The 56,770-nt window shown below is 56.7% G+C and carries 53 protein-coding genes (2 of these 53 only partly in view); 16 read left to right on the forward strand and 37 right to left on the reverse strand.

Features of this window, described 5'->3' with window-relative positions; genetic code table 11:
* Positions 1-750 carry the 3' portion of an ABC transporter ATP-binding protein gene (locus ACMGG5_RS01215; protein WP_420277373.1) on the forward strand. 12 nt of this gene lie to the left of the window's left edge, so the window shows 750 of its 762 coding nt (coding positions 13-762); its start codon lies beyond the left edge, outside the window; the stop codon is at positions 748-750.
* A gap of 16 nt (positions 751-766) precedes the next feature.
* Positions 767-1,987 (forward strand): MDR family MFS transporter, encoded by a 1,221-nt coding sequence (locus ACMGG5_RS01220; protein ID WP_420277374.1) that lies wholly within the window; start codon positions 767-769, stop codon positions 1,985-1,987.
* Positions 1,988-1,992: 5 nt separating this feature from the next.
* On the opposite strand, the gene ACMGG5_RS01225 is transcribed toward ACMGG5_RS01220, so the two are convergent.
* Entirely contained in the window at positions 1,993-2,337 is a 345-nt protein-coding gene (locus ACMGG5_RS01225; protein WP_024909244.1) for a nitrous oxide-stimulated promoter family protein, read from the reverse strand.
* A 175-nt stretch (positions 2,338-2,512) separates the two neighbouring features.
* Here ACMGG5_RS01225 and ACMGG5_RS01230 point away from each other — a divergent pair, with 175 nt between their 5' ends.
* Entirely contained in the window at positions 2,513-2,743 is a 231-nt protein-coding gene (locus tag ACMGG5_RS01230) for a SymE family type I addiction module toxin (protein WP_024909245.1), read from the forward strand.
* 113 nt (positions 2,744-2,856) lie between these two features.
* Positions 2,857-5,418: a DNA mismatch repair protein MutS gene (mutS, locus tag ACMGG5_RS01235; protein WP_024909246.1), complete on the forward strand. Its 2,562-nt coding sequence runs from the start codon at positions 2,857-2,859 to the stop codon at positions 5,416-5,418.
* A 139-nt stretch (positions 5,419-5,557) separates the two neighbouring features.
* Here mutS and ACMGG5_RS01240 read toward each other — a convergent pair whose 3' ends face one another.
* From ACMGG5_RS01240 to ACMGG5_RS01250, 3 genes are read right to left on the reverse strand one after another with little or no spacing between them, the layout of a single operon-like run.
* Positions 5,558-5,779: a non-oxidative hydroxyarylic acid decarboxylases subunit D gene (locus ACMGG5_RS01240; protein ID WP_003862116.1), complete on the reverse strand. Its 222-nt coding sequence runs from the start codon at positions 5,777-5,779 to the stop codon at positions 5,558-5,560.
* A 10-nt stretch (positions 5,780-5,789) separates the two neighbouring features.
* Complete coding sequence (locus tag ACMGG5_RS01245) at positions 5,790-7,217, reverse strand: non-oxidative hydroxyarylic acid decarboxylases subunit C (protein ID WP_024909247.1); 1,428 nt, start codon at positions 7,215-7,217, stop codon at positions 5,790-5,792.
* The gene (locus tag ACMGG5_RS01250; protein WP_024909248.1) at positions 7,207-7,809 is read right to left on the reverse strand and encodes a non-oxidative hydroxyarylic acid decarboxylases subunit B; all 603 of its coding nucleotides are present in this window, start codon (positions 7,807-7,809) and stop codon (positions 7,207-7,209) included. Before ACMGG5_RS01250 ends, ACMGG5_RS01245 begins: the two co-directional genes overlap by 11 nt.
* Positions 7,810-7,980: 171 nt before the next feature.
* Here ACMGG5_RS01250 and ACMGG5_RS01255 point away from each other — a divergent pair, with 171 nt between their 5' ends.
* Complete coding sequence (locus tag ACMGG5_RS01255; protein ID WP_024909249.1) at positions 7,981-8,388, forward strand: MarR family winged helix-turn-helix transcriptional regulator; 408 nt, start codon at positions 7,981-7,983, stop codon at positions 8,386-8,388.
* Here ACMGG5_RS01255 and ACMGG5_RS01260 read toward each other — a convergent pair.
* Positions 8,385-9,272: a LysR family transcriptional regulator gene (locus ACMGG5_RS01260; protein ID WP_267217540.1), complete on the reverse strand. Its 888-nt coding sequence runs from the start codon at positions 9,270-9,272 to the stop codon at positions 8,385-8,387. The two genes, ACMGG5_RS01255 and ACMGG5_RS01260, sit on opposite strands and share 4 nt — an antisense overlap.
* 108 nt (positions 9,273-9,380) lie before the next feature.
* Between ACMGG5_RS01260 and ACMGG5_RS01265 the strand changes: the two genes are divergently transcribed.
* Positions 9,381-10,583: an MFS transporter gene (locus ACMGG5_RS01265; protein ID WP_048990168.1), complete on the forward strand. Its 1,203-nt coding sequence runs from the start codon at positions 9,381-9,383 to the stop codon at positions 10,581-10,583.
* On the forward strand, positions 10,580-10,960 hold the full coding sequence (locus ACMGG5_RS01270; protein ID WP_420277375.1) for a DUF4440 domain-containing protein: 381 nt from the start codon (positions 10,580-10,582) through the stop codon (positions 10,958-10,960). Before ACMGG5_RS01265 ends, ACMGG5_RS01270 begins: the two co-directional genes overlap by 4 nt.
* 51 nt (positions 10,961-11,011) lie before the next feature.
* Here ACMGG5_RS01270 and rpoS read toward each other — a convergent pair whose 3' ends face one another.
* Both rpoS and nlpD read right to left on the reverse strand, forming a co-directional pair.
* Positions 11,012-12,004 carry an RNA polymerase sigma factor RpoS gene (rpoS, locus tag ACMGG5_RS01275; RefSeq protein ID WP_008499600.1) on the reverse strand — a complete coding sequence of 331 codons (993 nt, stop codon included), beginning with the start codon at positions 12,002-12,004 and terminating at the stop codon, positions 11,012-11,014.
* A 59-nt stretch (positions 12,005-12,063) separates the two neighbouring features.
* Entirely contained in the window at positions 12,064-13,137 is a 1,074-nt protein-coding gene (gene nlpD, locus ACMGG5_RS01280) for a murein hydrolase activator NlpD (protein ID WP_417927847.1), read from the reverse strand.
* Here nlpD and ACMGG5_RS01285 point away from each other — a divergent pair.
* Entirely contained in the window at positions 13,079-13,210 is a 132-nt protein-coding gene (locus ACMGG5_RS01285) for a peptidase (protein ID WP_240613107.1), read from the forward strand. The two genes, nlpD and ACMGG5_RS01285, sit on opposite strands and share 59 nt — an antisense overlap.
* A gap of 94 nt (positions 13,211-13,304) precedes the next feature.
* On the opposite strand, the gene ACMGG5_RS01290 is transcribed toward ACMGG5_RS01285, so the two are convergent.
* The 11 genes from ACMGG5_RS01290 to cysG form a co-directional block, all read right to left on the reverse strand.
* The gene (locus ACMGG5_RS01290; RefSeq protein ID WP_157189659.1) at positions 13,305-13,931 is read right to left on the reverse strand and encodes a protein-L-isoaspartate(D-aspartate) O-methyltransferase; all 627 of its coding nucleotides are present in this window, start codon (positions 13,929-13,931) and stop codon (positions 13,305-13,307) included.
* Complete coding sequence (gene surE / locus ACMGG5_RS01295; protein WP_157189660.1) at positions 13,925-14,686, reverse strand: 5'/3'-nucleotidase SurE; 762 nt, start codon at positions 14,684-14,686, stop codon at positions 13,925-13,927. The genes ACMGG5_RS01290 and surE overlap by 7 nt, the downstream gene beginning before the upstream one ends.
* Complete coding sequence (gene truD / locus ACMGG5_RS01300) at positions 14,667-15,716, reverse strand: tRNA pseudouridine(13) synthase TruD (RefSeq protein WP_290093857.1); 1,050 nt, start codon at positions 15,714-15,716, stop codon at positions 14,667-14,669. The genes surE and truD overlap by 20 nt, the downstream gene beginning before the upstream one ends.
* On the reverse strand, positions 15,713-16,192 hold the full coding sequence (gene ispF / locus ACMGG5_RS01305; protein ID WP_008499607.1) for a 2-C-methyl-D-erythritol 2,4-cyclodiphosphate synthase: 480 nt from the start codon (positions 16,190-16,192) through the stop codon (positions 15,713-15,715). The genes truD and ispF overlap by 4 nt, the downstream gene beginning before the upstream one ends.
* Positions 16,192-16,902, reverse strand: a complete 711-nt coding sequence (ispD, locus tag ACMGG5_RS01310) for a 2-C-methyl-D-erythritol 4-phosphate cytidylyltransferase (RefSeq protein WP_420277377.1) — start codon at positions 16,900-16,902, stop codon at positions 16,192-16,194. Before ispD ends, ispF begins: the two co-directional genes overlap by 1 nt.
* Positions 16,903-16,921: 19 nt before the next feature.
* The gene (ftsB, locus tag ACMGG5_RS01315) at positions 16,922-17,233 is read right to left on the reverse strand and encodes a cell division protein FtsB (RefSeq protein WP_008499609.1); all 312 of its coding nucleotides are present in this window, start codon (positions 17,231-17,233) and stop codon (positions 16,922-16,924) included.
* A gap of 166 nt (positions 17,234-17,399) precedes the next feature.
* A complete protein-coding gene (locus ACMGG5_RS01320; RefSeq protein WP_008499610.1) occupies positions 17,400-17,726 on the reverse strand; it encodes a DUF3561 family protein in 327 nt (108 codons plus the stop codon).
* Between the two features lie 58 nt (positions 17,727-17,784).
* The gene (cysC, locus tag ACMGG5_RS01325) at positions 17,785-18,390 is read right to left on the reverse strand and encodes an adenylyl-sulfate kinase (protein WP_010434543.1); all 606 of its coding nucleotides are present in this window, start codon (positions 18,388-18,390) and stop codon (positions 17,785-17,787) included.
* Positions 18,390-19,814, reverse strand: coding sequence for a sulfate adenylyltransferase subunit CysN (cysN, locus tag ACMGG5_RS01330; RefSeq protein ID WP_024909257.1), 1,425 nt, complete (start codon positions 19,812-19,814; stop codon positions 18,390-18,392). The genes cysC and cysN overlap by 1 nt, the downstream gene beginning before the upstream one ends.
* A gap of 9 nt (positions 19,815-19,823) precedes the next feature.
* Positions 19,824-20,732, reverse strand: a complete 909-nt coding sequence (gene cysD / locus ACMGG5_RS01335; RefSeq protein ID WP_006811770.1) for a sulfate adenylyltransferase subunit CysD — start codon at positions 20,730-20,732, stop codon at positions 19,824-19,826.
* A 9-nt stretch (positions 20,733-20,741) separates the two neighbouring features.
* A complete protein-coding gene (cysG, locus tag ACMGG5_RS01340) occupies positions 20,742-22,100 on the reverse strand; it encodes a siroheme synthase CysG (RefSeq protein WP_407858987.1) in 1,359 nt (452 codons plus the stop codon).
* Between the two features lie 237 nt (positions 22,101-22,337).
* Here cysG and ACMGG5_RS01345 point away from each other — a divergent pair, with 237 nt between their 5' ends.
* Positions 22,338-23,381, forward strand: coding sequence for an aminopeptidase (locus ACMGG5_RS01345; RefSeq protein ID WP_420277378.1), 1,044 nt, complete (start codon positions 22,338-22,340; stop codon positions 23,379-23,381).
* A 71-nt stretch (positions 23,382-23,452) separates the two neighbouring features.
* Here the strand turns inward: ACMGG5_RS01345 and cysH are convergent, their stop codons facing one another.
* Genes cysH through cysJ form a run of 3 tightly spaced genes read right to left on the reverse strand, consistent with a single transcriptional unit; the run spans position 23,453 to position 27,720 of the window.
* A complete protein-coding gene (cysH, locus tag ACMGG5_RS01350; RefSeq protein WP_420277380.1) occupies positions 23,453-24,187 on the reverse strand; it encodes a phosphoadenosine phosphosulfate reductase in 735 nt (244 codons plus the stop codon).
* A gap of 15 nt (positions 24,188-24,202) precedes the next feature.
* A complete protein-coding gene (gene cysI, locus ACMGG5_RS01355) occupies positions 24,203-25,915 on the reverse strand; it encodes an assimilatory sulfite reductase (NADPH) hemoprotein subunit (protein ID WP_032648087.1) in 1,713 nt (570 codons plus the stop codon).
* On the reverse strand, positions 25,915-27,720 hold the full coding sequence (gene cysJ / locus ACMGG5_RS01360) for an NADPH-dependent assimilatory sulfite reductase flavoprotein subunit (RefSeq protein WP_420277382.1): 1,806 nt from the start codon (positions 27,718-27,720) through the stop codon (positions 25,915-25,917). The genes cysI and cysJ overlap by 1 nt, the downstream gene beginning before the upstream one ends.
* 306 nt (positions 27,721-28,026) lie before the next feature.
* Between cysJ and queD the strand changes: the two genes are divergently transcribed.
* Complete coding sequence (gene queD / locus ACMGG5_RS01365) at positions 28,027-28,389, forward strand: 6-carboxytetrahydropterin synthase QueD (RefSeq protein ID WP_014885039.1); 363 nt, start codon at positions 28,027-28,029, stop codon at positions 28,387-28,389.
* An 86-nt stretch (positions 28,390-28,475) separates the two neighbouring features.
* Here queD and queE read toward each other — a convergent pair whose 3' ends face one another.
* From queE to ACMGG5_RS01380, 3 genes are read right to left on the reverse strand one after another with little or no spacing between them, the layout of a single operon-like run.
* Positions 28,476-29,147 carry a 7-carboxy-7-deazaguanine synthase QueE gene (queE, locus tag ACMGG5_RS01370; RefSeq protein WP_023333236.1) on the reverse strand — a complete coding sequence of 224 codons (672 nt, stop codon included), beginning with the start codon at positions 29,145-29,147 and terminating at the stop codon, positions 28,476-28,478.
* Between the two features lie 54 nt (positions 29,148-29,201).
* Positions 29,202-29,909, reverse strand: a complete 708-nt coding sequence (locus tag ACMGG5_RS01375; RefSeq protein WP_420277383.1) for an N-acetylmannosamine-6-phosphate 2-epimerase — start codon at positions 29,907-29,909, stop codon at positions 29,202-29,204.
* The gene (locus ACMGG5_RS01380; RefSeq protein ID WP_420277385.1) at positions 29,909-31,468 is read right to left on the reverse strand and encodes a PTS transporter subunit EIIC; all 1,560 of its coding nucleotides are present in this window, start codon (positions 31,466-31,468) and stop codon (positions 29,909-29,911) included. Before ACMGG5_RS01380 ends, ACMGG5_RS01375 begins: the two co-directional genes overlap by 1 nt.
* Before the next feature lie 165 nt (positions 31,469-31,633).
* Here ACMGG5_RS01380 and ACMGG5_RS01385 point away from each other — a divergent pair, with 165 nt between their 5' ends.
* Positions 31,634-32,458, forward strand: a complete 825-nt coding sequence (locus ACMGG5_RS01385) for a MurR/RpiR family transcriptional regulator (protein ID WP_024909265.1) — start codon at positions 31,634-31,636, stop codon at positions 32,456-32,458.
* A 358-nt stretch (positions 32,459-32,816) separates the two neighbouring features.
* Positions 32,817-33,926 carry an SDR family oxidoreductase gene (locus tag ACMGG5_RS01390; RefSeq protein WP_032648092.1) on the forward strand — a complete coding sequence of 370 codons (1,110 nt, stop codon included), beginning with the start codon at positions 32,817-32,819 and terminating at the stop codon, positions 33,924-33,926.
* Positions 33,927-33,979: 53 nt separating this feature from the next.
* Here the strand turns inward: ACMGG5_RS01390 and eno are convergent, their stop codons facing one another.
* The 5 genes from eno to rlmD form a co-directional block, all read right to left on the reverse strand.
* Positions 33,980-35,278: a phosphopyruvate hydratase gene (gene eno, locus ACMGG5_RS01395; RefSeq protein ID WP_024909267.1), complete on the reverse strand. Its 1,299-nt coding sequence runs from the start codon at positions 35,276-35,278 to the stop codon at positions 33,980-33,982.
* Positions 35,279-35,360: 82 nt separating this feature from the next.
* A complete protein-coding gene (gene pyrG, locus ACMGG5_RS01400) occupies positions 35,361-36,998 on the reverse strand; it encodes a glutamine hydrolyzing CTP synthase (protein WP_032648095.1) in 1,638 nt (545 codons plus the stop codon).
* 223 nt (positions 36,999-37,221) lie between these two features.
* On the reverse strand, positions 37,222-38,013 hold the full coding sequence (gene mazG / locus ACMGG5_RS01405; protein ID WP_420277387.1) for a nucleoside triphosphate pyrophosphohydrolase: 792 nt from the start codon (positions 38,011-38,013) through the stop codon (positions 37,222-37,224).
* A gap of 66 nt (positions 38,014-38,079) precedes the next feature.
* On the reverse strand, positions 38,080-40,311 hold the full coding sequence (gene relA / locus ACMGG5_RS01410) for a GTP diphosphokinase (RefSeq protein ID WP_008499628.1): 2,232 nt from the start codon (positions 40,309-40,311) through the stop codon (positions 38,080-38,082).
* Positions 40,312-40,362: 51 nt separating this feature from the next.
* Complete coding sequence (gene rlmD / locus ACMGG5_RS01415; RefSeq protein WP_045908473.1) at positions 40,363-41,661, reverse strand: 23S rRNA (uracil(1939)-C(5))-methyltransferase RlmD; 1,299 nt, start codon at positions 41,659-41,661, stop codon at positions 40,363-40,365.
* Positions 41,662-41,718: 57 nt separating this feature from the next.
* On the opposite strand from rlmD, the gene barA reads away from it, so the two are divergent.
* A complete protein-coding gene (barA, locus tag ACMGG5_RS01420; protein ID WP_420277388.1) occupies positions 41,719-44,478 on the forward strand; it encodes a two-component sensor histidine kinase BarA in 2,760 nt (919 codons plus the stop codon).
* Between the two features lie 97 nt (positions 44,479-44,575).
* Here the strand turns inward: barA and ACMGG5_RS01425 are convergent, their stop codons facing one another.
* From ACMGG5_RS01425 to syd, 8 genes are all read right to left on the reverse strand, one after another.
* A complete protein-coding gene (locus ACMGG5_RS01425) occupies positions 44,576-45,715 on the reverse strand; it encodes a glycerate kinase (protein ID WP_420277389.1) in 1,140 nt (379 codons plus the stop codon).
* Between the two features lie 77 nt (positions 45,716-45,792).
* A complete protein-coding gene (gudD, locus tag ACMGG5_RS01430; RefSeq protein ID WP_032648104.1) occupies positions 45,793-47,130 on the reverse strand; it encodes a glucarate dehydratase in 1,338 nt (445 codons plus the stop codon).
* A gap of 15 nt (positions 47,131-47,145) precedes the next feature.
* Positions 47,146-48,486, reverse strand: coding sequence for an enolase C-terminal domain-like protein (locus ACMGG5_RS01435; protein ID WP_420277391.1), 1,341 nt, complete (start codon positions 48,484-48,486; stop codon positions 47,146-47,148).
* The gene (gene gudP, locus ACMGG5_RS01440) at positions 48,486-49,841 is read right to left on the reverse strand and encodes a galactarate/glucarate/glycerate transporter GudP (RefSeq protein WP_407858992.1); all 1,356 of its coding nucleotides are present in this window, start codon (positions 49,839-49,841) and stop codon (positions 48,486-48,488) included. The genes ACMGG5_RS01435 and gudP overlap by 1 nt, the downstream gene beginning before the upstream one ends.
* Positions 49,842-50,137: 296 nt before the next feature.
* Entirely contained in the window at positions 50,138-50,587 is a 450-nt protein-coding gene (locus ACMGG5_RS01445) for a flavodoxin (protein WP_090418494.1), read from the reverse strand.
* A gap of 24 nt (positions 50,588-50,611) precedes the next feature.
* Positions 50,612-51,388, reverse strand: a complete 777-nt coding sequence (gene truC, locus ACMGG5_RS01450) for a tRNA pseudouridine(65) synthase TruC (RefSeq protein WP_061714533.1) — start codon at positions 51,386-51,388, stop codon at positions 50,612-50,614.
* Positions 51,385-51,714: a YqcC family protein gene (locus tag ACMGG5_RS01455; protein ID WP_023309024.1), complete on the reverse strand. Its 330-nt coding sequence runs from the start codon at positions 51,712-51,714 to the stop codon at positions 51,385-51,387. The genes truC and ACMGG5_RS01455 overlap by 4 nt, the downstream gene beginning before the upstream one ends.
* Before the next feature lie 631 nt (positions 51,715-52,345).
* Complete coding sequence (gene syd, locus ACMGG5_RS01460; RefSeq protein ID WP_420277392.1) at positions 52,346-52,891, reverse strand: SecY-interacting protein; 546 nt, start codon at positions 52,889-52,891, stop codon at positions 52,346-52,348.
* A 69-nt stretch (positions 52,892-52,960) separates the two neighbouring features.
* On the opposite strand from syd, the gene queF reads away from it, so the two are divergent.
* The 3 genes from queF to ACMGG5_RS01475 all read left to right on the forward strand — a co-directional run.
* Entirely contained in the window at positions 52,961-53,803 is an 843-nt protein-coding gene (gene queF / locus ACMGG5_RS01465; RefSeq protein ID WP_024909279.1) for an NADPH-dependent 7-cyano-7-deazaguanine reductase QueF, read from the forward strand.
* A gap of 116 nt (positions 53,804-53,919) precedes the next feature.
* On the forward strand, positions 53,920-55,284 hold the full coding sequence (ppnN, locus tag ACMGG5_RS01470; protein WP_008499641.1) for a nucleotide 5'-monophosphate nucleosidase PpnN: 1,365 nt from the start codon (positions 53,920-53,922) through the stop codon (positions 55,282-55,284).
* Between the two features lie 516 nt (positions 55,285-55,800).
* Positions 55,801-56,770 carry the 5' portion of an HAAAP family serine/threonine permease gene (locus ACMGG5_RS01475; protein ID WP_024909280.1) on the forward strand. 326 nt of this gene lie beyond the right edge of the window, so only the first 970 of its 1,296 coding nucleotides appear in the window; it begins with the start codon at positions 55,801-55,803; the stop codon falls past the right edge of the window.

A 56,770-nucleotide genomic window follows, 5' to 3' on the forward strand; every position in this document is an offset into this window, starting at 1 on the left:
GCGGAAAATATTACCTGGAAGGTCGGCAAAAAGGTCATCGTTAATGACGTCTCGCTGAAGGTGTCACGGGGCGAAACGGTAGGACTGCTTGGCCCTAACGGCTGCGGGAAATCGTCTCTTTTACGGATCCTCGCGGGGCTGCGTCGCCCGGATGCTGGCTGCGTTACCCTGGACGGGCAGGACATCTCCCGCATCGCCAAAAAGCAGCTTGCCCGCCGGGTCGCCTTCGTGGAGCAGCACGGCATGACGGACGCCAATATGCGCGTGCGCGACGTGGTGAAACTTGGGCGTATTCCACACCACTCCGCCTTTTCCAACTGGAGCAACCACGATGACGAAACCGTCACCGCCGCTCTGCAGCGCGTGGATATGCTGGATAAAAGTGGCCAGGGCTGGCTGAGCCTCTCCGGCGGCGAGCGCCAGCGCGTCCACATTGCCCGCGCGCTGGCCCAGACCCCGACGGAAATCCTGCTGGATGAACCGACCAACCACCTGGACATTCATCATCAGATGCAGCTGATGCAGTTGATCAGCGAATTACCGGTCACCAGCATTGTCGCTATCCACGATCTCAACCATGCCTCGATGTTCTGCGACACGCTGATTGTGATGCAGAAAGGACAAATTGTGGCGACGGGGACACCGCAGGACATCTTATCCGAGTCGTTGCTCTGGGACGTCTTCCGGGTCAAAACCAAAATCGAGATCTCGCCGTTCCATGGCAAAAAGCACATCCACTTTATCGTTTAGGGGCGAGTGAACAACGATGCTCCTTCGCCCCGCCACCACGCTCTGGCCGCCCGTCTTACTGGGTAGCCAGTTTGTTTTTAACATCGGCTTTTACGCCGTTGTCCCCTTCCTGGCAATATTCCTGCGCGACGATATGCTGCTCTCCGGCGGACTGATCGGGCTGATCCTCGGCCTGCGCACGTTCTCTCAGCAGGGGATGTTTATCGTCGGTGGTGCGCTCTCGGACAGGTTTGGCGCGAAAGTCGTTATCCTGAGCGGGTGCATGATTCGCGTTGCGGGCTATCTGCTGCTGGCGTTCGGAGGCTCGCTGTGGACGATTATTCTGGGCGCGTGCCTGACAGGCGTGGGCGGCGCGCTGTTTTCTCCGTCTATTGAGGCATTGCTGGCGAAAGCGGGCACGCACAGCGAGGCGAAAGGTAAACGAAGCCGGGCGGAGTGGTTCGCGCTATTTGCGGTCTGCGGGGAACTCGGTGCGGTACTGGGCCCGGTTGCCGGCGCCCTGCTCACCGGCCTGGGCTTTCGCCAGGTGGCGCTGGCGGGCGCAGGGGTCTTTATCGTTGCGCTGGTGGTGCTCTACTTTTGCCTGCCCGCGTTACGCCACGCCTCTCGGACGCTGAAGCTCGTTCCCTGGTGGACGACGTTCCGCCAGCCGCGCTTTGTCGCCTTTATCATTGCCTACAGCTCGTGGCTGTTAAGCTATAACCAGCTCTATCTGGCGCTGCCAGTGGAGATCCAGCGCTCTGGCGGTAACGAGAAAGATCTCGGCCCGCTTTTTATGCTGGCCTCGTTGCTGATCGTTGCATTACAGCTGCCGCTGGCGCGTTTCGCCCGGCGCGTGGGCGCGGTGAGGCTCCTGCCGGTAGGCTTTTTGCTGCTCTCCTCCGCCTTTGCGAGCGTGGCGATATTTGCCCCGATGACGCCGCAGGAAGGCTGGCTGCGCTTACTGCCCTCAGTCTGCTTTGTGACGCTGTTGACGCTGGGACAGATGCTGCTGGTGCCATCGGCTAAAGATCTGATCCCTCGGTTTGCGGAGGAATCAACGCTTGGCGCGCACTACGGCGCACTCGCCACCGCCGGAGGCATTGCGGTACTGGCAGGAAATCTGTTGTTTGGCAGCCTGCTGGATCGCGCGCTGGTGCCCTCAACGCAGGCAATGTATCCCTGGCTGCTGCTGGCCCTTTTCCCACTCTGCAGCGCGCTGGCCCTGAACGTGATTTGCCGCCCGCTGAGACGCTGAACCGATCACTTTTTCGGACGGTACTTCTCCGGCAGTTCCGGTACGGGACGACGATCATCAATCAGATGACGAACGGTCAGGATAGGATGACGCCATAACATACGCGGACCTGCCCAGCGCATAACCTGCTTCATCTCTTCACGTCTGGCAGGCTGGTAGCAGTGTACCGGACACTGCTTGCAGGCAGGCTTGTCCTCACCGAAAACGCACTTATCCAGGCGCTTATCGGCATACGCGTTGAGCGCCTGATAATGCCCTTCCTCCTGAGATGCCTGCGGACACTGCTTTTCATACAACGCGATCATTTTCGCGATGGTCTCTTTTTCTCGTGAGATGCGTTTACCGGACATAACGGCCTACCGAATAATAAAGTGCATTAATAATACACTTTTAAGTACTGTATTTCAGCGGTTGCATTTCGTTTCCTGAAGCCTGATTCCAGTTTTCACCCTGCACCGACCGATAATTACTGGTATTTTATACAGGCATCAGAAATGACCTTTGTCCGTGTTGTCTGGAGACCCTATGCAAGAGCTCGCGATCGGCAAACCCTATCGCCATTTAAAAGTGGGATATTTTAGAAAGCGCCATGAAGACCGCAATACCAAGATACCAAAGCGTTACAGCGTACATGCGGCGCTGAGCTTAAAAGGTGACTGGCTTGAAAAGGCGGGGTTTACGACCCATTCCAGAGTCAGAGTGGGCGTGGAGCATGGAAAAATTATCATTGAATTAATGTCGGAAGACGGCTCGTAAAGCCACGACATTTTTCTGCGCCGGACCTTTTTTTCATGCGACAATAGAAGGAACAAACGGCCACTGAGCCGATCAAAACGGTTTATATTCAAAGAAATGGACATCATAACTCCATGAGCACAATCGACAATTTCGACGCACATACGCCGATGATGCAGCAGTATCTGAAGCTGAAGGCACAGCATCCGGAAATCCTGCTGTTTTACCGTATGGGTGATTTTTACGAGCTGTTTTATGACGATGCTAAGCGTGCATCGCAGCTGCTCGACATCTCGTTGACCAAACGTGGCGCATCGGCAGGTGAACCCATCCCGATGGCAGGTATCCCGCACCACGCGGTAGAAAACTACCTGGCGAAACTGGTGAATCAGGGTGAGTCCGTCGCCATCTGCGAACAGATCGGCGATCCGGCGACCTCAAAAGGCCCGGTGGAACGCAAAGTCGTGCGCATCGTCACGCCTGGCACCATCAGTGATGAAGCCCTGTTACAGGAGCGCCAGGATAACCTGCTGGCAGCGCTGTGGCAGGACGGTAAAGGGTATGGCTACGCGACGCTGGATATCAGCTCCGGACGTTTTCGTCTGAGTGAACCGGCTGACCGTGAAACGATGGCAGCCGAACTGCAGCGTACCAACCCGGCAGAATTGCTCTATGCCGAAGATTTCGCCGAAATGGCGCTGATTGAAGGCCGTCGTGGGTTGCGTCGTCGTCCGCTGTGGGAATTCGAAATTGATACCGCCCGCCAGCAGCTGAATCTGCAGTTTGGCACCCGCGACCTGATTGGCTTTGGCGTTGAAAATGCCCCGCGCGGGCTGTGTGCGGCAGGGTGTCTCCTGCAGTACGTGAAAGATACCCAGCGCACCTCCCTGCCGCATATCCGCTCTATCACCATGGAGCGCCAGCAGGACAGCATCATCATGGATGCCGCCACGCGCCGTAATCTGGAGATCACGCAGAACCTGGCGGGTGGCGTAGAAAACACGCTCGCGTCGGTCCTCGACAGTACGGTAACGCCAATGGGCAGCCGCATGCTGAAACGCTGGCTGCATATGCCGATTCGCGATACCGCTACGCTGGTTTGCCGTCAGCAGACGATTGCCGCCCTGCAGGATCGCTATACCGAGCTGCAGCCTGTCCTGCGCCAGGTGGGCGATCTGGAGCGTATCCTGGCTCGTCTGGCGCTGCGCACGGCACGACCGCGCGACCTCGCGCGGATGCGTCATGCTTTCCAGCAGTTACCGGAACTCCGTGCACAGCTGAGCGACGTTGACAGCGCGCCGGTACAGAAACTCCGCGAAACCATGGGCGAATTTACCGAGCTACGCGAACTGCTGGAGCGCGCCATTATCGATGCGCCTCCGGTTCTGGTGCGTGATGGCGGCGTGATTGCCCCTGGCTACAACGAGGAACTGGACGAATGGCGCGCGCTGGCCGACGGTGCGACGGACTACCTCGACAAGCTGGAAATCCGCGAACGCGAACGTCTCGGGCTCGACACCCTGAAAGTGGGTTATAACGCGGTACACGGCTACTATATTCAGATCAGCCGCGGGCAGAGCCATTTGGCGCCGATTCACTACGTGCGTCGCCAGACGTTGAAAAACGCCGAACGCTACATCATTCCTGAACTGAAAGAGTACGAAGATAAAGTCCTTACCTCGAAGGGTAAAGCGCTGGCGCTGGAAAAACAGCTTTATGACGAGCTGTTCGACATGCTGATGCCGCACCTGGCCGACCTGCAGCTGAGCGCCAGCGCGCTGGCGGAACTGGACGTGCTGGTGAACCTGGCAGAACGCGCGGAAACGCTGAACTACACCTGCCCGACCTTTACCGACAAGCCTGGCATTCGTATCACTGAAGGTCGTCACCCTGTGGTAGAGCAGGTGCTGAATGAACCGTTCATCGCCAACCCGCTGAGCCTGTCACCGCAGAGAAGAATGCTGATCATTACCGGTCCGAACATGGGCGGTAAGAGTACCTATATGCGTCAGACGGCGCTGATTGCCCTGCTTGCCTATATCGGCAGCTACGTCCCGGCGCAAAACGTGGAGATTGGCCCCATCGACCGCATTTTTACCCGCGTCGGGGCAGCGGACGATCTGGCGAGCGGTCGCTCTACCTTCATGGTCGAGATGACCGAAACGGCAAACATTCTGCATAACGCGACGGAGCACAGCCTGGTGCTGATGGACGAAGTCGGACGCGGAACGTCAACCTATGACGGTTTGTCACTGGCATGGGCCTGTGCGGAAAGCCTCGCGAATAAAATCAAGGCCATGACGCTGTTCGCTACCCACTACTTCGAGCTGACGCAGCTGCCGGAGAAAATGGAAGGGGTTGCGAACGTTCATCTGGATGCGCTGGAGCACGGCGATACCATTGCCTTCATGCACACGGTGCAGGATGGCGCGGCGAGCAAGAGCTATGGCCTGGCCGTCGCGGCGCTGGCAGGTGTACCGAAAGAGGTGATCAAGCGCGCGCGTCAGAAACTGCGTGAACTGGAAAGCCTCTCACCGAATGCGGCGGCGACGCAGATTGATGGTACGCAGATGTCGCTGCTGGTACCGGCGGAAGAGACATCGCCTGCCGTGGAAGCGCTGGAAAACCTCGATCCGGATTCACTGACGCCACGTCAGGCGCTGGAGTGGATTTATCGTTTGAAGAGTCTGGTTTAGTTCTCTGCGGTCTTTTGCCCGGTGGCGCTGCGCTTACCGGGCCTACGGGTTTTGTAGGCCGGGTAAGGCGAAGCCGCCACCCGGCAAAACAGACCGCACGATGTTATCGCCCGGTAAGCGCAGCGCCACCGGGCTTTTTTTACAACAGCGGCGGGATCGTCGGCACCTGAGGCGCCTCATCAATATCCTTCTGCGTCATGCGGAACGCTTCCGGATAATGCTCACGGCTGGTACGACGCAACGGTTCAGTGTCGCGCCAGGTATACAAACAATGCTGGCACTGGTAAACGGTCCAGACCCCTTTTACCGGCGACGTCGCCATCACTTCAATATGCTCATCGGCACAACGTGGACAAATCATCTTTTCCTCCTTATTGGCGTGCTGCCAGCATCGCGGTCAGTTTTTCGGCCCAGGCTTTGGTTTCTGGGAGATCCTGTACCGGCTGGCTATAGTGGCCACGGGTGTCCGGTGCGACAGGCGTAGTGGCATCGATAATCAGTTTGTCGGTAATGCCCGCCGGGCTGGATCCAGGATCCAGTTCCAGCACCGACATGTTCGGCAGTTGCACCAAATCCCCTGCAGGATTCACTTTCGATGACAGCGCCCACATCACCTGCGGGAGGTTGAACGGATCGACATCCTCATCCACCACGATCACCATCTTCACGTAGCCCAGACCGTGCGGCGTGGTCATGGCACGTAAACCGACCGCGCGGGCAAAACCGCCGTAACGTTTTTTGGTGGAGATAATCGCCAGCAGACCGTGGGTGTACATCGCGTTAACCGCCTGCACTTCCGGGAATTCTGCTTTCAGCTGCTGGTAGAGCGGCACGCAGGTAGCCGGTCCCATCAGATAGTCGATCTCGGTCCACGGCATGCCAAGGTAAAGGGATTCGAAAATCGGTTTGGTGCGGTAAGAGACTTTGTCGATACGGACAACCGTCATGTTACGGCCACCGGAGTAGTGCCCGGTAAACTCGCCGAAAGGCCCTTCGATTTCACGCTTGCGGCCTTCAATCACCCCTTCCAGGATCACTTCAGAACCCCACGGCACGTCGAAGCCGGTCAGCGGCGCGGTGGCAATAGGGTACGGGCTTTCACGCAGCGCGCCGGCCATTTCATACTCGGACTGATCGTATTTCAGCGGCGTGGCGCCCATCAGGGTGATGATCGGGTCGTTGCCGAGGGTAATCGCAATCGGCAGGTCTTCGCCGCGCTCTTCCGCTTTGTGCAGATGCAGAGCGATATCGTGCATCGGTACCGGCTGCAGGCCGAGCTTGCGCTTGCCCTTCACTTCCATGCGGTAGATCCCGACGTTTTGCTTGCCGAAGTGATCCGGGTCGAGCGGATCGCGCGAGACGACACACGCTTTATCGAGATAAAAGCCCCCGTCACCGTCGTTCAGACGGAACAGCGGCAGAATATCGAACAGGTTGATGTCTTCACCGTCCACCGTATTCTGCGCCCAGGCCGGGTTAGCGCGGCGCTCCGGTGTGACGGGGAATTTATCCCAGCGGCGGATAAACTCGTCGATCTGTTTTTTTACCGGAGTGTTCGCCGGCAGCCCCATCGAAATGGCGTGGTTCTGCCAGGAGCCGATGGTGTTCATCACCACGCGGGCATCGGTAAAGCCACGAATGTTGTCGAACCACAGCGCGGGCGCGCCGTCGCCAATGCGGCCGGTCGCGTTGGCTGCCGCTGCCAGATCGGGCTCAGCGTTTACCTCTTCCTCAATTTTCAGCAGTTGCCCTTGCTCATCGAGCGCCTGGAGGAAGCTTCTCAAATCATCAAATGCCATCTTTATTCTCCTGTGAAAAATGTTTCGCCTCCCGCAGCCCGTTCCAGCGTCGCGCCTTTTTATGCTCCAGACCGAACTGGTCGAGCACGCGGGTCACAATATGCTGGGTAATGTCATCTGCGGTCTGAGGGTGGTTGTAATACGCAGGCATAGGCGGCACCATCGCCACGCCCATGCGGGAGAGCGCAAGCATGTTCTCAAGATGAATGGTGCTGAGCGGCGTTTCACGGGGAACCAGCACCAGCTTGCGCCCCTCTTTCAACACCACATCCGCCGCACGTCCCACCAGCCCTTCGGCGTAACCCGCGCGGATACCCGCCAGCGTTTTCATGCTGCAGGGAATGACGATCATGCCGTCGGTGCGAAACGAGCCGGAAGAGATAGTGGCGGCCTGGTCAGCCGGGCTGTGGACAACGTCAGCCAGCGCAGCGACGTCCTGCGCGGTGTAAGGCGTTTCCAGCTCAATGGTGGTTTTTGCCCACTTAGACATCACCAGATGGGTTTCCACCTCCGGCATGTCACGCAGTGCCTGCAATAAAGCCACACCCAGCGGCGCGCCCGTTGCTCCCGTCATTCCTACTATCAATCTCATTCATCACCTCAACAATTTGTTCGTACACGAACATTATAAATAAGCTACTCCAGGATTGTTTTTCTGACAAGATCGTTCGCATACGATCACACGAATGGCTAAAAAATGCCGCGTTAAAATTGAGAGCAATAGCGGCTATCATAGGGGGAGATTTTTTCCGTCGGAGTGTTCATGGAACTAAGACAAGAGGCGTTCCACCTGTTACGTCAGCTTTTTCAACAGCATACCGCGCAGTGGCAACATGCCTTGCCGGAACTGACCAAGCCACAGTATGCGGTGATGCGCTCCATTGCCGAGCATCCGGGCATTGAACAGGTGGCATTGACTGAAGTCGCGGTCAGCACGAAAGCGACCCTGGCGGAGATGCTCAGCCGCATGGAGGCGCGTGGTCTGGTTAAACGCGAGCACGACCCTGCGGATAAGCGCCGTCGCTTTGTCTTCCTGACGCCAGAAGGGGAAGCCCTGCTTGCAGACTGCAAGCCGGTAGGCAATGAGGTTGATGAGGCCTTTTTAGGCCGTCTAAGCAAGGCCGAGCGGGAGCAGTTCTCGGCGCTCATTAAAAAAATGATGCACGATTAATTCACGCTAGTGCGCATAAAATCGATAAAGGTGCGCACTTTCGCTGACACATGCCGGGCATCAGGATACACCGCATAGATACCCTGCCGCGCAAAGGTATATTCCGGTAATACCGGGGCCAGTTTTCCAGCATCAAGCGCACCGCGTACCAGCCATTCCGGCAGTAACGCCACCCCACCGCCTGCGAGCGCAAAAGCCATAAGGGCCTGAGCGCTGTCGGCAAACAGGCGCGGCGCTTGTTTTATCTCCAGTATTTCAGGCGCACCGCTGGCATCTCTCACCTGCCAGCGCAGCGGCGAGGCCAGGCGCTCGTGAATAATCCAGTCCGCGTGGGCCAGCTGCGCAAGCGTTTCTATCGGATGGTTAACGAGCCACCCGGGCGTCGCCACAGGGATAATAGAAAAGTGCGAAATCAGCGCGGCGTGGTTGCGCGAATCGGCAAGCGTTCCCAGCCGGATGGCCACGTCAAAGCGCTCCGAGATAAGGTCGGCGTGCAGGGACGACGAAGCATGTCGTACGCGAAGCTCCGGGTGCTGCTGGCTAAATCTGGCCAGCAGCGGCACCACCACCTGTGAGCCATACTCGGGCGTAGTGGTGATCCGCAGTTCGCCAGTAAGCCCCGCATGATTCGCACGGACATCATCCTGCAGCCGTTCGGCGTCCTTCAGAAGCGCCACGCTGCGCTGATGAAAAAGCGCGCCCGCCTCGGTTAACGTCAGTCGACGGGTGGAGCGCAGCAGCAGCGTAACGCCCAGCTCATCTTCAAGCTGGCGAATATTGAAGCTGACGACCGCTTTTGTCAGCCCCATCGCCTCGGCGGCCGCCGTAAAACTGCCGGTGTCGGCCACCGCGACAAACATCTGCGTCCGCTGCAGGTTAATCATCATCACGCCCTTTACTGTCAAAATATTTTTGACAGTATATCGCGCTTTGTCAGGTTTATCCGTGATTACCGAGCCGATACGATACGCCACCTCACCGGAGGATCCACCATGACGTATCGCAGCAAAGTCGCCGTCGTTTATCTGCTGGGCTTTTTTCTTGATTTGATCAACATGTTCATTGCCAGCGTCGCGTTCCCGGCAATGGCCCACGCCTTTAACGCCACGCCTTCGGCCCTTACCTGGGTTAGTAACGGGTACATTGCCGGCCTGACGCTGGTGATCCCGTTTAGCAGCGTGCTCACGCGCCGCATCGGGCCCAAGCGCGTCATCCTGCTCTCGCTTTTTCTGTTTAGCGCAGCCTCCGCAGCGGCGGGCCTGTCTGCAACGCTTGAAAGTCTGATCGCCTGGCGAGTGCTTCAGGGCGTGGGAGGAGGCTTACTGATCCCCGTCGGACAGGCGCTGACCTGGCAACAGTATAACCCTCACGAGCGTGCCAGACTCTCCTCGGCGGTGATGCTGGTCGCGCTGCTTGCCCCGGCCTGCTCCCCGGCTGTCGGCGGCGTGCTGGTGCAGACGCTGGGCTGGCGATGGATCTTTTTCGCTACGCTACCGGTCGCTATCGTGACCTTTGCTCTAGCGTGCCTGTGGCTTAAACACGAAAAACCCACGATGAAAGCGGCCAGACTGCTAAACCTGCCCTTGCTCGCGGACCCGCTTTTGCGTTTTTCCATGCTTGTTTATTTATGCGTTCCTGGCGTATTTATTGGGGTGAGCGTCACGGGCATGTTTTATCTTCAGCACGTGGCGAACATGAGCCCAGCCGCAACGGGGATGCTCATGCTGCCGTGGTCCGTGGCATCGTTTATCGCCATCACGGCAACGGGACGTTATTTTAACCGTATCGGTCCCCGGCCGCTGATCGTCATCGGCTGCCTGTTGCAGGCCACGGGTATCCTGCTATTGATTAACATCAGTTCGGCTACGCTGCTGCCTGCCGTTGCGTTTACCCTGATGGGCGCGGGAGGAAGCCTGTGCAGCAGTACGGCTCAGAGCAGCGCGTTTCTGACAACGCGACGGGATGAGATGCCGGATGCCAGCGCGCTGTGGAATCTCAATCGTCAGCTGAGCTTTTTTGCCGGTGCCCTGCTGCTTGCCCAAGTGCTGAACCTGGCTCAGGCGTGGCTGCCACCGCTCGCCGCCTGGCACGGGATGTTTATTTTTGCAGCAGGCATGACCTTGCTGCCTGTACTGTATGTTTTTCGTCTTAACAATTCGCAGGTGCTCACCCAGCTGCGACAGGAGAATTCATGACGCCTTTCGAACACGACATTATCGACCTCCACATTGCGCTTGAAGACTGGTTAGGCAAAGGTGAAGGTGATTCCGACGCCCTGCTCGCCCGTTTCCGTCCCGATTTTCTGATGATCCCGCCGGGCGGTGTGCAGATCGACTATAGCGGCCTGGCCAGTTTTCTGGAAAAACAGCGCGGAAGCCGTCCCGGGCTGAAAATTGTCATTGACGAATTAACCACGATCCAAAGCGGCGAACGGGGTGCTGTGCTTCACTACCGGGAGACGCAAACCCGTCCAGACCTGCCCGTCAACGTGCGCTGGTCGACCGCGGTGCTCAATCAGGAAGGCGATCGGATAGTGTGGCGTCTGCTGCACGAGACGGCGGCACAGCCGTAACACAAAAGAAAAAGGCCCGTCTCACGACGGGCCTTTTTGACGAAAGGTTGCTTATTCGCGGAACAGCGCTTCGATATTCAGACCTTGCCCCTGCAGGATTTCACGCAGGCGGCGCAGACCTTCAACCTGAATCTGACGAACACGTTCACGGGTCAGGCCAATTTCGCGGCCGACGTCTTCCAGTGTCGCAGCTTCATACCCCAGTAAACCGAAACGACGTGCCAGCACTTCACGCTGTTTGGCGTTCAGTTCGAACAGCCATTTGACGATGCTCTGTTTCATGTCATCGTCCTGCGTGGTGTCTTCCGGGCCGTTGTCTTTTTCATCGGCCAGGATGTCCAGCAGCGCTTTTTCGGAGTCGCCACCCAGCGGGGTGTCAACGGAGGTAATGCGCTCGTTGAGACGCAGCATACGGCTTACGTCATCAACCGGTTTATCGAGTTGTTCGGCAATTTCTTCTGCGCTCGGCTCGTGGTCCAGCTTATGGGACAACTCGCGCGCGGTGCGCAGATAAACGTTCAACTCTTTGACGATGTGGATCGGCAGGCGGATCGTACGGGTCTGGTTCATAATAGCCCGTTCGATGGTCTGACGAATCCACCAGGTCGCGTAGGTTGAGAAACGGAACCCGCGTTCCGGGTCAAACTTCTCAACTGCGCGGATGAGACCCAGGTTGCCCTCTTCAATCAGATCCAGCAGAGCCAGACCACGATTGCCGTAACGGCGGGCAATTTTCACGACCAGTCGCAGGTTACTTTCAATCATGCGACGACGCGAGGCCACATCACCACGCAAAGCACGACGTGCGAAATAGACTTCTTCTTCGGCCGTTAGCAGTGGGGAGTAACCAATCTCCCCAAGGTAAAGCTGAGTCGCGTCCAGTACACGCTGTGTGGCACCCTGCGATAACAGCTCTTCTTCAGCCAAATCGTTATCACTGGGTTCCTCTTCTACTAAGGCTTTTTCGTCAAAAGCCTCTACTCCGTTCTCATCAAATTCCGCGTCTTCATTTAAATCATGAACTTTCAGCGTATTCTGACTCATAAGGTGGCTCCTACCCGTGATCCCTGAACGAGACACCCTGGCTGGCATGCCCCGTCAAATTATCGCTGCGGCAAGTACTGCAGCGGGTTTACGGATTTCCCCTTGTAACGAATTTCAAAATGCAAGCGTGTAGAACTGGTTCCGGTGCTACCCATGGTAGCGATTTTTTGCCCCGCCTTAACTTCTTGTTGTTCCCGGACCAGCATTGTGTCGTTATGGGCGTAGGCACTCAGGTAATCATCGTTATGTTTGATGATAATAAGATTACCGTAACCGCGCAGAGCGTTACCGGCATACACAACGCGTCCATCTGCGGTCGCGATGATAGCCTGTCCTTTACTCCCTGCGATATCGATCCCTTTATTTCCCCCTTCGGAGGAAGAGAAGTTTTCGATAACCTTGCCGTCAGTCGGCCAGCGCCATGCAGAAATCGGCGAACTGGAGGTCATACTGCTGGCAGTCGGTTCAGTAGAGCTAACCACAGGTGCCGTAACCGGTGCTGTGACAGCAGTCGCAGTCCCTTTATTATTCGGCAACATTTTGTTAGCAGTCTGATCACCTGAATCCTCAGAATACGTAATTACAGGTTGTGAAGCAACCACCGTGGTGGATTTTTGTGCAGGCTTAACGCTGTTATTCTGCGCCGTCACATCGGCCGCGGAAACGGTGTTGCCAGGGGTCAGCGGCGTGCCCGTCGCGTTACCCACCTGGAGCGTTTGCCCGACTTCCAGACCGTATGGGGCCTGGACGTTATTGCGCTGCGCGAGGTCACGGAAATCGTTCCCGGTGATCCACGCAATGTAGAACAGCGTATCGCCGCGTTTCACGGTATAGGTGCTGCCACCGGTGTAGCTGCCTTTCGGAATGTTCCCATACTGGCGGTTATAGACTATGCGGCCATTTTGGGTCTGAACAGGTTGTTCAACTGGCTGAACCTGCATTGGCTGTGTAACAGGATGTTGCACAGGCTGAATTTGTGGTGTTTTCTGCGGCGCAGCCGTCCCCATTTTAGGTGGCGGCGTGATTAACATTCCGCTGGACGTGTTACCGGAGCCGCTGTTTCCGCCGACGGAACTGACGGGCGCAGGCGCGTTGTTAGAACTTGTACAACCTGCCAGCCAGAGCGAAACCAGTGATAATGCCGCAACACGGCTGATGGTGAATTTAGGGCTTCCCGCGCTCATTTATCCCCCAGGAATGTTTTAACTACCAGTGACTTAAAATTTACCGTGATGGCACGAATCTTTCGCGCCACACCATACGCTGAATTTGCCTTAATAACCCTGGATAATTCCGAGTCTCAGGCCAACTCCCCCTTCACCAGAGGCACAAAGCGCACGGCTTCCACGGTGTCGATAATATACTCGCCGCCGCGCCGACGAACGCGCTTCAACAGCTGCTGCTCGTCCCCGACAGGCAGAACCAGAATGCCCCCCTCATCCAGCTGCGATAACAGGGCAGCTGGAATTTCAGGCGGGGCCGCCGTCACGATGATGGCGTCAAACGGGGCGCGAGCTTTCCAACCCTGCCATCCATCACCGTGTCGTGTCGAAACATTATGTAAATCAAGTTGTTTCAGGCGACGACGCGCCTGCCACTGTAAACCTTTAATCCGCTCAACGGAGCATACATGGTGCACCAGATGCGCCAGGATCGCAGTCTGATACCCCGACCCGGTGCCAATCTCCAGCACGCGGGAGTCGGGCGTCAGCTCCAGCAGCTCCGTCATCCGCGCTACCATATAAGGCTGCGAAATCGTCTGGCCCTGCCCGATGGGCAGCGCCACGTTTTCCCACGCTTTGTGTTCAAACGCCTCGTCTACAAATTTCTCACGCGGAACCTGAGCAAGTGCTTCAAGCACGTGCTCGTCGCGGATCCCCTGCGCGCGGAGTTGTTCCAGAAGAGTTTGTACACGTTTGTTTACCATTGCGCGTTCACTCCTGCGCGATCCAGCCAGCCCGACACCACATCATGCGCGCTATACGCGGTTAAATCTACGTGCAGCGGGGTAACCGAAACATAGCCTTCTTCTACGGCGGCAAAGTCGGTATCCGGACCCGCATCGCACTTATCGCCAGGAGGGCCAATCCAGTAAAGCGTGTTGCCGCGCGGATCCTGCTGCGGGATCACCTGATCGGCAGGATGTCGGCTTCCGCAACGGGTGACGCGAATGCCTTTAATTTCTTCAAGAGGAAGATCCGGCACGTTGATGTTGAGGATGCGCCCGGTACGCAACGGCTCGCGGCCGAGCGCCCGCAGGATCGAACAGGTCACCGCAGCGGCGGTGTCGTAGTGCGTGTAGCCGTTCAACGAGACCGCCAGCGCCGGGAACCCCAGATGGCGCCCTTCCATTGCGGCCGCCACGGTACCGGAGTAAATCACGTCATCGCCGAGGTTAGGCCCGGCGTTAATGCCGGAGACGACGATATCCGGACGCGGACGCATCAGCGCGTTCACGCCCAGAAAAACACAGTCGGTTGGCGTGCCCATCTGCACGGCAATGTCGCCATTTTCAAAGGTAAAGGTGCGAAGCGACGACTCCAGCGTCAGCGAGTTAGACGCTCCACTGCGGTTACGATCGGGTGCCACGACCTGCACATCCGCAAATTCGCGGAGGTGTTTCGCCAGGGTCTGAATGCCCGGCGCGTGGATCCCGTCATCGTTACTCAGCAATATTCGCATAATCACCCGAGGTGTTGATAAGTTCCCTGACAACACTGGTGGCAAAGCTACCTGCCGGCAGCCAGAAGCGTAACTCGACGGTTACGTCATCCCACCAGTTCCAGCTTAACTGCTGCGGATAGAGCAGCATTGCGCGGCGTGCCGCGTCGACTTTTTCCCGCACCAGCAAGGATTGCAGTTCTGGCGCATCCGCTACGGCTGCTTGCTCGGCGGCCAGCGCGTCGCCCTGTGTTCCCCAGTCGCCCGTACCGGGCAGCGCGGCGGTAATCATCAGCGCTTTTGCGTCCACGCGCGACTGCACATCGGCCATTTCTTCGGCCGTTGCCACAAACCAGCTTCCGCGTCCCGCTAATTGTAGCGCATCGCCAACAACAACTTGATTCGCGTCCGGTTTTTTCAGCCTTTCGCTCACAATCTGATTAAACAACGCACTGCGGGCCGCCGACAACCAAAAACTGCGTTTATTCCTGTCCCGCACCGGTGCATCGCTTTGCGCCCAGCGCAGCGCGCCCTGCAGGTTGCTGCCGCCAATACCAAAGCGCTGCGCGCCAAAGTAGTTCGGCACGCCGCGTTCACTGATAGCGTTCAGATGTTTTTCAACGTCTTCGCGGTGGGTCACTTCCCGCAGCACCAGCGTAAAGTCGTTACCCTTCAACGCCCCCAGACGCAGTTTGCGCTTGTGGCGGGCGAATTCCAGTACCTTACAACCCTCAAGCTCAAATTTGCTTAAATCAGGCATCGTATTACCGGGAACGCGCGCGCAGAGCCACTGTTCAGTGACGGCGTGTTTATCTTTCTGCCCGGCAAAGCTCACTTCGCGGGCATGAATTTTAAGGAATTTTGCCAGCGCGTCGGCCACAAAGCGGGTATTGCAGCCATTTTTCAGAATACGCACCAGGATATGTTCGCCTTCGCCATCCGGCTCAAAGCCCAGATCCTCTACCACGAGGAAGTCTTCAGGGCTGGCTTTCAGCACCCCGTTCCCCTGCGGTTTACCGTGCAGGTATGTCAGGTTGTCGAAGTCTGTCATTTGCTCGCCTTCACCAGCAGCGCAACGGCTTCACAGGCAATCCCTTCGCCACGCCCGGTAAAGCCCAGCTTCTCGGTCGTCGTCGCTTTGACGTTCACGTCGTCCATATGGCAGCCCAGATCTTCTGCAATAAACACGCGCATCTGCGGAATGTGCGGCAGCATTTTCGGGGCCTGGGCAATAATCGTCACGTCGACGTTGCCGAGGGTGTAGCCTTTCGCCTGAATGCGACGCCACGCTTCGCGCAGCAGTTCGCGGCTGTCCGCGCCTTTAAATGCCGGGTCGGTGTCCGGGAACAGCTTGCCGATATCACCCAGCGCGGCCGCGCCCAACAGCGCGTCGGTCAGCGCATGCAGCGCCACGTCGCCATCAGAATGCGCCAACAGTCCTTTTTCATAAGGAATGCGCACGCCGCCAATGATAATTGGGCCTTCTCCGCCAAAGGCGTGTACATCAAAACCGTGTCCAATTCGCATTATGCCTTCTCCTGATGGGTCGAACGGGTAAGATAGAATTCCGCAAGCTGTAAATCTTCCGGACGCGTCACTTTAATATTATCAGCGCGTCCTTCAACAAGCTCAGGGTGGAAACCGCAATATTCCAGCGCAGAGGCTTCGTCCGTGATGGTCGCACCTTCTCTAAGCGCACGCGTTAAGCAGTCGTGGAGTAATTCGCGGGGGAAAAATTGTGGCGTCAGCGCGTGCCATAAATCGACGCGATCGACGGTGTGGGCGATAACCTGTTTACCCGGCTCGGCGCGCTTCATGGTGTCGCGCACCGGTGCGGCCAGAATCCCGCCAACCTTGCTTGTTTCGCTCAGGACCAGAAGACGCGCAAGGTCGTCCTGATGGAGGCACGGACGCGCCGCGTCATGCACCAGCACCCACGGCGCGTTTCCGGCGGCCTGAATGCCCGCCAGCACGGAATCGGCGCGCTCGGCGCCACCGTCGACGACGGTAATCTGTGGATGATTTGCCAGCGGCAGCTGCGCAAAGCGCGCATCGCCAGGGCTGATAGCGATGATCACCCGCGTCACCCGCGGGTGCGACAGCAGCGCCGCCACGGCGTGCTCGAGGATCGTTTTATCGCCAATAGAGAGGTACTGCTTGGGACATTCTGTCTGCATGCGCCGGCCAAAACCTGCGGCCGGCACCACGGCGCATACGTCCGAAAAAGTTACTGCCATGTCGTAATCCTGGGCCTGATTATCGATTGTTTTGTGCTGAGCCCTGATTGCGTTTAGACGCATCCGGAACCAGACGATAAAAGGTTTCGCCCGGCTTAGTCATACTGAGTTCATTGCGTGCGCGTTCCTCAATCGCCTCTTGCCCGCCATTGAGGTCATCAATTTCAGCAAAGAGTTGATCGTTTCGCGCCTTAAGTTTGGCGTTTGTTGCCTGCTGAGCCGCGACGTCATCGCTTACCCGGCTATAGTCGTGCAGTCCGTTCTTACCGAACCACAGCGAATATTGCAGCCAGATTAGCAAAGCCAGCAACAGCAGCGTTAGTTTACCCATCCTGCCCCCTGAAAAACGGCATCATCATCCCAAGACTTCCCCAGAGCACTACGCCGGGGTAACAGAGATGCCGCAACATCGCGGGCAAATGTACCACATTTTTTCCGCAGAATCGTCCTGCACAATATCGTTACACAGTTGGTTACGGTTTGAATTATGGCTGAAGTTAGCCCATGAGCCACAAAAATAACAGACCAAACATCAGAACCACCGTCACAATCGTGACCACGGTGCTGTACAGGAGCTTACCGTTGAGCAACGAGTGCAGCGCAATGCCGACGACAACCGCCACGGGCATCAGCGCCAGAAAGAAAGGCCAGGTGTAGAGAAAGAAGAACAGCGTGTTACCGCCGTAGATGAGAAATGGGATACCCAGCGCCAGCAACCATGAGACGAAGCCGATGATGGCCCCAGGAAATGACCAGGTCGTTTCGTCGTCGGTCGCAAGCGGCTCCGACCCGGTGGTGGTGATGTAATGTTCACTGTTGCGCATAGCTAATCCTGTGACCGTGACTCATCGTTCGGGAAGACAGCTCCCGAACGATACCGTCTCAGGATCTGATAATATCGTCCCGTCTGAGCAGGTCTAATAATTGGCTTACTAAATTTGTTACCAATTGTTGACCCTCCAGGTGAATTTCAGGCGATTCAGGCGCTTCGTATACCGCGTCAATTCCTGTGAAGTTGCGCAGTTCTCCGGCACGCGCTTTCTTGTACAGCCCTTTCGGGTCGCGCGCTTCGCAAATTTCCAGCGGCGTATCGACAAACACCTCGATAAAGCGATCCTGGCCCACGCGTTCGCGCACCATCTGGCGCTCGGCGCGGTGCGGAGAGATAAACGCGGTCAGCACCACCAGCCCGGCGTCCGCCATCAGGCTGGCGACTTCGCCCACCCGGCGGATGTTCTCTTTACGGTCGTCGTCGCTAAACCCTAAATCGCTGCACAGGCCGTGACGCACGTTGTCACCATCCAGCAGGTACGTGCTTACGCCCTGCTGATGCAATGCCTCTTCCAGCGCGCCCGCCACCGTTGATTTACCCGAGCCGGACAGCCCGGTAAACCACAGCACAACCCCACGGTGACCGTGGAGCTGTTCGCGCTGGGCGACGGTCACCGGATGAGGATGCCAGACGACGTTCTCATCATGGGCGGCCATTACTTGCCTCCCAGCAGATCGCGTGCGCCCCAGTGCGGGAAGTGTTTACGCACCAGCGCGTTCAGTTCCAGCTCGAAGGCACTGAATTCAGACGCCACGACAGACTGTTTAATCGGTTCGCGGACCATTCCGGCCCCGACGGTAACGTTGGTCAGCCTGTCGATAAAGATAAGCCCCCCCGTCACCGGGTTCTGCTGATACGGATCCAGCACCAGCGGTTCGTCGAAGGTCAGATCGACCAGACCAATGCCGTTCAGCGGCAGTTCGGTAACCTCGCGCTGGGTGAGATTGTTGATGTCCACCTGGAACTGAATACCGTCCACGCGGGCGCGGGTTTTCTTGCCGGCAATTTTGATGTCGTAGCTCTGGCCCGACGTCAGCGGTTGCTCCGCCATCCACACCACGTCCACGGAAGCCCCCTGTACGGCGGCCAGCGTTTCCTGGGCATCCACCAGCAGATCGCCCCGGCTGATATCAATCTCGTCTTTCAGCACCAGCGTTACGGCTTCACCGGCGCCCGCTTCCTGCAGGTCACCGTCGAAGGTGACGATGCGGGCGATGGTAGATTCCACGCCGGATGGCAGCACCTTAACGCGCTGGCCGACCTTCACGGAGCCTGACGCGAGGGTACCTGAGAAACCGCGGAAATCGAGGTTAGGACGGTTAACGTACTGCACCGGGAAGCGCATCGGCTGGGTGTCGACCACGCGCTGAATTTCAACGGTTTCCAGCACCTCCAGCAGCGTCGGGCCGCTGTACCACGGCATGTTCGCGCTCTGGGAGGCGACGTTATCCCCTTCCAGCGCCGAGAGCGGCACAAAGCGGATATCCAGGTTGCCCGGCAGCTGCTCGGCAAAGGTCAGGTAGCTCTGGCGGATCTCCTCGAACTTCTCTTCGCTGAAGTTCACCAGATCCATCTTGTTGACCGCCACCACCAGGTGTTTGATCCCCAGCAGCGTGGAGATAAAGCTGTGACGACGGGTCTGATCCAGCACGCCTTTACGCGCGTCCATCAGCAGGATGGCCAGGTCGCAGGTAGAGGCGCCGGTTGCCATGTTACGGGTGTACTGCTCGTGTCCTGGGGTGTCGGCAATAATAAACTTGCGCTTCTCGGTAGAGAAGTAGCGGTAGGCCACGTCGATGGTGATGCCCTGCTCGCGCTCCGCCTGCAGGCCGTCCACCAGCAGGGCCAGGTCGAGTTTTTCACCCTGGGTGCCGTGACGTTTACTGTCGTTATGCAGGGAAGAGAGCTGATCTTCGTAAATCTGGCGCGTATCGTGCAGCAGACGGCCAATCAGGGTACTTTTCCCGTCATCCACGCTGCCGCAGGTCAGAAAACGCAGCAGGCTTTTATGTTGCTGCGCGTGCAGATAGGCTTCCACGCCGCCTTCGTTGGCAATTTGTTGAGCAATAGTGGTGTTCATGGCGGCTCCTTAGAAATAACCCTGACGTTTCTTCAGCTCCATGGAGCCTGCCTGGTCGCGGTCAATCACGCGCCCCTGTCGCTCACTGGTGGTGGACACCAGCATCTCTTCAATGATCTCCGGCAGCGTCTGCGCGCTGGATTCCACCGCGCCGGTCAGCGGCCAGCAGCCGAGGGTGCGGAAACGGACCATCTGTTTCTTGATCACTTCACCCGGCTGCAGGTCGATGCGATCGTCGTCGATCATCATCAGCATGCCGTCGCGCTCCAGTACCGGGCGCTCGGCGGCCAGATACAGCGGAACGATCTCGATGTTTTCCAGATAGATGTACTGCCAGATATCCAGCTCGGTCCAGTTAGAGAGCGGGAAGACGCGAATGCTTTCGCCTTTGTTGATCTGACCATTGTAGTTGTGCCACAGCTCCGGGCGCTGGTTTTTGGGGTCCCAGCGGTGGAAGCGGTCGCGGAAGGAGTAGATACGCTCTTTGGCGCGGGATTTCTCTTCGTCACGGCGCGCACCGCCAAAAGCAGCGTCAAAACCGTATTTATTCAGCGCCTGCTTCAGCCCTTCGGTTTTCATGATATCGGTATGCTTGGCGCTGCCGTGCACGAACGGGTTAATGCCCATCGCCACCCCTTCCGGGTTTTTATGCACCAGCAGCTCGCAGCCGTAGGCTTTGGCGGTACGGTCGCGAAACTCATACATCTCGCGGAATTTCCAGCCGGTATCCACGTGCAGCAGCGGGAACGGCAGCGTGCCCGGATAAAACGCTTTACGCGCCAGATGCAGCATGACGCTGGAATCTTTACCGATGGAGTACATCATCACCGGGTTAGAAAACTCGGCGGCCACTTCGCGGATGATATGGATACTCTCCGCTTCGAGCTGCCGCAGGTGTGTAAGACGTTTTTGGTCCATAACCGTTCCTTAAGCCAAATTTACGACAGAAGAACCAAAGCCTTCTGTATCGGTTGTGTGTTGGAACCAGGCGAGCGTGCTGTGCAGCTGCACCACTTCTCCCACCACGATCAGGGCGGGCATCGGGGCGTCTTTCGCCAGGGTTGCAAGTTGTTCCAGGGTGCCCGTCGCAACGTGCTGATCGACGCGCGTGCCGCGAGAAATGACGGCAACGGGCGTCGTCGCCTCGCGACCGTGCTGAATAAGCTGTTCGCTGATATCCGCCGCCTTCATCGTGCCCATGTAAATCGCCAGCGTCTGGCGGCTCTGGGCGAGATGGGACCAGTCGAACGGTGTGCTGTCGGCCTTGTAGTGGCCGGTCACAAAGGTCACGCTCTGGGCGTAATCGCGGTGGGTCAGCGGGATACCGGCGTAGGCCGTTACCGCAGAGGCCGCCGTAATGCCGGGCACCACCTGGAACGGTACGCCCGCTTCGGCTGCCGCCTGCAGCTCCTCGCCGCCGCGACCGAAGATAAACGGGTCTCCCCCTTTCAGGCGCACCACGGTTTTACCCGCTTTGGCGGCGTCAACCAGCATCTGGTTGGTGTCGTGCTGCGGCACAGAGTGCTCGCCAGCCCGTTTGCCGACGCAGATTTGCTCCGCGTCGCGACGGATCAGCTCGCGCACGCCGTCGGTAACCAGATGGTCGTAAAACACTACGTCCGCGTCCTGCAGCACCTGCAGTCCGCGCAGCGTCAGGAGCCCGGCATCGCCCGGTCCTGCGCCGACCAGAATGATCTCCCCGCCGGTGCTGCCGGGGTTATCCAGTTCGTCTTCAAGAATTTTCTGCGCCGCCGTCTCATTGCCGGCATGCATCAGGCTGGCAAAGCGGCCGCGAAACACGCGTTCCCAGAAGCGACGGCGTTCCGTCACGCTGGTCAGGCGGGTTTTCAGATGGTTGCGCCAGTAGCTGGCTTTTTCCGCCATGCGCCCGAGGCTGGTCGGCAGCAGCGCTTCGATTTTTTCCCGCAGCACGCGCGCCAGCACCGGTGCGGTACCGCCGGAGGAGATCGCCACCAGCAGCGGCGAACGGTCAACGATCGACGGGAAGATAAACGAGCATAAAGGCTGGTCGTCCACCACGTTCACCAGGCGGTAGCGGGCCTGAGCGGCCTCGGAAATCCGCCGGTTCAGGTCGCGATCTTCGGTCGCCGCAATCACCAGCACGACGCTGTCGATTTGGGATTCGTCGAAATCCGCTTCTGCTACTACCCGCACCTGCGCCCCTGCGCGCTGCAGAAACGCAATTTTGCGATCGGCAATTTCACCCGTGCCAACAACCAGCACCGGCTTCTCTTTTATCGCGGCAAATAAGGGCAGATAGTCCACAAGCAACAACTCACTAACAACGAGGAATAGAGGGACTATAGGGGGCGGCTTAGACCGAATGAAATTACGAATTGGAATGAGTAGTTACTCAATGGAATAACGCCGTGAAAAAGCTAATACCAAAAAGTGCTTAACACGCGAAATTTCGGGCATTTAAGAGCAATTCAAATTGTGTATGGACGATCACAGTTTCATACTAAGCGGGTTATTATTTTGCTCAGTTTTTAAGGACTCACTATGTTCTCCGCAACGCGCCACCGTATTGCTGCCCTGGCGCTCGGCGTTTGCTTTATTCTTCCTGCCCAGGCAAAAAACCAACCTTATGGTGAAATCGCCAATATGCAGGCGCGGCATATTGCCACCGTCTTTCCTGGCCGTATGACCGGTTCGCCTGCGGAAATGCTCTCCGCGGACTATCTTCGCCAGCAGTTTGCCGGGATGGGCTACCAGAGCGATATCCGGTCGTTTCACAGCCGCTACGTCTATACCTCACGAAACAAAACGAAAAACTGGCATAACGTGACCGGCAGTACGGTTATCGCGGCGCATGAAGGTAGCGCAAAAGAGCAAATTATTATTATGGCGCACCTTGATACCTACGCCCCGATGAGTGACGCCGATACGGATAACAACCTCGGCGGGCTGACGCTGCAGGGCATGGACGACAACGCGGCAGGCCTGGGCGTGATGCTCGAACTGGCCGAGCGAATGAAAGATATTCCAACCCAGTATGGTATCCGTTTCGTGGCCACCAGCGGTGAAGAAGAGGGCAAACTCGGCGCTGAGAATCTCCTTAAACGCATGAGCGCTGAGGACAAGAAAAATACGCTGCTGGTGATCAACCTCGATAACCTGATCGTCGGCGACAAGCTCTATTTCAACAGCGGGCAAAGTACGCCGGGTACCGTGCGGAAACTGACGCGAGATCGTGCGCTGGCGATTGCCCGCAGCCACGGGGTTTATGCCACCAGCAACCCTGGCGGTAACCCGGATTATCCGCGAGGAACGGGCTGCTGCAACGACGGGGAAGTGTTCGATAAGGCGGGTATTCCGGTGCTGTATGTCGAAGCGACAAACTGGGCGCTGGGCAAAAAAGATGGCTATCAGCAGCGGGCTAAATCGAAAGCCTTCCCGGACGGGACAAGCTGGCACAACGTGATGCTGGATAATCAGCAGCACATCGATCGCGCGTTGCCGCAGCGGATTGAACACCGCAGCCGTGATGTGGTGAAGGTGATGCTGCCGCTGGTGAAGGAGCTGGCGAAAGCGGGGAAAGCCTGATGTTTTAAAGCCTGGTGCGGCCTGATGCCCTCACCCCAACCCTCTCCCACAGGGAGAGGGAGGATAAAGGATCACCCTTCGTGCAGCCCGCACTCGCGCTTCAGCCCAAAGAATCGCGTCTCTTCTTCCGCCATTCCCGGTTCCCATTTGCGCGTGGTGTGGGTGTCACCCACCGACAGATAGCCCTGGTCCCACAGCGGATGGTACTTCAGCCCGTGCTTTTGCAGATACTGATACACCGTCCGGTTATCCCAGTCGATAATCGGCAGCACTTTAAACACCCCGCGCTGGACCGCCAGCACCGGCAAGGTTGCCCGGCTGCCGGACTGCTCGCGGCGCAGGCCAGCAAACCACGTCTGCGCATTGAGCTCTTTCAGCGCCCGGTTCATCGGCTCAACTTTATTGATCTCATTGTATTTCTCAATGCCCTCAACGCCCTGTTCCCACAGCTTACCGTAGCGCGCCTCCTGCCAGGCCGCGCTTTCCGTCGCGCGGTAAACTTTGAGGTTCAGCTTGAGCTTGTCCGTCAGCTTGTCAATAAACTGGTAGGTTTCCGGGAACAGGTAGCCGGTATCGGTGAGGATCACCGGAATGTCCGGACGGATCTGATTCACCAGATGCAGGCTGACCGCCGCCTGAATACCAAAGCTCGACGACAGCACATAGTCTCCCGGCAGGTTTTCCAGCGCCCACGCCACGCGCCCTTCGGCGTCCAGCTTTTCAAGGTGGGCATTGGTTTCTGCGAGTGCCAGAATGCGTTCGACTTTTGGCAATGCGTTAAGCGCGTTTAGATCGAGTACGGACATAATTACCTCTCGTGGTTACTCCCAGAAATCCCTTGCGGGATCGAGCACCGGGCGAATGATGCCCGCACGCACCGTAAAGTCGCCGAAGCCTTCACCCGCTTCGCGCTCTTTCGCCCAGCGCCCGACAAGCTCGTCGATGGAATCAAGAATTTCCGGCTCGGTGATGTTCTCGCGGAACATACGCGGGATGCGCGTACCGATTCGGTTACCGCCCAGGTGCAGGTTATAACGCCCCGGCGCTTTCCCCACCAGACCCAGCTCGGCCAGCATCGCGCGGCCGCAGCCGTTCGGGCAGCCGGTGACGCGCATAACAATATGCTCGTCCGGAATACCGTGTTTTTCCAGAATCGCTTCTACCTTGTCAGTAAATGACGGCAGGAAACGCTCCGCTTCGGCCATCGCCAGCGGACAGGTCGGGAACGACACGCAGGCCATTGAGTTTTCACGCTGCGGCTTCACCGCATCCATTAACCCGTGATCGCGCGCCAGCTTCTCGATCTTCGCCTTCTGGCTCTCCGGCACGCCGGCAATAATGAGATTCTGGTTAGCGGTAATGCGGAACTCGCCTTTATGGATCTTAGCAATTTCCAGCAGGCCGGTTTTCAGCGGACGGCCCGGATAATCCAGAATACGGCCGTTTTCGATAAACAGCGTCAGGTGCCATTTATTGTCGATACCCTTCACCCAGCCAATGCGATCGCCGCGACCGGTGAATTCGTAAGGGCGGATCGGCTCGAATTTGATGCCCGCACGACGCTCCACTTCCGCTTTGAACGTCTCAACGCCCACGCGCTCCAGGGTGTATTTGGTTTTCGCGTTTTTACGGTCTGTACGGTTGCCCCAGTCGCGCTGGGTGGTCACTACCGCTTCCGCCACGGCCAGCGTGTGCTCCAGCGGCAGGAAGCCGAACTCGCTTGCGGTGCGGGCGTAGGTTTTCTTGTTACCGTGCTCAATGGACAGGCCGCCGCCCACCAGCAGGTTAAAGCCAATCAGCTTGCCGTTTTCGGCAATCGCCACGAAGTTCATGTCGTTGGCGTGCAGGTCGATATCGTTCTGCGGTGGAATAACGACCGTGGTTTTAAACTTACGCGGCAGGTAGGTCTGGCCAAGGATCGGCTCTTCGTCGGTGGTGGCGACTTTTTCCTGATCGAGCCAAATCTCTGCGTAGGCGCGCGTGCGCGGCAGCAGGTGCTCGGAGATCTTCTTCGCCCACTCGTACGCTTCGGCATGCAGCTCGGATTCATACGGATTCGAGGTGCAAAGCACGTTACGGTTCATGTCGTTGGCGGTCGCCAGCGCGTCCAGCCCAACGGAGTGCAGCATCTGGTGCACCGGCTTGACGTTCTTCTTCAGAATACCGTGGAACTGGAAGGTCTGACGGTTAGTCAGACGGATGCTGCCATAGATCGTGTTTTCACCGGCAAACTTGTCGATCGCCTGCCACTGTTTGGTGGTAATCACCCCGCCCGGCAGACGGCAGCGCAGCAGCATCGCGTGACGCGGCTCCAGCTTCTGTTCTGCACGCTCGGCGCGGATGTCGCGGTCGTCCTGCTGGTACATGCCGTGAAAACGGATCAGCAGGAAGTTGTCGCCTTTGAAACCGCCGGTGAGACCGTCATTCAGATCTTCAGCAATGGTGCCGCGCAGATAGTTGCTTTCCAGCTTCATGCGCTCGGCGTCTGTCAGTTTACCTTCGACCACCAGTGGCCCTGGATGTTTTTCGCTCATTAGTAGACATCTCGCTGATAACGGCGCTCAACGCGCAGCTCACTTAAAAATTCGTCTGCCGCTTCGGCATCCATACCGCCGAATTCGGCAATCACTTCCAGCAAAGTCTGCTCAACGTCTTTCGCCATACGATTGGCGTCGCCGCAGACATAAATGTGGGCACCGTCATTGATCCAGCGCCACAGCTCTGCGCCCTGTTCGCGCAGCTTGTCTTGTACGTATACTTTTTCTTTCTGGTCGCGGGACCAGGCCAGGTCGATGCGGGTCAGAACGCCTTCTTTCACATAGCGCTGCCACTCAACCTGGTAGAGGAAATCTTCGGTAAAGTGCGGGTTGCCGAAGAAGAGCCAGTTTTTACCCGGCGCTTCATCTGCCGCGCGCTGCTGCATGAAGGCGCGGAACGGCGCAATGCCGGTGCCAGGGCCAATCATGATGACCGGGGTTTCCGGGTTTGCCGGCAGGCGGAAGTTGTCGTTGTGCTCGATAAAGACGCGCACTTCGCCCTCTTCTTCCACGCGATCCGCCAGGAAGCCTGATGCCCCACCCGTGCGGGCGCGGCCTTCGATATCGTAGCGCACCACGCCGACGGTAACATGCACTTCACTCTCCACTTCAGCCTGGGAAGAGGCGATAGAGTACAGGCGCGGGGTGAGCGGGCGCAGCAGACCGATCAGCGCATCGGCATCCAGCTGAGCCGGAGAGAAGCGCACCATATCGACAATCGGCGTCGTCGCGGCGTAATGCTGAAGCTTCGCTTTATCGCCCACCAGCGGCAGCAGGGATTCGCTGCGCGTCAAGGTGGCATAGTTTTCGACGATATTCGGGGTGTTCACCGTCAGTTCGAAATGCCACTGCAGCGCCTCTGAAAGCGGCTGGGTTTTGCCGTCAACGGTGACAGGCTCGTCGCCTTTCAGCCACAGCAGCTCAACCAGTTCTTTCACCAGCGCCGGATCGTTCTGATACCAGATACCCAGCGCATCGCCCGGCTGATAGCGCAGCCCCGAGTCGCCCAGATCGATTTCGATATGGCGCACGTCTTTTTCCGAGTCGCGGCCGGTAATTTTCTGGTTCACCGACAGGCTCGCCGTCAGCGGCGCCTCTTTGGTGTACGGGCTGGTGTGGATGTCGTTAACAGCACCCGTCGCGGTGAACGCGGCCTGCGTCGACGTCTCTTTCGGCACGCGCGCTTTTAACACCTCAACGATGCGTGCACGCCATTCGGCGGCGGCGGTCTGGTATTCGACATCCGCGTCAACGCGGTCCAGCAGACGCTCCGCGCCCAGTTCCGCCAGCCTGCTGTCGAAGTCTTTACCGGACTGGCAGAAGAATTCATAGGAGGTATCGCCCAGGCCAAACACGGCAAACGCCGTGCCATCCAGCTTCGGCGCTTTTTTCGAGAACAGGAACTTGTGCAGGGCCACCGCTTCTTCTGCGGGTTCACCTTCACCCTGCGTTGAGGCCACAACCACCAGCAGTTTTTCTGACGCGATTTGTTTGAATTTATAATCCCCGGCATTGACCAGGTTCACGTTCAGTTTGGCGGCCAGCAGGTCGTCACGCAGCGCCTCGGCCACGCGGCGGGCATTGCCCGTCTGCGAGGCGGAAATCAGGGTAATGGCCGGAATTTCAACGGCCGTTACCGGTGCACCTGCCACGGCGCCAGGCTGCTGATTGAGCATTCCCCAGAAATAACCGGAGACCCAGGCAAGCTGAGTGGGAGAAAAATCAGAGGTGGCAGCCTGAAGGCGCGCCAGTTGCTCCGGGTTCAGGGGAAGCAAATTTGAAGGTGGGGCCTGTGTTGTCATGCGTCGTTATGTTCCAGTAGCCAAGCGGACTTTAAGCGAATAAATCCAAACTGAAGATAAGGTTAACGGCGAGGATAATAACAATTAAAGAAGGGATGGAAATAATAAATAACCAAATGGACTAACCTGTTTTGGTTGTCATGCTTAGCGATAAAACCGATTAATTAACCCTCTGAAAATTATCGATAAAAACAACAAAAAACGCCTCTTAATGAGACGCCTGGCTTCAGAGCCGTTTTAGTTAATGCTAAAAATTGTGCTTTCCGGTACTATGCGGCGGTTTTTTCCGCATTACTGAGAGCGATCATGTCCACCACACTGTTTAAAGATTTCACCTTCGAAGCCGCCCACCACCTTCCGCATGTTCCAGAAGGACATAAATGCGGCCGTCTGCACGGGCATTCGTTCATGGTGCGTCTTGAGATCACCGGTGAAGTTGATCCGCATACCGGTTGGATCATGGATTTTGCCGAGCTGAAGGCGGCGTTTAAGCCGACCTACGATCGTCTGGATCACTACTACCTGAATGAGATCCCGGGCCTTGAAAACCCGACCAGTGAAGTGCTGGCAAAATGGATTTGGGATCAGATGAAGCCGCTGGTACCGCTGCTGAGCGCGGTGATGATCAAAGAGACCTGCACGGCAGGCTGCGTGTATCGCGGAGAGTGATGCTTGCCGGGTGGCGCTGACGCCTGCCCGGTCGACAAGAGCATCGAACCATAGGCCCGGTAAGCGCTCGCGCCACCGGGCTTTTTTTATGCAATATTCAGATACTTGTGCGTCTGCATCGACAGGCGCCAGTTGCGCGCAATACAGGTTTCAATGCACAGGCGCGTCGCGTCATCTTTCTGGCTGATCGGCTGAAGCGCAATGACGCGCTGCTTTTCATCCGTCAGCGTGGCCAGCAGTTCATCCAGCGCTTCGATATCACGCACGCGCCCTACCGGGTGCTTAATCTCATCCGCGCGTTCCAGCGCCTGAGACAGCACGTCATACCCGCCGCGCATATTCACTTTTGGCGATACCGTCACCCAGGTCGTGTGTGAACAGCGCACTTCATGGGTGCCGCTGGTTTCAATCTGGCAGCTGTAGCCGTTCTTTTCGAGCAGCTCGGTCAGCGGCGTCAGATCGTGGATGCAGGGTTCACCGCCGGTGATCACAACGTGGCGCGCCGTCCAGCCCTGACGACCAATAATGGCCAGCAGATCTTCGGAACTGCCCGCGCCCCACTTATCGCTCTCTTTGGTTTTCGCCAGAATGCTAAACAGCGACACTTCCCGATCTGCGAGCTTATCCCACGTATGTTTGGTATCACACCAGGCACAGCCAACCGGGCATCCCTGTAAACGAATGAAAATAGCGGGAACGCCGGTAAAGTAACCCTCGCCTTGCAGGGTCTGGAACATCTCGTTAATCGGGTACTGCATAGTCATCTCAGTAAAGGGGATAAACGATAAGTATCGCAGATCCCCGCCGGATGGTCATGCTCCATCGGTGCTTTGCGCGCCAATCGCCGCCATAAACCGTTCCGTGATTTGCTGTGGGCGGGTGATCGCACCGCCGACGACGACCGTATGCGCGCCCAGCGCCAGGCATCTGGCCGCGCGTTCAGGCGTATCCACGTTGCCTTCGGCAACCACGGGAACCGTCACGGCCGCCAGCACCGCTTTCAGGAACGTGCAGTCGTTGTCAGGCAATGTATGACCCTCGGTTTCCGCCGTGTAGCCGTAAAGCGTGGTGCCGACGCAGTCAAAGCCCAGCGCCTGCGCCGTCACGGCTTCGTCCACGGAGGAGATATCCGCCATCAGCAGCACCGCGGGATAGCGTGAGCGGATGCGCGAGACCAGCGTTTCCAGGGATTCTCCGCCGGGACGCTCCCGCGCCGTCGCATCAAGCGCAATGATTTCCGGAGAGACGGTCATGAGCTCATCCACCTCTTTCATCGTGGCGGTGATAAACACCTCGCTTTCCGGGTAATCCCGTTTGATGATGCCGATGACCGGCAAAGAGACCTGCTGCTTAATGGCCTCGATATCTACCACGCTGTTGGCACGAATTGCAGCGGCCCCGCCCTGCGCCGCCGCCAGCGCCATCCGCGACATAATAAACGGGCTATGCAGCGGTTCATTCTCCAGCGCCTGACAGGAGACGACCAGTTTTCCCTTCAGGTTATCCAGTACAGTTTTCATTACGATAAGATCTCTTCCACTTCGTTTTTGATAATCGTGACGTGCGGGCCATAAATGACCTGAACACCGTTACCGCGCACGATAACGCCGCGCGCCCCGGTGGCTTTCAGCGCCGCGTCATTCACCTTGCTGCCGTCCTTCACCGTGACGCGAAGACGCGTGGCGCAGCAGTCCACCTCTTCAAGATTGTCTTTTCCGCCTAATCCGGCGATCACCGCAGCAGCGCGTTCGTTTTGCGGCAGACTGACGTCGTCAGCCATCGCCTCCTTTTCCCGACCCGGCGTAGCAAAATCAAAGCGGTTAATCAGGTAGCGGAAGGTGAAGTAGTAAAGGAAGAACCATGGCACGCCGACCAGCGGAACGAACATCCAGTTGGTTTTGGCCTCCCCCTGCAAAATGCCGAACAGCACGAAGTCGATAAAACCGCCGGAGAAGGTTTGCCCGATGGTGATATGCAGCATGTGTGCAAGCATGAACGCCAGCCCGTCAAACAGCGCATGAATGACGTAAAGCACCGGTGCAATAAACAGGAACGAGAATTCGATAGGCTCGGTAATCCCGGTCAGGAACGAGGTTAACGCGGCAGAAAGCAGCAGTCCGGCAACGCGCTTTTTGTTCTCGGGTTTTGCCGTGTGGTACATCGCCAGGCACGCGCCGAGCAGGCCAAACATCATCGTAATAAAGCGCCCGGACATGAAGCGTGACGTGCCTTCGTAAAACTGACGCGTGGTAGGATCGGCCAGTTGGGCGAAGAAGATCCGCTGCGTGCCTTCCACCAGATGACCGTTGACGATTTCACTGCCGCCAAGCGCGGTGGTCCAGAACGGCAGATAGAAGATGTGGTGCAAACCAAACGGGCCCAGCATGCGGAGAATAAAGCCGTACAGCAGGGTGCCCAGATAGCCGGTGGCATCCACCAGCCCGCCCAGACCAAAAATCAGCTTCTGGAAATGCGGCCAGACCATGGTCATGAGCGCACCGACGAGGATCGCCGCCAGGGAGCTGATGATGGGAACAAAGCGCGAGCCACCAAAGAACCCGAGGAACTGCGGAAGCGCTATTTTATTAAACCGATGATGGAGCGTGCAGGTCACCAGACCAATCACCACGCCGCCAAACACGCCGGTTTCCAGCGTCTGAATGCCCAGCGTCATGCCCTGCCCCACGGCGCCCGGGTTGTCGTGCGCCAGTTTGCCAGTGAGGATCAGCAGCGCGTTAATGGTGGCATTCATCACCAGAAACGCGAGTAATGCCGCCAGCCCGGCCGTACCCTTATCGCTTTTTGCCAGCCCTACGGCCACCCCAACGGCAAACAGCACCGAGAGGTTCGCAAACACGATGGATCCTGCGCTGCTCATGATGGTGAAAATGGCCTGAAGCCAGCCCACATCTAAAAACGGATAAGCCGCCAGCGTATTGGGATTCGATAACGCGCCGCCTATCCCCAGCAGCAGACCCGCCGCAGGCAACACGGCAATCGGCAACATAAAGGATTTGCCAAAGCGCTGCGCTTTTTCAAACCATCCCCCTGAAGAAGCCCCACTGAATATTTGCATCATTTTTTCATCCCCCCATTAAACGATGAAAATTTTTACCATATAAATATTTAATAGTGAAAATTATCATCAAAAACCAGGACGACGATCATACTTTTTCAAAATGACTGGCATCTTTCCCCCGCTTTCCGCCACACTAGTCGCAGAGAAACGCATTAAGGATCGAGCATGTCAGACCATGAAAACCTGCTGCTGAAGCTACGCCAGGAGGCTTCCGGGTACAGCCCAACACAACAAAAACTCGGTGAATTTGTCCTCAGCGATCCTGCCCGGGTGCTCTACCTGACGATCACCGAGCTGGCGCGCGAGAGCCACACCAGCGAGGCCAGCGTCACGCGTCTTTGCCGCACGCTGGGCTGCAAAGGCTATAACGAATTTAAAATGGCGCTTGCGCTGGATATTCAGCAGGGCCAGCCCGCGCGTCAGGCGGGAGATGAGATTGATAACGTCGTGGATGAGTCGGTGCAGGCTTTGCAGGATACCGCCAGACTCCTCGACCGCACGCTGCTTGAAAAGGCGGCGCTGGCGCTGCACCAGGCACAATCCGTGCAAATTTATGGCGTCGCGGCCAGCGCGATCCTTGGGGAGTATCTGCACTACAAGCTGTTGCGTCTGGGCAAACCCGCACAGCTGTTTAGCGATATGCACCGCGCGGCCATGAATGCGACAACGCTTTCGAAAGAGACGCTGGTTGTGGCCATCTCCAGTTCGGGTTCGACGCGGGATTTACTCCACGTGGTGAAGCTTGCCCGCAAGCGCGGCGTTAAAGTTCTGGCACTCAGCAATACGCCCCGCAGCCCGCTGGCGTCCCTGAGCGACATGCTGCTGGTGGCTGCCAAACCAGAGGGCCCCCTTAGCGCAGGCGCACTCAATGCTAAGGTTGGGGTGATGCTGCTGGTCGAGCTGCTGACCACGTCCATGATTGCGCTGGATGGTCATTACGGCGACGTTAGCCAACAAACAGCCAGCGCTACGCTTCCTCTGTTACTCTAAAAATCCTTCGCAGGCTAAATAAAATAGCCTGCGATTTATGCCGTCTGATTTTAGTTAAGTGGCGTTTAAATCATTTATTTGATAAATGTTTGGTGTAACAAATTATTATATTTATTACATTTTGAATTAAGTTTACCGTTCAGGCACGCCCCTATAAAAAACATTAAATTCAATAAGTTAAAATTTAAATTTTAATAGAGTGAATTTTTACCCTTCCGCTAATGTCCAAAATATCCGCCCGATTTCCTTTCCTTAAAATAAGCTTAAGATGCTGTCGGTTTCGGCGATTTATTATTTAAATGCCGTTTACTTTTGCGCGCCTACAATCCGCCTCATCAATCATAATGAGACGGTATTAATGAAGATGTTATTGATTACAGGCGTGACCGGATTTCTGGGCGGTGCAGTTCTTGAAAAAATCCTGACCAACGATCAATCCGTAGAACTCCTTTTGCTCGCGCGTGCCGGCGATCCGCAGAGCGGGCTGGAGCGCGTGCTGGAGAATATGCGCAAGTTCAACGTTCCTGAGGACAAACTGGCCTCCCTGACGGTGGATAATATCCTGATTGGCGACCTCAGCCAGCCTGAAGCCTTCCTGAACGATCCCCGTCTGGATCGGGTCACGCATGTCGTGAACTGTGCGGCCGTCGCCTCATTTGGTAACAACCCGCTGATCTGGAAGGTCAACGTTGAAGGTACGCTCGCGCTGGCACGCCGTATGGAGCAGGTCACAGGACTGCAGCGTTTCCTCCATGTCGGCACCGCGATGTCATGCACGCCGGAGCAGGATTCCCTGGTAGCCGAAAGCGCTGAATTCAGAGAGAATGCTGAACACCTGGTGGAATACACGTTTTCGAAGTCAACCATCGAACAGCTGATGCGCCAGGAGTGTCCGAACCTGCCGCTGCTCATCGCCCGTCCGTCCATCGTCGTCGGCCATACCCGTCACGGCTGCACACCGTCGAGCAGCATTTTCTGGGTCTTTAGCATGGGCCTGATGCTGCAGAAGTTTATGTGCTCAATGGAAGACCGGATCGACGTTGTTCCGGTGGATTATTGCGCCGACGCGATGTTAATGCTGCTCAACAGCAACGCGCGTCCGGGAGAAGTGGTACACATTTCTGCGGGAGAAGAGAACAGCGTTCGCTTTGCGGATATCGATCAGGCAATGGCGCAGGCGCTGGAGAAAGCCCCCGTCGGTGATAAGTATGCGCAGGTCAGCTACGAAACGCTGGTCAGAATGCGTCGCGAGCTGAAACATATTTTTGGGCCGTGCAACGAACGTCTGATGCTGAAAGCCATGCGGTTATACGGTGCGTTTGCCACGCTTAACGTGCGCTTCAGCAACGATAAGCTGCTGAGCATGGGGATGCCGAAGCCACCCCGGTTTACGGATTATATCGCCCGCTGCGTGCAAACCACTCAGGGGCTGACCATTCCGGAGCAAATGGCGGTTGATTTTAAATAGCAAAAAAAAATGCCAGTCATTCGACTGGCATTTTCGTTTTAAGGCTTAGGCGATTATGCCTGGCCTTTGATCTCTTTACGACCGTTGTATGGTGCTTTTTCGCCCAGCGCTTCTTCGATACGAATCAGCTGGTTGTATTTAGCAACACGGTCAGAACGGCTCATAGAACCAGTTTTGATCTGGCCTGCAGCGGTACCCACAGCCAGGTCGGCAATGGTAGCGTCTTCAGTTTCGCCAGAACGGTGAGAGATAACAGCGGTGTAGCCAGCGTCTTTCGCCATTTTGATCGCAGCCAGAGTTTCGGTCAGAGAACCGATCTGGTTGAATTTGATCAGGATGGAGTTAACGATGCCTTTCTCGATGCCTTCTTTCAGGATCTTGGTGTTGGTTACGAACAGGTCGTCACCAACCAGCTGGATTTTGTCGCCCAGTACTTTAGTCTGGTATGCGAAGCCAGCCCAGTCAGACTCGTCCAGACCGTCTTCGATAGACACGATTGGGTACTGTTTGGTCAGGTCTTCCAGGAAGTGAGTGAACTCTTCGGAGGTGAACGCTTTGTTGCCTTCGCCAGCCAGAACGTATTTACCGTCTTTGTAGAATTCAGATGCTGCGCAGTCCATCGCCAGGGTGATGTCTTTGCCCAGCTCGTAGCCTGCAGCTTTTACTGCTTCTGCGATAACAGCCAGTGCTTCTGCGTTAGAACCCAGGTTTGGCGCATAGCCACCTTCGTCACCAACAGCCGTGTTCATACCTTTGGCTTTCAGAACTTTAGCCAGGTTGTGGAACACTTCAGAACCCATACGTACCGCTTCTTTCAGGGATTTCGCGCCAACTGGCTGAATCATGAATTCCTGAATATCAACGTTGTTGTCTGCGTGCTCACCACCGTTGATGATGTTCATCATTGGTACAGGCATGGAGTATTTGCCTGGGGTGCCGTTCAGTTCAGCGATGTGCTCGAACAGTGGCATACCTTTAGCAGCCGCAGCCGCTTTGGCGTTCGCCAGGGAAACTGCCAGGATTGCGTTCGCACCGAAGTTAGATTTGTTTTCAGTACCGTCCAGATCGATCATGATCTTGTCGATGCCAGCCTGGTCTTTGGCGTCTTTGCCAATGATTGCCTGAGCAATAGGACCGTTTACAGCGCCAACCGCTTTCAGTACGCCTTTACCCAGGAAGCGAGATTTGTCGCCATCGCGCAGTTCCAGCGCTTCGCGGGAACCGGTAGAAGCACCTGATGGAGCAGCAGCCATACCAACGAAACCACCTTCCAGGTGAACTTCGGCTTCAACGGTCGGGTTACCACGGGAGTCGATGATTTCACGACCGATGACTTTAACGATTTTGGACATTAGATTTTCCTCAGTACAAGTTAAACTAAAACTCCAGACAAACAACGCGTACCAAAGGTACGCGTTGCCGTTCTAACTTTTTTTACTTCGCCTGACGCTTCTGGTAGTCGCTGGCGGCCTTCACGAAGCCTGCAAACAGCGGATGCCCGTCACGTGGCGTTGAAGTAAATTCCGGGTGGAACTGGCAGGCGACAAACCACGGATGGTTTGGCACTTCAATGATCTCGACTAACTGATCATCCCCGGAGCGTCCCGCAACACGCAGGCCCGCGGCTTCAATAGGTTTCAACAACATGTTGTTGACTTCATAGCGGTGACGATGGCGCTCGGTGATGACCGGCTCGCCATACAACTTGCGAACCACGCTATCGTCAGTCAGCTGGCAGGCCTGTGCGCCAAGACGCATGGTGCCACCCAGATCGCTCTTCTCGGTACGGACTTCGACGTTACCTTCTTCGTCACGCCATTCAGTGATAAGCGCCACCACAGGGTACTTACAGTCTGGCACAAATTCCGTAGAGTTCGCGTTTTCCATTCCCGCTACGTTGCGCGCAAATTCGATCAGCGCAACCTGCATACCCAGGCAGATGCCGAGGTATGGAATATTGTTTTCACGCGCATAGCGCGCGGTGGCGATCTTGCCTTCTACACCGCGGTAGCCGAAGCCGCCAGGGATAAGGATAGCATCCAGATCTTTCAGGATTTCAACGCCACGCGTTTCAACATCCTGCGAATCAATCAGCTTGATGTTCACGGAGACACGGTTCTTCAGACCACCGTGTTTCAGCGCTTCGATCACTGACTTATAGGCATCCGGCAGTTCAATGTACTTGCCGACCATACCGATAGTCACTTCGCCTGCCGGGTTGGCTTCTTCATAAATAACCTGTTCCCATTCAGACAGGTTAGCTTCCGGACAGTTCAAGCTGAATCGTTTACAAATATAATCGTCCAGGCCCTGCGATTTCAACAGGCCCGGGATTTTATAAATGGAATCGACATCTTTCATTGAAATAACGGCTTTTTCAGGCACGTTACAGAACAATGCAATTTTCGCACGTTCGTTCGCCGGAACCGCGCGATCGGAGCGGCAAACCAGGATGTCTGGCTGAATACCAATGGAGAGCAGTTCTTTAACAGAGTGCTGAGTCGGTTTGGTTTTCACTTCACCTGCAGCGGCCATGTACGGCACCAGGGTCAGGTGCATGAACAGCGCGTGTTCACGGCCAATATCTACCGCCAGCTGACGAATCGCTTCCAGGAATGGCAGAGATTCGATATCACCCACGGTACCGCCGATTTCAACCAGCACCACGTCGTGGCCTTCGCCACCCGCAACAATGCGTTCTTTGATGGCGTTAGTGATGTGCGGGATAACCTGAACGGTGGCACCCAGATAATCACCACGGCGCTCTTTACGCAGAACGTCGGAGTAGATGCGGCCAGTCGTGAAGTTGTTACGACGGGTCATTTTGGTGCGGATGAAACGCTCGTAGTGGCCAAGATCCAGATCGGTTTCAGCGCCGTCTTCAGTAACGAACACTTCCCCGTGTTGGATTGGGCTCATGGTGCCCGGATCGACGTTGATGTACGGATCCAGTTTCATCATGGTCACATTGAGGCCACGGGCTTCAAGAATGGCTGCGAGGGAGGCTGCGGCAATGCCTTTACCCAGAGAGGATACGACCCCGCCGGTCACAAAAATATAGTTCGTTGTCATGCTGAACCTGAGAAGTTAGGGTGAAACGATGGAATAACCAGGACGGGAAAGTAGTATACCCGAACACGGCGAGCGCCACAAACTTTCATTCTCCGTCTCCATTCCAGGCCATGACAAACATAAGGAGTGAGAAAATAGCCCCTTTTGGGTAAATGTTTTTGACGCAAATCAAGCGCTTGTCATTTAAAAAATCACACAAATTGCGCTTGATCGCAAAATTTCGTTAGAGATCAGATTCCTGGCGCTTTACTTCCTGCCAGACTTCTTCCATCGCTTCGAGGTCAATACCGCTCATTTCCAGGCCGCGCGAGGCCACAATCCGCTCAACTTCGCGAAAGCGGCGTTCGAATTTCAGGTTGGCTTTTTGCAGTGCCGTTTCCGCTTTTACACCCAGGTGGCGAGAAAGGTTGACGGTCGCAAACAGCAGGTCGCCCATCTCTTCCTCAAGCTTTGCTTCATCCACCACCGCCTGCTGCGCTTCGTGCATGACCTCATCTATCTCTTCGTGCACTTTATCCAGCACCGGGCCGAGGGAAGTCCAGTCAAACCCCACCGCGGAGCAGCGTTTCTGGATTTTGTGCGCGCGCATCAGCGCGGGCAGGCTCAGCGGGATATCATCCAGCGCGGAGTGCTGGGATTTTTCTGCCCGCTCGGCGCTTTTGATCTGCTCCCAGCGGGCCAGCACTTCGGTGCTGTTTCCTGCGGTGGCGTCACCAAAAATATGGGGATGACGGCGCTCAAGCTTGTCGCTGATGGCAGCGCAAATATCGTCAAAGTTAAAGCGCCCTTCTTCCTGCGCCATCTGCGCGTAGAACACCACCTGGAACAGCAGATCGCCCAGCTCGCCGCGCAGGTCGTCAAAATCTTCACGGGAAATGGCGTCCAGCACCTCGTAGGTCTCTTCAAGGGTGTACGGGGCGATGGTGGCGAAAGTCTGCTCTTTGTCCCACGGGCAGCCGTTTTCAGGGTCGCGCAGGCGTGTCATGATGCCGAGCAGGCGGTCGATTTGAGTCATAGTTCTGTCCTGATGAAAAAATGCCGGGTGGCGGCGTTGCCTTACCCGGCCTACGGAAGAGGATGTTTAGCCGCCGTGCAGACGACGCGCGTCAATCACATCCGGCACCTGGTTCAGCTTGCCGAGCACGCGGCCCAGCACCTGCAGGTTGTAGATTTCGATGGTCATATCGATGGTGGCAAGCTGCTCGCGGGTATCGCTGCGGCTGGCGACGCCCAGCACGTTGACCTTCTCGTTGGCGAGAATGGTCGTAATGTCGCGCAGCAGGCCGCTGCGGTCGTTGGCGGTAACGCGCACCACCAGCGAGTAGCCAGCGGAATAGCTTTCCCCCCAGACCGCTTCCACGATGCGCTCCGGCGCATGGGACTGCAGCTCGGCAAGCTGGTCGCAGTCGGAACGGTGAATCGAAATTCCGCGCCCCTGGGTGATAAAGCCGACGATATCATCCCCTGGGATTGGCTGGCAGCAGCGGGCGATGTGGTGCATCAAGTTACCGACCCCTTCGACCACCACGCGGCCGTTGTCCTTGCTGCGCTGCTGCGGCGCGTAGGTTTTCTGCTGCAGCTGCTTCAGCGCCGCCGCGTCCTGCTCTTCCGCGCTTGGCTTATTGAACTGCGCCTGCAGGAAGTTCACCATCTGATTCAGACGAATATCACCGCCGCCAATGGCCGCTAACAGCTCATCAAGCTCGTTGAAGTTGTAGCGCGGCAGCAGGAATTTCTCCGCCTCTTTCAGGCTGATTCCGATATGCTCCAGCTCGTCGTCGAGGATCTGACGACCGGCAAGGATATTCTTGTCACGATCCTGTTTACGGAACCAGGCGTGAATTTTCGAGCGTCCGCGGCTGGTGGTGACATACCCCAGGTTCGGGTTAAGCCAGTCCCGGCTCGGGTTCGGCTGCTTCTGGGTAATGATTTCAATCTGGTCACCCATCTGCAGCTGATAGGTGAACGGTACGATACGCCCGCCAATTTTCGCCCCGATGCAGCGGTGCCCCACATCGCTATGGATGTGGTAGGCAAAATCGAGCGGCGTAGAGCCGGCCGGCAGGTCAACAACGTCCCCTTTCGGCGTAAAGACATACACCCGATCGTCAAAGACCTGGCTGCGCACTTCGTCGAGCATCTCGCCGGAATCGGCCATCTCTTCCTGCCACGCAATCAGCTTACGCAGCCAGGCAATGCGGTCTTCGTGGCCTGAACGCGCCCCGCCGGACGTGCCTTCTTTGTATTTCCAGTGCGCGGCAACGCCCAGCTCGGCGTCCTCGTGCATCTGTTTGGTGCGGATCTGAATCTCGACCGTTTTACCGCCCGGGCCAAGCACCACGGTATGGATAGACTGATAGCCGTTCGGTTTGGGGTTGGCGACATAGTCATCGAACTCATCGGGCAGATGACGGAAGTGCGTGTGCACTATCCCCAGCGCGGCGTAGCAGTCCTGCAAACGCTCCGCCACGATACGCACGGCGCGCACGTCAAACAGCTCGTCAAAGGCGAGGTGTTTCTTCTGCATTTTGCGCCAGATGCTGTAGATGTGTTTTGGTCGACCGTAGACTTCGGCGCGCACGTTCTCTTCTTTCATCGCCTGACGCAGGCCACCGACAAACTCCTCGATATAGTGCTCGCGATCGATACGGCGCTCGTGCAGGAGTTTGGCAATCCGTTTATATTCCGCCGGGTGCAGATAGCGGAAGCAGTAATCTTCCAGCTCCCATTTCAGCTGACCAATCCCTAAGCGGTTCGCCAGCGGCGCATAGATGTTTGTACACTCTTTGGCGGCCAGCACGCGCTCGTCTTCCGGCGCATCCTTCACCTCTCGCAGGTGGGCAATACGCTCGGCCAGCTTGATGACCACGCAGCGGAAATCATCCACCATGGCCAGCAGCATCCGGCGAACGTTATCGACCTGCTCTGAGGAGACGGAATCGGTGTGCGCGGCTTTAAGCTGGCGGATAGCCGCCATATCGCGTACGCCGTGGATCAGCGCGACGACGGATTTCCCGACGCTGTCGCGCAGCACGTCTTCGCTGACCACGTCCGCATCCGCGAGGGGGAACAGCAGCGCGGCCTGCAGCGTTTCGATGTCCATGTTCAGCATGGACAGGATTTCAACCATCTCCACGCCGCGCCACAGGAGAAGATCGGCGTCGGGATGCCCCTGCGTGGTGCGCAGACAATAGGCCCAGGTTTCGGTTAAGCGTTCACACGACTGCTGGCTGGAAATTCCCAGACTTGCGATCCATTTTTGTGGGTCAAACTCCCCAGCTTTATTGAGATGTGCACTTCTTACCGCAACCATTGTCCTCTCCTTTAGGGACCAGGGCCTGTCGAAGTCGACAAGCCAAACAAATTAGATGTGCTCGAACAACACCATCGATTCCAGATGCCCAGTGTGCGGGAACATGTCCAGCATTGCCAGACGCTGAATCTGGTAACCCGCGCTGAGTAATGCCTCGCTGTCCCGGGCAAGCGTTGCCGGGTTACAGGAAACATAGACCACACGCTTCGGCGCGAGTTTAATAATATGTGCCATCACGCCCGGGGCACCGGCACGTGCCGGGTCGAGCAAAATTTTATCGAAGCCCTGCTTTGCCCACGGCTGTTGGGTGACATCTTCCTCAAGATTTTGATGAAAGAATGTCACATTTTGCAAGCCGTTCTGCCGCGCGTTCTCCTGCCCTTTCGCCACCAGCGCCTCAACGCCTTCCACGCCGACGACGCTGGCCGCTTCTCGCGCCAGCGGCAGCGTGAAGTTGCCCATTCCGCAGAACAGATCGAGCACCCGGTCGCTTTTCTGAACATCCAGCCACGCCAGCGCTTTCGCCACCATCTGCTGGTTAACGCCATCATTGACCTGAATGAAATCTCGCGGACTGAACGTTAAGCGTAGTCCGTTTGACGCATACCAGGGCGCCTCACCGGTAACCTGTTCAAGTATCTCGCTTTGTGGTGCAAGGAAAAGCGCCAGGTCGTGGGAATGCGAAAAGCGTTCCAGTTTTTCGCGATCTTTTTTCGACAACGGCGCGGTATGGCGCAGCACCATCAGCGGGCCATTGTTTGCCATGACCAGTTCGACATGCCCAAGATGGCGAACGCCGTCCAGCCCGGAGAGGCAGATGCGCACTTCCGGAAGCAATGCCTCAAGATGGGGCACCAAAATGGGGCACTGCTTCACGTCAACGATGTCGCTGGAGCCGGCCTTGCGAAACCCCATCTCCAGCCGCTCCGTTTTTGGCTGATAGCTGAGGCTCAGGCGCGCGCGACGACGATAGCCCCAGGGCTCATCGGCAAGAATTTCGTTAACGTCATGTTTAAGCAGACGCGCCAGCGCGCGGCTTTTGCTTTTTTGCTGTAATTCTGTGCTCGCGTGCTGTTGCTGGCAGCCGCCGCACACGCCAAAATGAGGACAGCGGGGCGCCACACGCTCCGGGCTATCGTTGAGGCGACGCTTAACCTGCCCGCGCGCAAACTGGCGTTTATCTTCCGTCAGCGTAATTTCTGCTCGTTCTGCTGGCAGTAAACCTGTTATAAACAGAGCCTTACCATTGTGGCGTGCCACTCCCTGACCAAACGGATCAAGGTCCGTGGCCTCAACAGTGATGATTTGACGCGTCGTCACGCGTCGCTTTGCAGAGTAGAATTGCGCCATCGCCGAGATTTTTCTCACATAAACATAATTATCTTAATTGTCCCATAACGGAACGCCATGACCAACTACAGCCTGCGCGCGCGCATGATGATTTTGATCCTCGCCCCCACCGTTCTCATCGGTTTGCTGCTGAGTATCTTCTTTGTGGTGCACCGCTATAACGATTTGCAGCGACAGCTGGAGGATGCAGGCGCCAGCATTATCGAACCGCTTGCCGTCTCCAGCGAGTACGGCATGAACCTGCAAAACCGCGAATCCATTGGGCAGTTAATCAGCGTACTCCACCGCCGCCACTCGGACATCGTACGCGCCATTTCCGTTTACGACGAACATAACCGCCTGTTTGTCACCTCGAACTTTCATCTCGATCCGGCAGCCCTGAAGATCCCGGACGGTACGCCGTTCCCGCGTCACCTCACCGTACTGCGGCGCGGCGATATCATGATCCTGCGCACGCCGATCGTGTCGGAAAGCTATTCCCCCGATGAGTCTGCGCAGTCCGACGCCAAATCCAGCAATAATATGCTGGGATATGTGGCGCTGGAGCTGGATCTCAAGTCGGTCCGGCTACAGCAGTACAAAGAGATTTTCATCTCCGGCGTGATGATGCTGTTCTGCATCGGCATTGCGCTGATCTTCGGCTGGCGCCTGATGCGCGACGTGACGGGTCCCATCCGCAACATGGTTAACACGGTTGACCGCATTCGCCGGGGACAGCTCGACAGCCGTGTGGAAGGGTTTATGCTGGGTGAGCTGGATATGCTGAAGAACGGCATCAACTCGATGGCCATGTCGCTGGCGGCATACCACGAAGAGATGCAGCACAACGTTGACCAGGCGACGTCCGACCTGCGCGAAACGCTGGAGCAGATGGAGATCCAGAACGTTGAGCTGGATCTGGCGAAAAAGCGCGCTCAGGAAGCGGCGCGTATTAAGTCGGAATTCCTGGCCAATATGTCGCACGAGCTGCGTACGCCGCTCAACGGCGTGATCGGCTTCACCCGCCTGACCCTGAAAAGCGAGCTCAACCCGACTCAGCGGGATCACCTGCACACCATTGAACGCTCGGCCAACAACCTGCTGGCGATCATTAACGACGTGCTGGACTTCTCGAAGCTGGAAGCGGGCAAACTTATCCTGGAAAGCATTCCCTTCCCGCTTCGCAGTACGCTCGATGAGGTGGTGACGCTGCTCGCGCACTCGTCCCACGACAAAGGCCTTGAGCTGACGCTCAACATTAAAAACGACGTGCCGGATAACGTCATTGGCGATCCGCTGCGCCTGCAGCAGGTCATTACGAACCTTGTCGGGAATGCCATTAAATTCACCGAAAGCGGTAACATCGACATTCTGGTAGAAAAACGCTCAATCAGCAACAATAAAGTGCAGATTGAAGTCCAGATCCGCGATACCGGCATCGGGATTCCGGAGCGCGACCAGTCGCGTCTGTTCCAGGCGTTCCGTCAGGCGGATGCCAGTATCTCCCGCCGTCATGGCGGCACCGGTCTGGGGCTGGTGATCACGCAACGCCTGGTGAACGAGATGGGCGGCGATATCTCTTTCCACAGCCAGCCGAACCGCGGTTCAACCTTCTGGTTCCACATTAATCTGGACCTCAATCCAAACGTATTGACCGATGGCCCGGTGACGGACTGCCTGAAAGGCAAGCGTCTGGCCTACGTCGAACCTAACGCGGCGGCAGCACAGTGCGCGCTCGACATTTTAAGCACCACGCCGCTGGAGGTGGTCTACAGCCCAACCTTCTCCGCTCTGGCCGTTGAGCATTACGACATCCTGCTGATGGGGATCCCGGTCACCTTCACCGGCGAGCTGACCATGCAGCAGGAGCGGCTGGCGAAAGCCGCGTCGATGACCGACTACCTGCTGCTGGCGCTGCCTTGCCACGCGCAGCTCAATGCAGAAGAGTTGAAAAATGACGGGGCAGCCGCCTGCTTGCTTAAACCGCTCACCGCGACCCGCCTGCTGCCTGCGCTCACGGAATATTGCCGTCTCAGCCAGCATGCCCTCCCGATGATTGACGATGAGCAAAAATTGCCGATGAGCGTGATGGCGGTGGATGATAATCCGGCCAACCTGAAGCTCATTGGCGCATTGCTTGAAGACCAGGTTCAGCATGTGGAGCTGTGCACCAGCGGCGCGCAGGCGGTTGAACAGGCTAAGCAGATGCAGTTTGATTTAATCCTTATGGATATTCAGATGCCGGGCATGGATGGCATTCGTGCCTGCGAGCTGATCCACCAGCTGCCGCATCAGCAGCAAACGCCGGTGATTGCAGTCACCGCACACGCGATGGCCGGTCAGAAAGAGAAGCTGCTGAGCGCCGGAATGAATGATTATCTGGCGAAGCCAATCGATGAAGAGAAACTTCATAACCTGCTGTTACGCTATAAGCCGGGTCATATTGGCGGGACGTACACGGTATCCAGCGAGCCGGTTGAAATAACCGTCAACCAGAACGCGACCCTTGACTGGCAGCTTGCTCTGCGCCAGGCGGCAGGTAAACCCGATCTGGCCCGCGAGATGCTGCAAATGCTGGTCGCGTTTCTGCCGGAAATTCGCAATAAGGTGGAAGAGCAGCTGGTGGGTGAAAACCCGGAAGATCTGCTGGAAGCAATCCACAAGCTGCACGGTAGCTGCGGGTACAGCGGCGTACCGCGGCTGAAAAACCTCTGCCAGCTGCTGGAACAGCAGCTGCGTGCCGGTACGCCGGAATCGGAGCTTGAACCGGAGTTCCTGGAGCTGCTGGATGAAATGGATAACGTGACGCGGGAAGCGATGAAGGTGTTGGGGAGCTGAGGTAAAAGCCCGGTGGCGGCTTCGCCTTACCGGGCCTACGATTGCGGGTGCGGCCTGATGCCCTCATCCCGCCCCTCTCCCACGGGGAGAGGGAGAACTACATCCCCTGCCCCACTTTCAGCACCGCCGCGATATTCCTTGCGGCCATCCTGACGTTCTCGCCGGCATTTTCCAGCGCGTCTTCCAGCGAGCAGATGGTGTAGATCACGCTAAACACGGCATCAATGCCGTGATCGTGAACCACACCAACGTCCGCCGTCAGGCTGCCTGCAATGCCGATGACGGGTTTGTTAAAGCGTTTCGCCACTTTTGCCACGCCCACCGGGACTTTGCCGTGGATCGTCTGGCTGTCGATGCGACCTTCCCCCGTGATCACCAGATCCGCATCGGCTACCTGATCGGCCAGGTGTAGCGCATCGGTCACGATCTCGATGCCCTGGCGCAGCTGCGCGCCGCAAAAAGCGTACAGCGCGGCCCCCATGCCACCCGCCGCGCCGCCGCCCGCAAGGTTAAGCACGTCGATATACAGATCCCGGGCAATCACGCTCGCATAGTGCGCCAGCGCGTTGTCCAGGGTAACGATCATCTCGGGAGTGGCCCCCTTTTGCGGGCCAAATACGGCTGACGCGCCATCCTTTCCGGTAAGCGGATTCGTCACATCACAGGCGACTTCTATCCGGCACTCCGCCAGACGTCTGTCCAGCCCGCTCAGGTCGATACGCGCGAGTTTTCCCAGCTCGCCCCCGCCCTGCCCAAGAGGCTGTTCGCTGGCGTCGAGCAATTTAGCGCCCAGCGCCTGCACCATCCCTGCGCCGCCGTCATTGGTGGCGCTGCCGCCAATGCCAATGATGATATGCTTAACGCCCGCATCCAGCGCGTGACGAATCAGTTCGCCCGTGCCCCAGGAGGTGGTTTTCAGCGGATTACGCTGCGAAGGCGCAACCAGCTCCAGGCCGCTTGCCGCCGCCATTTCAATAAAGGCACTCTGCTCGTCACCGGATAAGCCATAAAACCCTTCCACGCACTCACCCAGCGGGCCGGTCACCGGAACATGTACAATGCGTCCCTGCGTTGCCGCGATCATCGCCTCAACCGTCCCTTCGCCACCGTCCGCGACCGGCAGTTTGACGTAAATCGCCTCGGGAAAGATCTCGCGAAAACCACGTTCTATCGCTGTCGCAACCTCAAGCGCACTCAAACTTTCCTTATACGAGTCCGGTGCGATAACAATTTTCATAAGCCATCCTTACGCATAGTCGTTACGTTAAGCATACACCACGTAAAAGACCGCTCATGGGAGCGGTCCCAATGCGTTTATCGTACCATGCACGGGCGTTTATTGTCGAATGTCCAGTCCGGGATCAAATACTGCATCGCCATCGCGTCGTCGCGCGCGCCCAGACCGTGTTTTTGATACAGCTCGTGGGCCTTCATGACCTGATCCATATCCAGCTCAACCCCCAGCCCCGGGGTGGAAGGCACTTGCACCATGCCACCTTTGATCTCAAACGGCTGCTTAGTCAGACGCTGGTTACCTTCCTGCCAGATCCAGTGGGTGTCGATAGCGGTGATCGTGCCCGGCGCGGCGGCGGCGACGTGAGTGAACATCGCCAGAGAGATATCGAAGTGGTTGTTAGAGTGCGAGCCCCAGGTCAGGCCAAACTCATGGCACATCTGCGCCACGCGCACCGACCCCTGCATCGTCCAGAAGTGCGGGTCCGCCAGCGGAATATCAACAGACTGCAATGACAGGGTGTGTCCCATCTGACGCCAGTCGGTCGCAATCATATTGGTCGCGGTCGGCAGCCCCGTAGCGCGACGGAATTCCGCCATCACTTCACGTCCTGAGAAGCCTTGCTCTGCCCCACACGGATCTTCCGCATACGCCAGCACGCCTTTCAGCTGTTTACCGATCGCAATGGCCTCATTAAGCGACCATGCGCCGTTCGGATCCAGCGTCACGCGCGCCTGCGGGAAGCGTTTTGCCAGCGCGGTCACGGCTTCCGCCTCTTCCTCACCGGCCAGCACGCCGCCCTTCAGTTTGAAATCATTGAAGCCATATTTTTCATAAGCGGCTTCCGCCAGGCGCACCACCGCATCCGGAGTCATCGCCTCGTCGTGGCGGAGCCGGTACCAGTCGCATTGTTCGTCCGGCTGGCCCTGGTACGGCAAAGGCGTCAGCTTGCGGTCGCCAACAAAGAACAGATAGCCCAGCATTTCCACTTCGCTGCGCTGCTGACCCTCGCCCAGCAGCGACGCAACGTTGACGCCCAGATGCTGACCCAGCAGATCCAACAGGGCGGATTCAATCCCGGTCACCACGTGAATGGTGGTGCGCAGATCGAAGGTCTGCAGGCCACGCCCACCGGCATCGCGATCGGCAAAGGTGTTGCGCACAGTGTTGAGGACATTTTTGTACTCACCCAGCGTTTTGCCCACCACCAGCGGAATGGCATCTTCCAGCGTCTGGCGGATCTTCTCCCCGCCCGGAATTTCGCCCACGCCCGTATGGCCGGAATTGTCTTTGATAATGACAATGTTGCGGGTAAAGAATGGCGCATGCGCGCCGCTCAGGTTCATCAACATGCTGTCATGGCCCGCAACCGGAACGATCTGCATGGCGGTAACTACAGGGGTAGAAAAAGTACTCATCGTTCAATCCTTTTATCAGTGACGTCCGAAAACAGGGCGCTTACGGTCAAAAGTCCAGCCGGGAATAAGGTACTGCATCGGGCCCGCGTCGTTACGCGCGCCGCCCGGCAATTTTTTATACGCCTCATGGGCTTTATGGATCCGATCCCAGTCAATCTCCACGCCCAGGCCCGGCGCATCCGGTACGGTAATCTTGCCATTGATGATTTCCAGCGGATTTTTCGTCAGGCGGGCTTCCCCTTCCTGCCAAATCCAGTGGGTGTCGATGGCGGTCGGGTTACCCGGCGCCGCCGCGCCAACGTGGGTAAACATCGCCAGCGAAATATCAAAGTGATTGTTCGAGTGACAGCCCCAGGTCAGCCCCCAGTCGTCGCACAGCTGCGCCACGCGCACTGCGCCTGAAAGCGTCCAGAAGTGCGGGTCCGCCAGCGGTATGTCGACGGCGTTTAGCATCACCGCGTGACCCATTTCGCGCCAGTTGGTAGCAATCATATTGGTCGCGACAGGCAGCCCGGTGGCGCGACGGAACTCAGCCATGACTTCACGGCCCGAAAAACCCTGCTCCGCGCCGCAGGGATCTTCCGCATAGGTCAGAACATCCCCTAGCCCTTTGCACAGGCTAATCGCTTCATCCAGCAGCCATGCGCCGTTGGGATCGACGGTGATCCGTGCATCCGGAAAGCGCTTTTTCAGCGCCCGGGCCGTGTCAATCTCCTGCTCGCCGGGCAGCACGCCGCCCTTCAGCTTGAAATCCTTAAAGCCGTAGCGATCCTGCGCCGCCTCGGCCAGCCGCACCACCGCGTCGCTGGAGAGCGCTTCCTGATGGCGCAGCTGATACCAGTCGTGGTCGCCCGCGGTTCGGGCCAGATAGGGGAGATCGGTTTTATTGCGATCGCCAACGTAGAACAGATAGCCCAGCACGGTGACCGCATCGCGCTGTTTACCGGGTCCCAGTAGCTCGCAGACCGGGACATTGAGCGCCTTACCCAGTAAATCGAGCAGGGCGGCCTCCAGGGCGGCGACCGCGTTGACGCGCAGTTCAAACGTCCAGGCACCTTTACCGAACGTCTCAAAGTCTGCCGACTGATTACCCTTATGCACCCGCTGAACCACCTTGTTCAGACGGGCCACTTCCTGGCCCACGACCTGCGGAATGGCATCGACCAGCGTCTGGTAAATCACCTCTCCGCCAGGGGCCTCGCCCACGCCGGTATTTCCTGCGCTGTCTTTCAGTACGACGATATTACGGGTAAACCAGGCGTTATGCGCACCGCCAATATTGAGCAGCATGCTGTCCTGCCCGGCCACCGGGATGACCTTCATCTCCGTGACGATTGGACTCGATTGCGTTGTCATCAGCCACGCTCCGCAACAGGTTTAAGTTCGACGCGTTTGATATCCCCCACCAGCACCAGGTAACTCAATACCGCCACCAGCGCATGCACACCCACGTAGATCAGCGCACCGTTGAACGATCCGGTGGTGCCGACGATGTAACCGATCGCGATGGGCGTAACAATCCCGGAGATGTTGCCGAACATGTTGAACAGACCGCCGCTCAGGCCGCTGATCTCTTTCGGGGCCGTATCCGCCATCACCGCCCAGCCCAGCGCGCCAATGCCTTTGCCGAAGAAGGCCATCGCCATAAAGCCGATGATCATCCACTCGGCATTGACGTAGTTACAGAACACCATGGTCATGGAGAGCAGCATGCCGAGCACGATAGGCGTTTTACGCGCGATGTTCAGTGACCCCGTGCGGCGCATCAGCCAGTCGGAAATCACCCCGCCGAGCACGCCGCCGACGAAACCGCAGATTGCCGGGACCGAGGCGACGAATCCCGCTTTCAGAATCGACATACCACGGGCCTGAACCAGGTATACCGGGAACCAGGTGATGAAAAAGTAGGTTAAGGCGTTAATACAATACTGGCCCAGATAGATGCCGATCATCATGCGCGAACCGACGAGCTGCCTGATCTGCGCCCATTTCTGGCTGAACGGGACTTTTGCCGTCGCGGATTTCTGATCCATGTTGATCAGCGCACCGCCTTCTGCGATGTACTCCAGCTCTTTTTTGTTCACGCCAGGGTGCTGGTTGGGTTCGTGGATCACTTTCAGCCAGATAAAGCTGATGACGATCCCAAGCCCACCCATGAAGAAGAAGACGTGTGACCAGCCCACCTCATGCGTCAGCCAGCCCATGATTGGCGCGAAGATCACCGTTGCGAAGTACTGTGCGGAGTTGAAAATCGCCACCGCCGTCCCCCTCTCCTGCGCCGGGAACCAGGCAGCGACAATGCGGCTGTTGCCCGGGAAGGAAGGCGCTTCCGCTAAGCCCACCAGGAAGCGCAGCGTGAAGAGTGCCACGATAATACCGAAGCCGCTGAAGATATCGACGAAGCCCTGCAGCAGGGTAAAGGCAGACCAGATAAAGATGGACCAGAAATAGACGCGTTTAGATCCAAAACGGTCCAGCAGCCAGCCGCCTGGAATTTGCCCGATGACGTAGGCCCATGAGAATGCGGAGAAAACGTAACCCATGCCCACGGGATCAAGGCCGATATCTTTTGCCATTTCCGAACCGGCAATCGACAGCGTGGCGCGGTCACCATAGTTAAAGGACGTGACGATAAACAGCATCACCACTATCCAGTAGCGGGCGTTGGTGCGCTTTTCAGCGCTGCTCGCCGCGTGGCTTAATGTACTCATTGTTGCACTCCTGAAACATAGCTTTCGCCAGGTTCATTCTGTACAGCACCGGTAGGGTAATCAGAATGAGATTTGTTTTGTCGTTTTGGTACGGCCTGAAGCCGTTTTATCGTGACCAGGAAAGTATATGAAGGAGTGACACCTTCTCTCACCGTGCAAAAACACAGTATTAAAGGGTGTGAGGGAGGTTGTTTAGGGCATAAGCCCAGAGGAGTGGAAGGTGGTTCACGGAAATGGCGTTTTAATGCCGGGTGGCGGCTACGCCTGACCCGGCCTACCATTGGTATAGCGCAGGGTTATTTAAGCAGCGTTGCCCAGTGCTCGACCCATGGGTTTGATTCGCTTTCTGGCTCCGGGTGCTCACCCGCATCAATCAGCAGCATCTCGCCGACGCGCTGGGCGCTCTGCTCCTGCAGGAGCGCATCGAACTGCTTGCCACCGCCGCAGAAGTTGGCGTAAGAGCTGTCGCCCAGGGCAATGATGCCGTAGTGCACGTCCGGCTGATAGCCAAGCTGGTCTTTAATGCCCTGGAACAGCGGTACGATGCTGTCCGGCAGATCGCCCTGCCCGGTGGTGGAGGTCACCACCAGAATGTATTTGTCTTTATACTTTTCCCAGTCTGCCAGCTCCGGGTCTTCATAGACCGTGGCTTTATGGCCCAGGCTTACCAGAATCGCCTCAGCCTCTTCCGCGACCAGCAGCGAATTGCCGTACATTGTGCCGACAAAAATGCCTACTTCAGCCATGATATTTTCCCATAATGAATGCGTTTACTGTTCATCCTGAACGTTGCCCGATACAAACTCAACCCTTTCATTTTCGGGGAGTTGTCCCAGCCAGCCAAACTGTGACAGCGCCTGCATCCAGACATCGTCCAGCCCCGCGCGGATAGTCAGCGGTTCGCCGGTAAACGGGTGCGTCATGCTGAGCTCGCTCGCGTGAAGCATCAGACGATGGCAGCCAAAGTGTTCGGCCGCGCTGCGGTTCTGGCGCAAATCACCGTGTTTGCTGTCGCCAATAATCGGGTGGCGCAGATGTGCAAGATGGCGTCGCAGCTGGTGCTTACGCCCGGTTTTGGGCAGAAGCTCAACCAGGCTGTAGCGCGTGGTCGGAAATTTGCTGGTGGCCACCGGCATTTCCGTCGTCGCCATGCTGCGATAATCCGTCACCGCAGGCTGCGGACCTTTGTCATCGCGGGCAAATTTATCGGCAATTTTGTCCAGCTCCTCCACCAGCGGGTAGTCCAGGGTGGCGGACTCGGTCAGCCAGCCACGCACGATCGCGTGGTAGCGCTTCTGGATCTGGTGCTGTTCAAACTGCTGCGCCAGCAGACGGCCAGCTTCGCTGGACAGCCCCATCAGCAGCACGCCGGAGGTCGGTCTGTCGAGACGATGGGCGGTAAAAACATGCTGACCAATCTGGTCGCGAACGGTCTGCATCACCACCACTTTCTCGTCGCGATCCAGCCAGCTGCGGTGCACCAGCCAGCCTGACGGTTTATTCACCGCCACCAGCCACTCGTCCTGATAGAGGATCTCAAGCGTCATGCATCTTCACCGGCAAACAGGGCATCCAGTTTTTCCAGTTCGACCAGCATCACGTCACGCGCAGGGTGCGTCGCCTCGAGCGCCATTTCATAGTAGGGAGAGACAGCAAACGCCTGCGGCAGCGGGTGACCGCCCTCAAGCAGGGCGTGCATGCGCGGAATTAACACCCACTGCAGCCACTCAAACGGGGCCAGCGTATCCAGGCAGAAGGGCTGGGTGCTCGCGAACGCTTCTGGCTGCGGCGCGGTCTCCTGCCACAGCTGATGTTGGCGCAAAAGGGCTTCGATGGCGTGCAACTGAGCACGAACGCTATCGTGTTGCGTCATAGTAACCTCAACTGAAAAAGTGAACGGCGCGCAGCATAGCATTGCGGAAGACAGAAATAAAAAAAGGGAGCACTGTAAAAACAGTGCTCCCGGTTCGTTCCGCAGCATTCCAGCTACAATTCGTGCTCCCTGCTCATCCGTGACAACTTTTCCTGAAGCCCGAAGGCCTGGTCATCCGTAAACCGATGCATCCTGCACACATCTTCCTGACGTGTTTGTTTCATCCTGAAACGTCCTGGCCTTCCAGACCCACCGACCATCCTGACCGGCTCTCGTTCTCCTTCCTGGAGGTGTCCCTTACGCATCCTGCGTAATCCACTTCGCTTCATCCTGAAGCCTTCCTGCAGCGCCATCCTGACGAGTCCTGAGTGAGATACGCCATCATCCTGATGTTCGTTTCTCGTGTCGGCATCCTGTCGACGGAGATAGAATCCGCTATTCCGCTTCGTCTTACAACCCACCCTTTCGGGTGTGTAAGCCGTAAGAAATCCCTAAAAAAGGTGCAATAAACCCGTAATCTATTGAAAAACAGAGTAATATTAATCTGAACTAAATGAGGTAATACTGAATGTTCCAGCGATCTCTCACAAACCTTGTAAGAGATCTCTCACACGCGCTATAGCATCATGGATTACAGAAGTGGCTCAAGTCGGGTGAGGAAATCCGCAAGAGAGGGGGCGAGAGTCTCGCGATTGCGGGTACCGATAGTCTCTTTAACCACTTCACCTGACAGGTTACAGACGGATAACACATCCAGTTCACTGTCCAGCGTGGCAATAAAGAGCGTCGGAGAAAGCTTAAGGCGCTTTTGCGTGACCAGATGACCAATCAGGTTTTCCTGAACACGCTGCAGATCGTCTCCGCTCCAGGTCTGCAACAGCATCAGCGTGATATCAGCAAAGCGCGCGGGCATATCCCCTGCGAACTGCGTGGTATAAAACGCATGAACCGCTGGTTGTACCACAATGTCCATTGCCCGTTCAACCGCATTTACATTTTGCTCGCCGGTATTGGGCTTCGGCTGCCAGATAACGTAATCCTCAAGCGAAGAGATAATGCACGGCGAGGGTACGCCATATAAATCAGCACTTTGCGGCCACGAGCCCTGCTTTTCATGCCATGCGTCGCAATAGCGGGTCGTGAAGGTAGTGAGGGCATTTGCAGTTTCGACGTCCACCGATTTCTCTCTTCTTGTCAGACAGGATAAACTCAGCCCATAAGTGTACCTGTAAAGTGGCTATGAAACATGTCTTACGAAAATCATCAGGCGTTAACCGGCTTAACGCTGGGTAAATCGACCGATTACCGCGATACCTACGATGCAAGCCTGCTGCAGGGCGTACCGCGCAGCCTGAATCGCGATCCTCTGGGTCTGCATGCGGACGCATTGCCGTTTGTCGGCGGTGATATCTGGACGCTGTACGAACTCTCCTGGCTCAACGCACGCGGTCTGCCGCAGGTGGCGGTGGGCCACGTCGAGCTGGATTACGCCAGCGTTAATCTCGTCGAGTCCAAAAGCTTTAAGCTGTATCTCAACAGTTTTAACCAGACAAAATTCAACAGTTGGGACGACGTTCAGCACACCCTGGAACGTGACTTAAGCGCCTGCGCGCAGGGTAAGGTAAGCGTTTCACTGTATCGCCTGCACGAGCTGGAAGGGCAGCCTGTCGCCCACTTCAACGGGACCTGCATCGACGATCAGGATATCGAGGTGGAGAATTATGAATTCAGCGCCGGTTACCTCGAAAACGCGGCGAGCGGAAAAGTGGTCGAAGAGACGCTGGTCAGCCATCTGCTGAAATCCAACTGCCTGATCACCCACCAGCCGGACTGGGGCTCGGTGCAGATCCAGTACCGCGGCCCAAAAATCGACCGGGAAAAATTGCTGCGCTACCTGGTGTCGTTCCGCCATCACAACGAATTCCACGAGCAGTGCGTGGAGCGCATCTTTAGCGATATTCAGCGTTTTTGTCAGCCGGAGAAGCTGAGCGTTTACGCGCGCTACACCCGCCGCGGCGGTCTGGACATTAACCCGTGGCGCACCAACACCGATTTTGTGCCGGCGACGGGACGGCTGGTGCGTCAGTAATATAAATATTTTCACAATATGCGCGGTATCTTCCGCGCTTTAGGTTGTGAAACGTCACGCGCCAGGGCTATTGTAATCAACAGGGAAAGACGATAATCGTCCCGTAAGGAGCTCACTTGATTACACATATTAGCCCGCTTGGCTCAATGGATATGTTGTCGCAGCTGGAAGTGGACATGCTTAAACGCACGGCCAGCAGCGATCTTTATCAACTGTTTCGTAACTGTTCACTTGCCGTACTGAACTCCGGAAGCCTGACAGATAACAGTAAAGAACTGCTGTCCCGCTTCGAAAGCTTTGATATCAACGTGCTGCGCCGCGAGCGTGGCGTGAAGCTCGAAGTCATCAACCCGCCGGAAGAGGCCTTTGTCGACGGGCGCATCATTCGTTCACTTCAGGCTAACCTGTTTGCCGTGCTGCGTGACATTCTGTTTGTTAACGGGCAGATCCACAACGCAGGCCGTTTCCAGCATCTCGACCTGGAAAGCTCGGTCCATATCACCAACCTGGTGTTCTCCATTTTGCGTAACGCCCGTGCCCTGCACGTTGGCGAAGCGCCGAACATGGTCGTGTGCTGGGGCGGTCACTCCATTAACGAAACCGAATACCTTTATGCCCGTCGGGTGGGCACCCAGCTTGGCCTGCGCGAGCTGAACATCTGTACCGGCTGCGGTCCGGGTGCGATGGAAGCGCCAATGAAAGGTGCGGCGGTTGGGCACGCGCAGCAGCGCTATAAAGAGGGGCGTTTCATCGGCATGACCGAGCCGTCAATCATCGCCGCTGAGCCGCCTAACCCGCTGGTTAACGAGCTGATTATCATGCCGGATATCGAGAAGCGTCTTGAGGCGTTTGTCCGTATCGCCCACGGCATTATCATCTTCCCGGGCGGCGTCGGGACAGCGGAGGAGCTGCTCTACCTGCTGGGTATTCTGATGAACCCGGCCAACAAAGATCAGGTTCTGCCGCTGATCCTGACCGGGCCAAAAGAGAGCGCCGACTACTTCCGCGTGCTGGACGAGTTTATCGTGCACACGCTGGGTGAAGCCGCGCGTCGTCACTATCGCATCATCATCGACGATGCCGCAGAAGTGGCCCGCCAGATGAAGAAAGCGATGCCATTGGTGAAAGAAAACCGTCGCGATACCGGTGATGCGTACAGCTTTAACTGGTCAATCCGAATTGCGCCGGACCTGCAGATCCCGTTCGAGCCTTCACACGAGAACATGGCGAACCTGAAACTCTACCCGGACCAGCCGGTAGAAGTCCTGGCCGCCGATCTGCGTCGTGCCTTCTCCGGGATTGTGGCGGGCAACGTCAAAGAGGTCGGTATCCGCGCCATTGAACAGTACGGTCCGTACAAGATCCACGGCGATCCGGAGATGATGCGCCGCATGGATGACATGCTGCAGGGCTTTGTCGCCCAGCACCGCATGAAGCTACCGGGCTCTGCCTATATTCCTTGCTACGAAATCTGCACCTGACGCTTAGCGATATCTCATCAAAGCCGGGTCGCCCTGTTGCGCGTCCCGGCTTTTTTTATTCCTGATGTAATTCATAGGCATCACTTATATCTTTTACAAAGTTGTCACATACGCAAACGATTACCTGCATTTTGCAACCGTAAATTATCAGCCTTAATCCAAATTACCTGCCAGAAAATACTAAAAACCCATTTCTTTACAGCGAAAGACACCTATATCACGGGGCGGTCTTTCAGCGCACATGTCGTTGGTGGTAGCCTTCGCGCCCGTAAATTCTCTTTGATGTTTTTTTAACAGATAAATGGTCTAAAGATGCCCACATCATAAGTGGATTATTGCATTTGGGATCACGATCACTGATAGATTCATAACTAGAATGTATCTTTCCGCCCGCCAATAGTTACGGGTGAAAATTATTAAAAAACCGTCACTGAACGAATTTCATATTACCGTCAGGCACTTTTTCATCGGATTTGACTAAAAAACCTGACAATTCGCTTCCTCCAGGAGATACAGATGGAAACCACTCAAACCAGCACCGTTGCTTCGATTGAATCCCGAAGTGGTTGGCGCAAAACGGATACCATGTGGATGCTTGGCCTTTACGGCACAGCAATCGGCGCTGGTGTACTGTTCCTTCCTATCAACGCAGGCGTCGGCGGTCTGATCCCGCTGATCATTATGGCTATCATTGCTTTCCCGATGACCTTCTTTGCACACCGCGGTCTGACCCGCTTCGTGCTGTCCGGTAAAAACCCGGGCGAAGACATCACTGAAGTGGTTGAAGAGCATTTCGGCGTGGGCGCAGGTAAATTGATTACCCTGCTCTACTTCTTCGCGATTTACCCTATTCTGCTGGTCTACAGCGTGGCGATCACTAACACCGTTGAAAGCTTCATGATGCACCAGCTGCACATGACGCCGCCGCCGCGTGCGATTCTGTCTCTGATCCTGATTGTGGGCATGATGACCATCGTGCGCTTCGGTGAGCAGATGATTGTGAAAGCAATGAGCGTACTGGTCTTCCCGTTCGTTATTGCTCTGATGGTACTGGCTTGCTACCTGATCCCACAGTGGAACGGTGCAGCGCTGGAAACCCTGTCCCTGAGCAGCGCATCGGCAACCGGTAACGGCCTGCTGATGACACTCTGGCTGGCGATTCCGGTAATGGTGTTCTCTTTCAACCACTCCCCAATCATCTCCTCTTTCGCTGTTGCGAAACGTGAAGAGTACGGTAATGGTGCAGAGAAGAAGTGCTCCAGCATCCTGGCACGCGCTCACATCATGATGGTACTGACCGTTATGTTCTTCGTCTTCAGCTGCGTACTGAGCCTCTCCCCGGCGGACCTGGCGGCAGCGAAAGAGCAGAACATCTCTATTCTGTCTTACCTGGCAAACCACTTTAACGCACCTGTCATTGCGTGGATGGCACCTATCATCGCGATTATCGCCATCACCAAATCCTTCCTGGGCCACTACCTCGGCG

The organism is Enterobacter sp. BNK-34 (genome assembly GCF_048684445.1).
GTDB lineage: Bacteria > Pseudomonadota > Gammaproteobacteria > Enterobacterales > Enterobacteriaceae > Enterobacter > Enterobacter pseudoroggenkampii.

What these genes read in the sequence shown, in the direction of transcription:
- ACMGG5_RS01220 (WP_420277374.1), top strand. Translation starts at nt 767, where the DNA reads ATGCTCCTTCGCCCCGCCACCACGCTCTGGCCGCCCGTCTTACTGGGT.
- ACMGG5_RS01225 (WP_024909244.1), bottom strand. Translation starts at nt 2,337, where the DNA reads ATGTCCGGTAAACGCATCTCACGAGAAAAAGAGACCATCGCGAAAATG.
- ACMGG5_RS01230 (WP_024909245.1), top strand. Translation starts at nt 2,513, where the DNA reads ATGCAAGAGCTCGCGATCGGCAAACCCTATCGCCATTTAAAAGTGGGA.
- mutS (WP_024909246.1), top strand. Translation starts at nt 2,857, where the DNA reads ATGAGCACAATCGACAATTTCGACGCACATACGCCGATGATGCAGCAG.
- ACMGG5_RS01240 (WP_003862116.1), bottom strand. Translation starts at nt 5,779, where the DNA reads ATGATTTGTCCACGTTGTGCCGATGAGCATATTGAAGTGATGGCGACG.
- ACMGG5_RS01245 (WP_024909247.1), bottom strand. Translation starts at nt 7,217, where the DNA reads ATGGCATTTGATGATTTGAGAAGCTTCCTCCAGGCGCTCGATGAGCAA.
- ACMGG5_RS01250 (WP_024909248.1), bottom strand. Translation starts at nt 7,809, where the DNA reads ATGAGATTGATAGTAGGAATGACGGGAGCAACGGGCGCGCCGCTGGGT.
- ACMGG5_RS01255 (WP_024909249.1), top strand. Translation starts at nt 7,981, where the DNA reads ATGGAACTAAGACAAGAGGCGTTCCACCTGTTACGTCAGCTTTTTCAA.
- ACMGG5_RS01260 (WP_267217540.1), bottom strand. Translation starts at nt 9,272, where the DNA reads ATGATTAACCTGCAGCGGACGCAGATGTTTGTCGCGGTGGCCGACACC.
- ACMGG5_RS01265 (WP_048990168.1), top strand. Translation starts at nt 9,381, where the DNA reads ATGACGTATCGCAGCAAAGTCGCCGTCGTTTATCTGCTGGGCTTTTTT.
- ACMGG5_RS01270 (WP_420277375.1), top strand. Translation starts at nt 10,580, where the DNA reads ATGACGCCTTTCGAACACGACATTATCGACCTCCACATTGCGCTTGAA.
- rpoS (WP_008499600.1), bottom strand. Translation starts at nt 12,004, where the DNA reads ATGAGTCAGAATACGCTGAAAGTTCATGATTTAAATGAAGACGCGGAA.
- ACMGG5_RS01290 (WP_157189659.1), bottom strand. Translation starts at nt 13,931, where the DNA reads ATGGTAAACAAACGTGTACAAACTCTTCTGGAACAACTCCGCGCGCAG.
- surE (WP_157189660.1), bottom strand. Translation starts at nt 14,686, where the DNA reads ATGCGAATATTGCTGAGTAACGATGACGGGATCCACGCGCCGGGCATT.
- truD (WP_290093857.1), bottom strand. Translation starts at nt 15,716, where the DNA reads ATGACAGACTTCGACAACCTGACATACCTGCACGGTAAACCGCAGGGG.
- ispF (WP_008499607.1), bottom strand. Translation starts at nt 16,192, where the DNA reads ATGCGAATTGGACACGGTTTTGATGTACACGCCTTTGGCGGAGAAGGC.
- ispD (WP_420277377.1), bottom strand. Translation starts at nt 16,902, where the DNA reads ATGGCAGTAACTTTTTCGGACGTATGCGCCGTGGTGCCGGCCGCAGGT.
- ftsB (WP_008499609.1), bottom strand. Translation starts at nt 17,233, where the DNA reads ATGGGTAAACTAACGCTGCTGTTGCTGGCTTTGCTAATCTGGCTGCAA.
- ACMGG5_RS01320 (WP_008499610.1), bottom strand. Translation starts at nt 17,726, where the DNA reads ATGCGCAACAGTGAACATTACATCACCACCACCGGGTCGGAGCCGCTT.
- cysC (WP_010434543.1), bottom strand. Translation starts at nt 18,390, where the DNA reads ATGGCCGCCCATGATGAGAACGTCGTCTGGCATCCTCATCCGGTGACC.
- cysN (WP_024909257.1), bottom strand. Translation starts at nt 19,814, where the DNA reads ATGAACACCACTATTGCTCAACAAATTGCCAACGAAGGCGGCGTGGAA.
- cysD (WP_006811770.1), bottom strand. Translation starts at nt 20,732, where the DNA reads ATGGACCAAAAACGTCTTACACACCTGCGGCAGCTCGAAGCGGAGAGT.
- ACMGG5_RS01345 (WP_420277378.1), top strand. Translation starts at nt 22,338, where the DNA reads ATGTTCTCCGCAACGCGCCACCGTATTGCTGCCCTGGCGCTCGGCGTT.
- cysH (WP_420277380.1), bottom strand. Translation starts at nt 24,187, where the DNA reads ATGTCCGTACTCGATCTAAACGCGCTTAACGCATTGCCAAAAGTCGAA.
- cysI (WP_032648087.1), bottom strand. Translation starts at nt 25,915, where the DNA reads ATGAGCGAAAAACATCCAGGGCCACTGGTGGTCGAAGGTAAACTGACA.
- cysJ (WP_420277382.1), bottom strand. Translation starts at nt 27,720, where the DNA reads ATGACAACACAGGCCCCACCTTCAAATTTGCTTCCCCTGAACCCGGAG.
- queD (WP_014885039.1), top strand. Translation starts at nt 28,027, where the DNA reads ATGTCCACCACACTGTTTAAAGATTTCACCTTCGAAGCCGCCCACCAC.
- queE (WP_023333236.1), bottom strand. Translation starts at nt 29,147, where the DNA reads ATGCAGTACCCGATTAACGAGATGTTCCAGACCCTGCAAGGCGAGGGT.
- ACMGG5_RS01375 (WP_420277383.1), bottom strand. Translation starts at nt 29,909, where the DNA reads ATGAAAACTGTACTGGATAACCTGAAGGGAAAACTGGTCGTCTCCTGT.
- ACMGG5_RS01380 (WP_420277385.1), bottom strand. Translation starts at nt 31,468, where the DNA reads ATGATGCAAATATTCAGTGGGGCTTCTTCAGGGGGATGGTTTGAAAAA.
- ACMGG5_RS01385 (WP_024909265.1), top strand. Translation starts at nt 31,634, where the DNA reads ATGTCAGACCATGAAAACCTGCTGCTGAAGCTACGCCAGGAGGCTTCC.
- ACMGG5_RS01390 (WP_032648092.1), top strand. Translation starts at nt 32,817, where the DNA reads ATGAAGATGTTATTGATTACAGGCGTGACCGGATTTCTGGGCGGTGCA.
- eno (WP_024909267.1), bottom strand. Translation starts at nt 35,278, where the DNA reads ATGTCCAAAATCGTTAAAGTCATCGGTCGTGAAATCATCGACTCCCGT.
- pyrG (WP_032648095.1), bottom strand. Translation starts at nt 36,998, where the DNA reads ATGACAACGAACTATATTTTTGTGACCGGCGGGGTCGTATCCTCTCTG.
- mazG (WP_420277387.1), bottom strand. Translation starts at nt 38,013, where the DNA reads ATGACTCAAATCGACCGCCTGCTCGGCATCATGACACGCCTGCGCGAC.
- relA (WP_008499628.1), bottom strand. Translation starts at nt 40,311, where the DNA reads ATGGTTGCGGTAAGAAGTGCACATCTCAATAAAGCTGGGGAGTTTGAC.
- rlmD (WP_045908473.1), bottom strand. Translation starts at nt 41,661, where the DNA reads ATGGCGCAATTCTACTCTGCAAAGCGACGCGTGACGACGCGTCAAATC.
- barA (WP_420277388.1), top strand. Translation starts at nt 41,719, where the DNA reads ATGACCAACTACAGCCTGCGCGCGCGCATGATGATTTTGATCCTCGCC.
- ACMGG5_RS01425 (WP_420277389.1), bottom strand. Translation starts at nt 45,715, where the DNA reads ATGAAAATTGTTATCGCACCGGACTCGTATAAGGAAAGTTTGAGTGCG.
- gudD (WP_032648104.1), bottom strand. Translation starts at nt 47,130, where the DNA reads ATGAGTACTTTTTCTACCCCTGTAGTTACCGCCATGCAGATCGTTCCG.
- ACMGG5_RS01435 (WP_420277391.1), bottom strand. Translation starts at nt 48,486, where the DNA reads ATGACAACGCAATCGAGTCCAATCGTCACGGAGATGAAGGTCATCCCG.
- gudP (WP_407858992.1), bottom strand. Translation starts at nt 49,841, where the DNA reads ATGAGTACATTAAGCCACGCGGCGAGCAGCGCTGAAAAGCGCACCAAC.
- ACMGG5_RS01445 (WP_090418494.1), bottom strand. Translation starts at nt 50,587, where the DNA reads ATGGCTGAAGTAGGCATTTTTGTCGGCACAATGTACGGCAATTCGCTG.
- truC (WP_061714533.1), bottom strand. Translation starts at nt 51,388, where the DNA reads ATGACGCTTGAGATCCTCTATCAGGACGAGTGGCTGGTGGCGGTGAAT.
- ACMGG5_RS01455 (WP_023309024.1), bottom strand. Translation starts at nt 51,714, where the DNA reads ATGACGCAACACGATAGCGTTCGTGCTCAGTTGCACGCCATCGAAGCC.
- queF (WP_024909279.1), top strand. Translation starts at nt 52,961, where the DNA reads ATGTCTTACGAAAATCATCAGGCGTTAACCGGCTTAACGCTGGGTAAA.